Source organism: Mycobacterium sp. BMJ-28 (assembly GCF_054404835.1).
The window spans coordinates 3,746,399-3,802,602 of sequence record NZ_CM136783.1 but is presented as its reverse complement, the minus strand read 5'-3'; the positions used below and the strand labels follow the sequence as shown (position 1 = coordinate 3,802,602).

Sequence of the window (56,204 nt, the reverse complement as noted above, 5' to 3'; positions counted from 1 at the left end):
CGCGCTGGGGAACATCCTGCTCACCGCGCGGGCGCAGGGACTGATCGGTGGGGGTCTGGACGAATTGCGGCAGCGGGTGGCGCACTGGTTTCCGCCGCGCCGGTACGTTCCGCGCACGGATCGGGCCACCGTGATGGTGTGATGTCCAGGTGGTGAGTATGCGGGAAGTCGCCGCCGCGGCCTCGGTGTCCGTCGGCACGGTGTCCAACGTGCTCAATGCGCCGGACAAGGTCGCGCCCGCGACGGTGGCGCGCGTTCAGGCGGCCATCGACGACCTCGGATTCGTGCGCAACGACGCGGCCCGTCAGCTCAAGGCCGGCCGGTCCCGCAGCGTCGGTCTGGTGGTGCTGGACATCGGCAACCCGTTCTTCACCGATATCGCCAGGGCGGCCGAGCGCCGCGCCGGCGAACACAACCTCACCGTGCTGCTGGGTACCTCCGACGACGACGACGGCCGCGAACGCGCCTATATAGACGCCTTCGACGAGCAACGGGTGTACGGACTGCTGGTGTCGCCGGTGGGCGAGGATCTGCGCCGGCTGATCGCGCTGCATGGCCGGGGCACACCGGTCGTGCTGGTCGACCGGGACGGCAGCGGCACACCTTTCGACTCGGTGGCGGTCGACGATGTGGCGGGCGCGCGGCTGGCGGTGGCCCACCTGTGCGCGACGGGCCGGCGACGGATCGCGTTCGTGGGCGGCCCTGGCACGCTGCGCCAGATCCGGGATCGGCGCCGCGGCGCCGCCGAGGCGGTCGCGGAAACCCCTGGCGCACAGTTGGAGTGCATCGACACCCCGAGCCTGAGCGTGCTGGCCGGCCGCGCCGTGGGGGAGCGGTTGCGGGAACGGGCCGCCGCGCAACGCCCGGATGCGGTGTTCTGCGCCAACGATCTGCTGGCCATCGGTGTGCTGCAGGCGCTGACGCTGATGGGTGGTCTGCGGGTGCCCGAGGACATCGCGCTGGTCGGCTACGACGATATCGACTTCGCCCGCTCGGCGGTGGTGCCGCTGACCTCGGTACGCCAGCCCACCGCCGACATCGGTGCCACCGCGGTGGATCTGCTGGTGGCCACCTCCGTCGGCGGCGCCCACCCGGAGCCCAAACATGTGCTGTTCCAACCGGAATTGGTCATCCGGGCGTCAACCGGCCACGGCATCAACGGGGACAGAACGGCCCGAGGATCTGCTGGCAGTTCTCCCGGGTGATCAGGCCCGGCGGCGGCGGTGGGGGCGGCGCAGGCGGGATGTCGCCCTCGAAGATGTTCTGCGCGACGTTGCCCTGCCCGTGGTAGACGTACCAGTAGGTGTGGCAGATGTTGGCGTCCCAGACCACCGGGTTCACCCGGAGGTTGCCGGTCTGCACCGCAGGGTCGCCCGGGCACCAGTGACACGGTCCCTCGGGGTGGTCGTTGGGGCAACCGGGCCAGGCGTCGAGCGGCATCGGAGCGGCGGGCCGGGCCTCGGCGGTACCCGCGGTCAGGCCCAGGCCGGCCGCGGCCAGGCCGCCGGCCATCAGTGCGGTGGTCGCAATCCGGAGCATGTTCATGGCAGGAGCGTGCGGCCGACCTCTTGGCGAAGTCTTGGAACGCTATGCCACGATCAGCACGTCCAGCGTCCGCGGCCCGTGCACACCCTCCACCCGCTGCAGTTCGATATCGCTGGTGGCACTCGGCCCTGAGATGAACGTCAGCGGCCGCGCGGGGTCCAGCGCGGCGAAGCCCTGTGGCACGGTGTCCACGATCTGGTCCACCCGCACCACGCAGATGTGGTGATCGGGCACCAGGGTCAATGCCCGCCGGCCCTGGGCGAATCCGGCGTCCAGCACGATGGTGCCGGTGGCGGCGATGCCGACCGCGCACCCGGTGAGCACGGCGTCGGCGCGGTCCAGCGCAGCGACATCCAGCGCGGGCGCATCCGCGACGGTGCGTACGCCGGTCACCCAGTCGGCGGGCAGATCGGCCGGAATCACCACCGTGGCCGACGGGTCCAGGAGTGCACGCACGGTCGCGGCGATGTCCGCGGTCCGGTGCACCCGGGCCCGGTACTCGGCGACCGCCTCGGCGAAACGTTCGACATCCGCGGCGCCGGTGAGCGGCCCGTGAGCGTAATCACGTGGCACCACAACGTGTTCAGGGGGTGCCACGGCCAGCGCCGACCGGATCCGGCCCAGCACCGCTGATCGGGAGTCACTCATGTCGCGCCTCCGTGGGTGCGTTCCCACCACTGCCGGAACGTCTCCTTCGGCGGCTCGGGGATATCCCGGCTGCCGGTCCATTTCGACGCCGGCCAGGGTAGCGCGCCGATGCGGTGATCCTTGTCCGCGATGAGCCGGCCTACGCCGAGGGTCTTCTCGGCCAGGGCGAAGCGGCCGGGCGAGGACATCGCCCAGCCCGCGGCCTTCATCGCCAGATCCTGCCCGCCCGGGATGCCGCCACGCTCTCGATCCACCTGCTCGGCGCGCAGATGCACCAGGATGGACGGGATGTCGATGAGCACGGGGCAGGCCTCGAAGCACGCACCGCACAACGAGGACGCATACGGCAGGCTGGCATTCGGGTCGTCGTGACCGGTGGTGCCGGTCAGCTGCGGGGACAGGATCGCCCCGATCGGACCGGGATACACCGAACCGTAGGCGTGTCCGCCGGTGCGCTTGTAGACCGGGCACACGTTCAGGCAGGCGCTGCACCGGATGCAGTGCAGCGCAGCGCGTCCCACCTCGTCGGCCAGCACCCGGGTGCGGCCGTTGTCCAGCAGCACCAGATGGAACTGCTGCGGGCCGTCGCCCGGGTGCACTCCGGTCCACATGGACGTGTACGGGTTCATCCGCTCGGCGGTCGAGGACCGGGGCAGTAGTTGCATGAACACCTCCAGGTCCGCGAACGTCGGGATGACCTTCTCGATCCCCATCACGGTGATCAGGGTTTGCGGCAGGGTCAGACACATCCGGCCGTTGCCCTCGGACTCCACCACCGCGAGCGTGCCCGTCTCGGCCACACCGAAATTCGCGCCACTGACGGCGACCCGTGCGGTGAGGAACTTACGGCGCAGATGGGCGCGGGCCGCCATCGCCAGCACTCGCGGTTCGTCGGTGAGTTCGCCGGCATCGGGCATCTCGCGGGTGAAGATCTCCCGGATCTCGGCGCGGTTGCGGTGGATGGCGGGTACCAGGATGTGGCTGGGTTTGTCATGGCCGAGTTGGACGATCAGCTCGGCGAGGTCGGTTTCGAACGCCGCGATGCCTTCGGCCTCCAGGTGTTCGTTGAGCCCGATCTCCTGAGTGGCCATCGACTTGACCTTGACCACCTCGTCGGCGCCGGTCTCCCGGATCAGCGCGGTGATGATCTCGTTGGCCTCGTCGCCGTCACGGGCCCAGTGCACCACGCCGCCGTGTGCGGTGACGTTGCGCTCCAACTCTTCCAGCAGTTCGGGCAGTCTGGCCATGACGTCACGCTTCAACGCGCTGCCGGCCGCGCGCAGTTCCTCCCAGTCCTCGCATTCGGCCACTGCGGCAAGGCGTTTGGCCCGGATGGTGGCGGTGGCGTAGCCGATGTTGCGGCGCAGCTGGGCGTTGCCGAGCGCGGTGCGCGCCGCCTGCGGGAACGGTTGGTCACCGCGCAGGTTGCCGACGCCGGGGGTGCCGAGGAAGGTCACGACTCGCTCCGGCCGGCCAGGATCTCGGCGAGGTGCACGGTGCGTACCCCGGCCCGCAGCCGGCTCAGACCGCCGCCGATGTGCATCAGGCACGACGAATCACCGGCGCTGCACACCTCGGCGCCGGTGTCCAGGATGTGGGTCATCTTGTCGGCCAGCATGGCGGTGGAGGTGTCGGAGTTCTTCAGCGCGAAGGTGCCGCCGAAACCGCAGCACGAGTCGGCCGAGGGCAACTCGATCAGCGTCAGGCCGCGGACGTTGCGCAGTAGCCGCAGCGGCTTGTCCCCGACGCCGAGCATGCGCAACGAGTGACACGTCGGGTGATAGGTGACGCGGTGCGGGTAGTAGGCGCCGACGTCGTCGACACCGAGTACGTCGACGAGGAACTCGGTCAGTTCGTAGGTGCGGGCCGCCAGGGCCTCGGCGCGTGCGGCCAGCGCGTCGTCGCCGGCGCGGCGGGCCACCATGGCGTGTTGATGGCGCACCGAACCCACACAGGATCCCGACGGTGCGACGACGGCTTCGCAGCCCGCACCCTCGAAGACCTCGACGTGGTGGCGCACCACCGCGGTGGCTTCCCGGAGGTATCCGGTGTTGATATGCATTTGGCCGCAACAGGTTTGGCCGGCCGGGAACACCACCTCGTGGCCGAGTCGCTCCAGTACGGCGACGGTGGCGATCGCAGCGGGCGGCAAGAGTGCATCCGCCAGGCAGGTCGCGAACAGGGCGATTCGCATGACTTCCTCAGGCTACCGCCGGCGTTGCCGGGGTGGCAGCGAACGTGCGGATGGAATGTTGAAACGTTTCAACGAACCTAGTGTGACGCCGGTCATATGTCAACGCCGTCCACCGCCGGACGACCAATAATCCTGCGCTCGAATCGGATTCGGGCCGACCGGCGCGCCCTGGGAGCCGGCTGTGCAATAACGTGGCTGGTGTGGCGACTCCAGCAGTGCACCCCGGGGGCGGATTCAACCCGCCCGAGCCCACCGACAAGGGCGGCCCGGACTACGGCCGGTTCATCGAGGCCGTGCGCACGCTGCAGGACCTCGCCCGTGCTGCCGACGCTCCCGATGCGGTGATCACCGAGGCCGCCGACCTGATCGAAAAGGTGTCGGCGCTGCTGACCCCGTACGAGGCCGACGAATGGCATTCCCCGTCCGGTCGCCGGCTGGACCTGCCCAGCCGGGGCAACATCATGTCCGTACCCATGGACCTGGTGGTCACCGAAGACGGGCGGGTCCGCGGGACCGTTCGGTTTCGGCGCTACCATCTGGGTCGCAACGGAGCCGTGCACGGCGGCGTGCTCGGACTGCTCTTCGATTCGCTACTCGGCTTCACCACCGCCAAGCTCACCAAGAGCCTGTATCAACGCACCGCGCATCTGGGCATCGACTACCGCAAGATCGTCCCGATCGAGAAGGAACTCCAAGTGGACGCCGGAATCGACCGGATCGAGGGCCGCAAGATCTTCGTCAGCGGCCGCCTGAGTGACGGTGACGATCTGCTCACCGAGGCCGACGCCCTGTTCATCCGGCTCAAGCCGGGGCAGCCGTGAAAGCTGCCGACCTGAAAAGGAGCTGGGCCCGCCGGCGGGACCGGTTGCGCGAACGCCCCGTCGCCGATTTCGTCTACCGCGCCGTCGTGGGTGTGGTGGGTCTGCTGGTGCTGGCCGTCGGCATCGTCGCCATTCCCTACCCGGGGCCGGGCTGGGCGATCGTCTTCCTGGGCCTGGCGATCCTGGCCACCGAGTTCCGCGCCGCCCAGATCGCCCTGCACTGGGTCAAGCAGCGTTATGACGCGGTGATGGCCTGGTTCGCCCGTCAGCACATCGCCGTGAAAGCGCTCAGCGCGGTCTTCACCGGGCTGGTGGTGGTCGCCAGCCTGTGGGGGCTGGGCGCGCTCTACTGGCTCGGAGATCTGGTCGGCTTCGAACCGCCCTGGCTGAAGAGCCCGATCGGTATCGGGTCGGACTGACCCACCCCGATAGCATGGTCGCGAACCTGATCGACCATGAGGAGAGTTCCCGATGAGCGCCGCCGCCAGCACCGCCCCCGCAGCCCCGATCCGGGTCGCTGCCGGGACCACCGCTGGGGCGGCCGTCCGCGCCGCCGGACTTCCCGAACGCGGCGCACCGGATGCCATCGTGGTGGTCCGCGACGCCGACGGGCGGCTGCGCGACCTGTCGTGGACGCCGGACACCGACGCCGAGGTGAGCCCGGTGGCCGCCGACACCGACGACGGCCGCAGCGTGATCCGGCACTCGGCTGCCCACGTCCTCGCTCAGGCCGTCCAAGAGCTGTTCCCGCAGGCGAAGCTGGGTATCGGACCGCCCATCACGGACGGCTTCTACTACGACTTCGACGTGCCGGAGGCATTCACGCCCGACGATCTGGCGAAGCTGGAGAAGCGGATGGCCAAGATCGTCAAGGACGGTCAGCTGTTCTCCCGCCGGGTGTACGAGTCCAAAGACCAAGCCCGCGCCGAACTCGCCGGCGAACCGTACAAACTGGAACTCGTCGACGACAAGTCCGGCGACCCGGACGTGATGGAGGTGGGTGGCGACGAGCTCACCGCCTACGACAACCTCAACGCCCGCACCAAGGAACGCATCTGGGGCGACCTGTGCCGCGGCCCGCACATCCCCACCACCAAGTACATCCCGGCGTTCAAGCTGACCCGCAGCAGCGCGGCCTACTGGCGCGGAAACCAGAACAACGCCAGCCTGCAGCGCATCTACGGCACCGCCTGGGAGTCGCAGGAGGCGCTGGACCGTCACCTCGAGCTGATCGAGGAGGCGCAGCGCCGTGACCACCGCAAGCTCGGCGTGGAACTCGATCTGTTCAGCTTCCCGGACGAACTCGGTTCCGGGCTGCCCGTCTTCCATCCCAAGGGCGGCATCATCCGCAAGGAACTGGAGGACTACTCGCGCCGCAAGCACGAGCAGGCCGGCTACCAGTTCGTGAACACCCCGCACATCACCAAGGAAAACCTCTACATCACCTCGGGTCACCTGGAGTGGTACGCCGACGGCATGTTCCCGCCGATGCAGATCGACGCCGAGTACAACGAGGACGGCACCGTACGCAAGCCCGGCCAGGACTACTACCTGAAGCCGATGAACTGCCCGATGCACCACCTCATCTACCGGTCCCGCGGCCGGTCTTATCGCGAATTGCCGTTGCGGCTCTTCGAATTCGGGTCGGTGTATCGGTACGAGAAGTCCGGCGTCATCCACGGCCTGACCCGGGTGCGCGGCATGACCCAGGACGACGCGCACATCTACACCACCCGCGAGCAGATGCGCGACGAGTTGACCTCGCTGCTGGGTTTCGTGCTCGACCTGCTCTCCGATTACGGCCTGGACGATTTCTACCTGGAGCTGTCCACCCGGGACCCGGAGAAGTCCGTCGGCTCCGACGAACTCTGGGAGGAGGCCACCACGACGCTGCGCGAGGTGGCCGAGGCCTCCGGGCTGGATCTGGTGCCGGACCCGGGTGGCGCGGCGTTCTACGGACCCAAGATCTCGGTGCAGGTGAAGGACGCACTGGGCCGGCACTGGCAGATGTCGACGATCCAGCTGGACTTCAACATGCCCGACCGGTTCGAGCTGGAGTACACCGCAGGCGACGGCAGCCGGCAGCGGCCGGTGCTGATCCACCGGGCGTTGTTCGGTTCCATCGAGCGGTTCTTCGGCGTGCTCACCGAGCATTACGCGGGCGCGTTCCCGGCCTGGCTGGCACCGGTGCAGGCGGTCGGCGTCCCGGTCGCCGAGGCCCACGTGCCCTACCTGGAAGATGTTGCCGCGCAATTGAAGTCGCTCGGAATCCGGGTCGAGGTGGATGCCAGTGACGACCGGATGGCCAAGAAGATCGTGAACCACACGAATCAGAAGGTGCCGTTCATGTTGCTCGCGGGCGGCCAGGACGTCGAAGCGGGAGCGATCTCGTTCCGGTTCGGTGACCGCAGCCAGCTCAACGGCGTGCCACGCGACGCGGCGGTGGCGGCCATCGTGGACTGGGTCGCCCGCCGCGAGAACGTGACGCCCAATGCCGATGTGTTCAAGGTGGACTCGTGACCGACGGCGAAGGAATCGTCGACACCGGTGTCGGAGATCCGGACCATCTCCAGCGGCTGTGGACGCCGCACCGGATGAGCTACATCGCCGAATCGCCGCTGAAGAAGGGGGCCGGTTCGGCACTGTCTTCGGAACCGTTCACCGATATCCCGCAGATGGCCGACGAGGACGGCCTGATGGTCGCGCGCGGCGAATTGGTGTACGCGGTGCTCAACCTGTACCCGTACAACCCCGGTCACCTGATGGTGGTGCCGTACCGGCGGGTGTCCGAACTGGAGGATCTCACCCCCGAGGAGAGCGCCGAGCTGATGGCGTTCACGCAGAAGGCGATTCGGGTGATCAAGGCGGTGTCGCGCCCACACGGGTTCAACGTCGGCCTCAACCTGGGTACCTCCGCAGGCGGGTCGCTCGCCGAGCACCTGCACATGCACGTGGTGCCGCGCTGGGGTGGTGATGCCAACTTCATCACCGTCATCGGTGACTCGAAGGTGATCCCGCAGCTGCTGCGCGACACCCGCCGACTCCTGGCCGACGAATGGGCCGCTCAGCTGGGGCAGTCGGACAAATGAGCGACTTCTACCTGATGACCCGGGCGGCGTACGTCAAGTTGTCGCGACCGGTCGCCAGGGCGGCGCTGCGCGTCGGATTCACCCCGGACATCATCACCGTGTTGGGGACCGCGGGTTCGGTGCTTGCGGCGTTGCTGATGTATCCCATGGGTCAGCTGTGGTGGGGCTCGGTGGCCGTCTTCGTCTTCGTGCTGGCCGACATGCTCGACGGTGCCATGGCCCGCGAGCGCGGTGGCGGCACCCGGTTTGGGGCGGTGCTGGACGCCACCTGCGACCGCATCGCCGACGGTGCGGTGTTCTGCGGCCTGGCGTGGTGGATCGCGTTCGGGATGCACAACGCGCAGCTGCTGGTGGCCACCCTGATCTGCCTGGTCACCTCGCAGGTCATCTCGTATGTGAAGGCCCGCGCCGAAGCCAGCGGGCTGCGCGGGGACGGCGGCATCATCGAACGTCCGGAACGACTGGTCATCGTGTTGACCGGCGCCGGGTTGTCCGGGCTGTTCGGCGTGCCGCTGATCCTGGAGATCGCCATGTGGCTGCTCGCGGTAGCCAGCGTGGTCACCGTCGCTCAGCGGCTGCACGCCGTGCGCACCTCGCCGGGCGCGATGGATTCCCTGCCCGCCGAAGGAACCCCGTGAGCACACCGTCGGCCGGGCTGCCGCGGATCCGCGGGTTGCGGATGCCACTGGGCGGCGAGCTGACCGACATCGGTTACGCGGCGGGCTGGCGTGTGGTGCGTGCGATGCCGGAGTTCGCCGCCCGCAACATGTTCGATGCGGGCGCGCTGTACGCGGCGCGCGGCGGCGGACCCGAGCAGCTGCGCAAGAACCTGGCCAGGATTGTCGGCGTGCAGCCGGCGGAGGTACCGGGCAGCCTGGTCCGGGCGTCTCTGGCGTCCTACGCCCGCTACTGGCGTGAGGCGTTCCGGCTGCCGTCGATGGACCACAAGGCGCTGGCGCTCCGCCTGCAGGAACTCGCCGAAGGCGACCAGCATGTCGCCGAGGCGCTGGCGGCCGGCCGCGGTGCGGTGCTGGCCCTGCCGCACAGCGGCAACTGGGATATGGCCGGCGTGTGGCTGACCAATACCTACGGCCCGTTCGCCACGGTCGCCGAACGGCTCAAACCCGAGTCGCTGTACCAGCGGTTCGTCGACTATCGGGAGAGCCTCGGGTTCGAAGTGCTGCCGCTCAACGGCGGTGCCCGCCCGCCCGGTGAGGTGCTGGCCGAGCGGCTGCGCAACAACGGCCTGGTGTGCCTGATGTCCGACCGCGACCTGACCCGCTCCGGGATCGAGGTCGACTTCTTCGGCGCGGCCACCCGGCTGCCTGCGGGGCCGGCGCGGCTGGCGCTGGAAACCGGTGCGGCGCTGCTGCCCACGCACTGCTGGTTCGAGGGCGACGGCTGGGCCACCCGCATCCACCCGCCGCTGGACACCTCCTCCGGTGACGTCACCGTCATCACCCAGGCGCTGGCCGACCGGTTCGCCGCCAACATCGCCGCCCATCCGGCCGACTGGCACATGCTGCAACCGCAGTGGCTGGCCGACCTGTCCGACGAGCGCAGGGCCCGCCTGGACGGGCCACGGGAGCGCTGATGCGGATCGGGATGGTATGCCCGTACTCCTTCGATGTGCCCGGCGGCGTACAGGCACACGTCCTCCAGCTCGCCGAGGTCTTCCGGTCTCAGGGGCATGAGGTCAGCGTGCTGGCACCGTCCTCGCCGCATGTGCAGGTGCCGGATTACGTGGTGTCGGGCGGCAAGGCCGTACCCATCCCGTACAACGGGTCGGTGGCCCGTCTGCGCTTCGGCCCGGCCACGCACCGCACCGTCAAGAAGTGGATCATGCACGGCGAATTCGACGTGTTGCATCTGCACGAGCCGAACGCGCCGAGCCTGTCCATGCTGGCGCTGATGATCGCCGAAGGCCCCATCGTCGCCACGTTCCACACATCGACCACGAAATCGTTGACGCTCAGCGTCTTTGCCGGAATTCTGCGCCCCTGGCACGAGAAGATCGTCGGCCGCATCGCGGTGTCGGATCTGGCGCGGCGCTGGCAGATGGAGGCGTTGGGCTCCGACGCGGTCGAAATCCCCAACGGTGTACCGATTTCGGCGTTCGGGTCCGCGCCGCTGCTGGACGGGTATCCGCGCGAGGGCCGGTGCGTGTTGTTCCTCGGCCGCTTCGACGAACCGCGCAAGGGGATGGCGGTGCTGCTGGCCGCGTTGCCCCGATTGGTGGAGTCCTTCCCCGAGGTGCAGGTACTGGTGGTGGGCCGCGGCGATGAGCAGGCACTGGCCGAGGAAGCCGGCGATTGCGCCCGGCACCTGCGATTCCTGGGGCAGGTCGACGATGCAGCGAAGGCGTCCGCGCTGCGCAGCGCCGACGTGTACTGCGCACCCAACACCGGCGGCGAGAGCTTCGGCATCGTGCTGGTCGAGGCGATGGCCGCCGGCACCGCAGTGGTCGCCAGTGATCTGGACGCCTTCCGGCGGGTGCTCGACAACGGCGCAGCGGGCAAGCTGGTGCCGGTCGACGATGCCGACGCGCTGGCGGACGCGCTGGTGGCCGTGCTCGGGGACGACGCGCTGCGGCGGCGCTATGTGGAGGCGGCGAGTGCCGCGGTGCAGCGTTACGACTGGTCGGTGGTGGCCGCCGATATCTTGCGGGTTTACGAGACGGTGGCCGTGGCGGGCGTCAAGGTGCGGGTTGCCGACTGATGGGTATCTTGCTGATCTGCCTGGCCGTGTTGGTCGGCGTAGCCGTCCTGCTGACCGGTTCGTGGGCGTATCTCACCGCCAACCGGCTGGACCGCCTGCACGTTCGCTACGACCTGTCCTGGCAGGCGCTGGATGCCGCGCTGGCGCGACGCGCCGTGGTGGCCAGGGCGGTGGCCGTCGACGCGTTCGGCCGGGCACCGGAAGGCAAGCGGCTGGCGGCCTTGGCCGATGCCGCCGAGCGCGCCCCCCGCACTACCCGTGAGGCCGCGGAGAACGAGTTGTCGGCCGCGCTGGAGAGCGTCGCCCCCTCGGCCCTGCCGGTCGCGCTGGTGGCCGAACTCGCCGACGCCGAGGCACGGGTGTTGCTGGCCCGCCGGTTCCACAACGACGCCGTCCGCGATATCCAGGCGCTGCGCGAGCGACCGATGGTGCGGCTGCTGCATCTGGGCGGCACCGCGGCCCTGCCGGCCTATTTCGAGATCGCCGAACGGGCCGGTCCGGCGGCCCGGGACGGCGGGCCTGTCACCCGGCGGATCTCGGCGCGGGTTGTGCTGCTCGACGAGGACGGCCGGGTGCTGCTGTTCTGCGGATCCGATCCCGCGCGTGCCGGCGAGGACCCGCGCCGATGGTGGTTCACCATCGGCGGTGCCGTGGAGCAGGGTGAAGAACTCGCCGACACCGCGGTGCGGGAGCTGATCGAGGAGACCGGACTGCGGGTGGAACCGGCCGACATGGTCGGGCCGGTGTGGCGGCGCGACGCGATCATCGACTTCAACGGGGCGGTGGTCCGCAGCGAGGAGTTCTACTTCGTGCACCGCGCCCGCCGGTTCGAGCCGTCGGCGACCGGTCGCACCCCGCTGGAACGTCGCTACATTCACGGCCACCGGTGGTGCGATGAGACAATGATCGACGAGCTGGTCGCCAATGGGGAGTCCGTCTATCCGCTGCAGCTCCGCGAACTTCTGGCGCAAGCCGGTGAGCTGGCGGATGTGCGCGGGGCAGGGCCGGGTACCCAACCTCAGCAGATCCGCTGAGAGTGCGGATTCAATTGATTTGGCACCACGTTTAGACTGGATCAGTAGTGAACTGGAGGAGATAGCTATGGATACCGCAGCGCAGAACGGTAACCAGACCGGTACCGCCCGGGTGAAGCGCGGCATGGCCGAGATGCTCAAGGGTGGCGTCATCATGGACGTGGTCACCCCCGAGCAGGCCCGGATCGCCGAGGCGGCCGGTGCGGTCGCGGTGATGGCACTGGAGCGGGTGCCCGCCGATATCCGCGCCCAGGGCGGGGTGTCGCGGATGAGCGATCCCGACATGATCGAGGGCATCATCGCCGCGGTGACCATCCCGGTGATGGCCAAGGCCCGGATCGGACATTTCGTCGAGGCCCAGATCCTGCAGGCCCTCGGCGTGGACTACGTGGACGAGTCCGAGGTGCTCACCCCGGCCGACTACGCCAACCACATCGACAAGTGGAAGTTCACCGTGCCGTTCGTGTGCGGTGCGACCAACCTGGGCGAGGCATTGCGCCGGATCACCGAGGGTGCGGCGATGATCCGCTCCAAGGGCGAGGCCGGCACCGGTGATGTGTCCAATGCGACCACGCACATGCGCACCATCGGCGGTGAGATCCGGCGGTTGACCACGTTGAGCGAGGACGAGTTGTTCGTCGCTGCCAAGGACCTGCAGGCGCCCTATGACCTGGTGGTCGAGGTGGCCCGGGCCGGCAAGTTGCCGGTGACGATGTTCACCGCCGGCGGTATCGCCACGCCCGCGGATGCGGCGATGATGATGCAACTGGGTGCCGAGGGCGTGTTCGTGGGTTCGGGCATCTTCAAGTCCGGTGACCCGGCCGCGCGTGCGGCCGCGATCGTGAAAGCCACCACGTTCTACGACGATCCCGACGTGCTGGCCAAGGTGTCGCGTGGGCTCGGCGAGGCGATGGTCGGCATCAACGTCGACGACATCCCGGTCCCGCACCGGCTCGCCGAACGCGGCTGGTAAACAGACCGGGTGGCGATTGAAGAGATCCTCGACCTGGAACAGCTCGAGGTCAACATCTATCGCGGTGGGGTGTTCAGTCCGGAGTCGGGTTTTCTGCAGCGCACGTTCGGCGGCCACGTCGCCGGCCAGTCGCTGGTGTCGGCGGTGCGTACCGTCGACCCGAAGTTCCAGGTGCACTCGCTGCACGGCTACTTCCTGCGGCCCGGTGATGCGCGCGCGCCGTCGGTGTACCTGGTGGAGCGGCTCCGCGACGGTGGATCGTTCTGCACCCGCCGGGTCAGCGCCATCCAGCACGGCCAGACCATCTTCAGCATGTCGGCGTCGTTCCAGGCCGACCAGAGCGGTATCGAGCATCAGGATGCGATGCCATCCGCGCCCGGTCCAGAAGACCTGCCGGGGTTCCGGTCCGGGGGCGCATTCGATGACGCCGGGTTCGCCCAGTTCGCCGAATGGGATGTCCGCATCGTCCCGCGCGATCAGGTGAATCGGTTGCCCGGCAAGGCTTCTCAGCAGCAGGTGTGGTTCCGTCACCGCGACCCGCTGCCCGATGACTCGGTGCTACACATCTGTGCGCTGGCCTATCTCAGCGATCTGACCCTGTTGGGTTCGGCGCAGGTGAACCATCCCGACGAGCGCAAGCACCTGAACATCGCGTCGCTGGATCACGCCATGTGGTTCATGCGGCCGTTCCGCGCCGACGAGTGGCTGCTCTACGACCAGTCCTCACCATCGGCGTGCGGTGGCCGTGCGCTGACCCAGGGCAAGCTGTTCAACCGGTACGGCGAGATGGTCGCGGCCGTCATGCAGGAGGGGCTGACCCGTTACCAGCGGGATTTCGTCCCGCCGGCGAAGTGACCGCCCGGGTCGGTGTGCTCGCCCTGCAGGGCGACACCCGTGAACATCTGGCCGCATTGCGCGAGGCCGGCGCCGAAGCGCTGACGGTGCGCCGGCTGCCGGAACTGGAATCGGTGGACGCCCTGGTCATTCCGGGTGGGGAGTCCACCGCGATCAGTCATCTGCTGCGCGAGTTCGACCTGCTCGAGCCGCTCCGCGCACGGCTGGCCGACGGGATGCCGGCATATGGGTCATGCGCCGGAATGATTCTGCTGGCCAACGAGATCCTCGACGCCGGCGCCGACGGACGGCAGGCCGAGCCGTTGCGGGGCATTGATATGACGGTGCGGCGCAATGCTTTCGGGCGGCAGGTGGACTCCTTCGAGGAGGACATCGTCTTTACCGGACTGGACACCGAGGTGCATGCGGTGTTCATCCGCGCGCCGTGGGTGGAACAGGTCGGAGCGGGGGTCGAGGTGCTGGCGCGGGCCGGCGGCCATCCCGTTGCGGTACGGCAGGGCAAGATGCTGGCGACGGCGTTTCACCCCGAGGTGACCGGTGATCGCCGGGTGCACAAGCTTTTCGTGGACTCCCTGTAGCGATTTGCACACAAACCGGTGAACGCCGGCATGGAGTTTGCTGTCACAGCGACGACAGGTGGCGTGCACAGCTTGTTCACATGTAGCGAGTCCTCAATGGCAATGTGACGACCACCTTCGAGAAGCCCACGGCCCAGGCCGATCCCGAAATCCCGGCCAGGCGACCCAGGAACTGGGGGCTGGTGCTGCTGCTGATCGGCACGGCCGTGCTCTACCTGTGGAACATCACCGTCAATGGGATGGGCAATCAGTTCTACGCCGCGGCCGCGCAGGCCGGTTCGGTGGACTGGGAGGCGTTGCTGTTCGGGTCGCTGGATGCGCACAACTTCATCACGGTGGACAAGCCGCCGGTGTCGCAGTGGGTGATGGGCTTGTCCGGTCAGGTGTTCGGGTTCAGCAGTGCCAGCATGTTGGTGCCGGAGGCGCTGATGGCCGTCGGTGCGGTCTGGTTGGTGTACGGGGCGGTGCGCAGGATCAGCGGGCAGTGGGCCGGCGTGCTGGCGGGGACCGCGCTGGCCCTGACGCCGGTGGCGGCGTTGATGTTCCGGTTCAACAATCCCGACGCGGTGATGGTGCTGCTGATGACGGCGGCCGCCTACTGCGCGGTGCGGGCCCTGGGTGAGCGTGGCGGGCGCTGGATCGCCCTGGCCGGGGTGGCGTTGGGGTTCGCGTTCCTGGCCAAGATGCTGGAAGGCCTGATGGTGCTGCCCGCGATCGGGCTGGTCTATCTGGTGGCCGCAACCGGCTCGCTCCGGCGGCGGTTGCTGCACCTGCTCGGCAGCCTCGCGGCATTCCTGGCCGCCTCCGGGTGGTACGTGCTGCTCACCCTGATCTGGCCGGCGTCGACGCGGCCGTATCTTGCCGGTTCCACCGATGACAACTTCATGAACCTGGTGCTGGGCTACAACGGTTTCGGCCGGGTGCTCGGACACAACAACTATGGATTCGCGCGCGGTCCGCAGATCGGAGCGGCGGCCGGGCAGGCGGTGGCCCAACCTCATCACGGCGGCTTCGGCGGCTGGGGCGACCAGCAGCAGGGTCTGCCGCGGCTGTTCACCGGTGAGTTCGGTTATGAGATCGGCTGGCTGCTGGTCGGCGCCCTGTTGGCGACGGCACTGGTGCTGATCTCCCGGGGGCGGGCGCCCCGCACCGACATCGTCCGGGCCGGCACCATTCTGTTCGGCGGCTGGCTGCTGGTCGACGCCCTGGTGCTGAGCTTCATGAAGACCAACGTGCACCCGTATTACTGCATGTCCCTGGCGCCGGCCGTGGCGGCGATGTTCGCGATCGGCATCCAGGAGATGTGGCGGCGACGCGAGAGCTGGTTCGGCCGGAGCGGGCTGGCGGCACTGCTGCTGGTCACCGGGGGCTGGAACTGGTGGATCCTGGGCCGCAACGCGGATTGGCTGCCGCCGCTGCGCTGGGTGATCCTCGCGGTGACCGTCGTGGCCACCGCCACCCTGCTGTGGGCCCTGACCGCATCGAATCGGCGGCGGGTGGCCACGGTCGCGGTCGCGGTGGCCGTGCTGGGATCGCTCGCGGGTTCGGCGGCTTACACCGTGGCGACGCTGGGCCAGCCACACACCGGCGGGGGACCGTCGGTGGGGCCGGCCCAGGCCGATCACGGGCACGGCTGGGGTCAGAACGCGGACAACGCCCAGCTGGACGCGATGCTGAAGGCCACGGGCACCACCTGGTCGGCGGCGATCAATCGGTCCTCGGCCGCATCGTCGCTCGAATTGTCGACCGGGACAGCGGTGATGGCGATCGGCGGGTTCACCGGGAGTGACCCGGTGCCCACCCTGAGCCAGTTCAAAGACGATGTGGCCGGTCACCAGATCACCTACTACATCCTGCCGGACGCCAACGGTCACGGCGGTTTCGGCCGTAATGTGCACACCGACATCTCGGACTGGGTGAAGAGCAATTTCACCCCGGTCAAGGTCGGTACGAACACGGTGTACGACCTGACCGCGCCGAAGGCGGGGTAGCCCGGAGCTAGACTGGGCAGCCGGAGTTCGACCAGAAAGAGGGCGTACCTGCATGAGCGGCCATTCCAAGTGGGCCACCACAAAGCACAAGAAGGCGATCATCGACGCCCGCCGAGGCAAGAACTTCGCCAAGCTGATCAAGAACATCGAGGTGGCAGCGCGCACCGGTGGCGGCGATCCCGGCGGCAACCCCACGCTGTACGACGCCATCCAGAAGGCCAAGAAGTCCTCGGTGCCCAATGACAACATCGAGCGGGCCCGTAAGCGCGGTGCCGGTGAAGAGGCGGGCGGCGCCGACTGGCAGACCATCACGTATGAGGGCTACGGCCCCAACGGTGTGGCCGTGCTGATCGAATGCCTGACCGACAACCGCAACCGCGCCGCCGGTGAGGTGCGGGTGGCGATGACCCGCAACGGCGGCAACATGGCCGATCCGGGCTCGGTGGCCTACCTGTTCTCGCGCAAGGGTGTGGTGACCCTGGAGAAGAACGGACTGTCCGAGGACGACGTGCTGGCAGCCGTGCTGGAGGCCGGCGCCGAGGAGATCAACGATCTCGGGGAGACCTTCGAGATCATCTCCGAGCCCACCGATCTGGTCGCGGTGCGCTCGGCGCTGCAGGACGCGGGGATCGACTACGACTCCGCCGAGTCCGGGTTCCAGCCGTCGGTGAGCGTGGCCGTGGACCTGGAGGCCGCCCGCAAGGTGCTCAAGCTGGTCGACGCGCTGGAGGACAGCGACGACGTACAAGAGGTGTACACCAACGTCGACATTCCCGACGACGTCGCGGCTCAGCTCGACGAGGAGTAAAGCGGCCCCGAAGTTGTCGGACCGTGCTGCGATGATGGTGTCATGTCCAGCGCCGCAGCGTCTTTGGCTTCGCAGGCTAGTCCTGCCGAGCGGCTTGAGGTGTTGTTCGGGGAGCTGGCCGAGTTGTGTGGGCAGCGTAATGCGATCGACGGTCGTCTGGTCGAGATCGTGGCCGCGTTGGAGCGCGAGGGCCTGGCGGGGTTGACCGGGGCGCGGTCGCTGTCGGCGTTGGTGGCCTGGAAAACCGGTGCCACCCCCCGCAACGCCGACACCGTCGTGGCCGTCGCACGCCGCATCGAGGAATTGCCGGTCTGCATCGCCGGCCTGCGGGAGGGTCGGTTGTCGTTGGATCAGGTCGGGGTCATCGCCGAACGCGGCGCCCACGGTAGCGATGCGCATTACGCCGAACTGGCCGCCTCGGCGACGGTGGCCCAGTTGCGCACCGCGATCAACCTGGCACCCCGCGACGAACCCGAACCGGAAGCCAAGCCGGAGCCGGGGCCTGAGGTCACCAAGACCAGCGAGGGTGCGGACTACACCACTTACCGGATCCGGTTACCGCGCCTGGACGCCGCGAAATTCGATGCGGCCGTGCAGTCCCACCTCGACGGCTTGATCACCGACCACACCGACCAGGGTAGTGAGCTGTTTCCGACCCGGGCGGATGCGTTCATGAGTGTGGTCGAAGCCGGCTGGGACACCGAAGTGGCCCGGCGCCCGCACGGCCAACACACCACCATCGTCGTGCACCTCGACCTCGAGCAGAAGACCGCCGCCCTGCATTTGGGTCCGGTCTTGACCGATGCGGAACGCCAATTCCTGGCCTGTGATGCGACCTGCGAAGTGTGGTTCCAACGTCACGGCCGACCGATCGGCTCGGCCCGGGCCACCCGCACCATCAGCCGCCGGCTACGCCGCGTGTTGGAACATCGTGATCGCTGCTGCGTGATCCCGGGCTGCGCCGCCACCCGGGGATTGCATGCCCACCACATCACACACTGGGAAGACGGCGGCCCCACCGAGCTGTCCAACCTGGTGCTGGTCTGCCCCCATCACCACCGACTGCACCACCGCGGCGCCCTGAACATCACCGGACCCGCCGACCGACTCATCATCACCGACCACACCGGACAACCACTGCACCGCGGATCCCTGGCCAACCCACCCACCACGCAAGCACCCGCAGTCGCCCCCTATCCCGGACCGACCGGCGAACGCGCCCAATGGTGGTGGTACCAACCCTTCCCACCACCACCGCCACCGTCGGCAAACTAGGGCGATCTAAAGCGCTTCGGCGACAGGCACATCGCCGGAGATGACCTCGAACGTCCGCCCCGCGGTGCCGGGATCGTCCAGCACGGCCAGCAGCACGGCCGCCACGTCGGCGCGCGGGATGCTGCCGCGTCCCGTCGTCTCGGCGATCCGGACCTTGCCGGTGCCCGGTTCATCGGTGAGCCCGCCGGGCCGCACGATCGTGGTCTGCAGCCCGGGGCGGGCACGTACGTTCGCGTCGGCTTCGGACTTGGCCCGGATGTAGGCCCGGAACACCTCGTCGTACCCGTCGTCCAGCGACCGGTCGTCGGCCGCGATGGCCGACACCATGACGTAACGCGGTACGCCCGCCGCCTCGGCGGCGTCGGCGAGCAGCACCGCGGCGTCTCGGTCGACGGTCTGCTTGCGCGCCGCACCGCTACCCGGCCCGGCGCCTGCGGCGAACACCACGGCATCGGCCCCGCGGACCGCGTCGGCCACTTCGGCCGCGCCGGCCCGCTCCAGATCCAGCACCACCGGCTGTGCGCCGGCCGCCCGCAGGTCGTCGGCCTGTGCCGGGTTGCGGATCAAGCCGGACACCGTGTCGCCACGTTCGGCCAGCAGCCGTTCCAGGATGAGGGCGATCTTGCCGTGTCCACCGGCGATGACGACATGCATGCCATCCACTGTGCCATTCGCTGACAGGACGGCGGATGCACAGCAAGATGTCAGCATGGCAGTGGTCACGGACCCCAACGGGGCGCAATGGTCGGTGCACCGGCGCTGGTGGCCATTCCCGGACATGTCCGATGTGCTGGACCTGGACTGGTTCACCTGGCTGCTGGCCGCGCCGTTCGTGCTGCTGTGGCCGTTCTGGCTGTTGTCCAAGGGTTTGGGTGCGCGGTGGCGCATCGTCATCGACTGCTGCGGCCGCGAAGTGGAGACCGAACTGGTGCGCGGATGGCGGCGGTCCGGCGCACGCATCAACGAACACGCGCTCCGGTTGGCGCAGGGCTGGCGATCCGGGCACTACGCGATCTGATGCATGCGTGTCCCTGCCCGGCGGTGACAGACCGGGCCGCTACGCTAATCGAACAAGTGTTCTGTGGTGAAGGGGTTGGCGTGCGGGTAATGGGAGTCGATCCCGGGCTGACGCGCTGCGGCCTGTCGGTCATCGAGACCGGCCGGGGCAGGCATGTCATCGCCCTGGATGTCGACGTGGTGCGCACGCCGTCGGACAGTCCGCTGCACAAGCGGCTGCTCACCATCAGCGACGCCGTCGAATACTGGATGGACACCCACCGCCCGGACGTCATCGCCATCGAGCGGGTGTTCGCCAACCAGAATGCCAACACCGCGATGGGTACCGCCCAAGCCGGCGGTGTCATCGCGCTGGCGGCGGCCAAGCGCGATATCGACGTGCACTTCCACACGCCCAGCGAGGTCAAGGCCGCGGTCACCGGCAACGGCAGGGCGGACAAGGCGCAGGTCACCACCATGGTGACCAAAATCCTTGCCCTGCAACAGAAGCCGACACCCGCCGACGCCGCGGACGCGTTGGCGCTGGCCATCTGCCACTGCTGGCGCGCGCCGATGATCGCCAGGATGGCCGAAGCCGAGGCCAAGGCGGCCGAAGCCAGACGCACCTATCAGGCCCGGCTGAAGGCGGCCCGGGCATGATCGCCTCGGTGCGCGGGGAGGTGATCGACATCGCGCTGGATCACACCGTCATCGAGGCGGCGGGCGTCGGCTACAAGGTGATGGCCACCCCGTCCACGCTGGCCACCCTGCGCCGCGGTGACGAGACCCGGCTGATCACCGCGATGATCGTCCGCGAGGACTCGATGACGCTGTACGGCTTCCCCGATGGCGAGGCCCGGGACCTGTTCACCACGCTGCTGGGAGTGTCCGGAGTGGGGCCCAAGATCGCTTTGGCCACCCTCGCGGTCTACGACGCCCAGGCCCTGCGCCACGCACTGGCCGACGGCGACGTCACCGCGCTGACCCGGGTGCCCGGGATCGGCAAGCGCGGCGCCGAGCGCATGGTGCTCGAGCTGCGCGACAAGATCGGCGCGATAGCCGGCACCGGGCCGGCCGCGGCCGGCGGTTTCGGAATCCGTGGACCCGTCGTGGAAGCCCTTGTCGGACTTGGCTTTGCAGCCAAGCAGGCCGAAGATGCCACCGACAAGGTGCTGGCCGACGATCCCGAGGCCACCACCTCGAGCGCGCTGCGGTCGGCGCTGTCCATGCTGGGGAAGAAGTAGTGGGACGGTTCAGCGAGGACGAGGGCGAGGAGCCCGACGAGCGGGAGGTCTCACCGGCGCTGACCGTCGGCGAGGGCGATATCGATGCCAGCCTGCGGCCCCGCACGCTGAACGAGTTCATCGGGCAGCACCGGGTCCGCGAACAACTTCAGCTCGTCCTGGAAGGCGCCAAGAACCGCGGCGGCACACCGGACCACATCCTGCTGTCCGGACCGCCCGGCCTCGGCAAGACCTCGCTGGCGATGATCATCGCCGCCGAACTGGGCGCGGCGCTGCGGGTCACCTCGGGGCCGGCCCTGGAACGTGCGGGCGACCTGGCGGCCATGCTGTCCAACCTCGTCGAGGGCGACGTGCTGTTCATCGACGAGATCCACCGGATCGCCCGGCCCGCCGAGGAGATGCTGTACCTGGCGATGGAGGATTTCCGGGTGGACGTCGTGGTGGGCAAAGGCCCCGGCGCCACGTCGATCCCGCTGGAGGTGGCACCGTTCACCCTGGTCGGCGCGACCACCCGGTCCGGTGCGCTGACCGGGCCGCTGCGCGACCGGTTCGGCTTCACCGCGCACATGGACTTCTACGAGGCGCCCGACCTGGAGCGGGTGCTGGCCCGCTCGGCCGGCATCCTCGGTATCGAGTTGGGTGCCGAAGCCGGCGCCGAGGTGGCCCGTCGCTCCCGCGGCACCCCGCGCATCGCCAACCGGCTGCTGCGCCGGGTACGTGACTACGCCGAGGTGCGGGCCGACGGCATCATCACCCGCGATATCGCCAAGGCGGCTCTGGAGGTCTACGACGTCGACGAACTCGGCCTGGACCGGTTGGACCGCGCCGTGCTGTCCGCGTTGACCCGCAGCTTCGCCGGCGGACCGGTGGGTGTGTCGACACTGGCCGTCGCGGTGGGGGAGGAAGCCACCACGGTGGAGGAAGTCTGCGAGCCGTTTCTGGTGCGGGCCGGGATGATCGCCCGTACCCCGCGTGGCCGCGTCGCGACGGCGCAAGCCTGGACACACCTGGGGTTACAGCCGCCCATCGCGGGTTTGGGCGGGGTCGGGCTGTTTGAATAGACGGCATGCTGACAGCCGGTGTGATCGTCGCGGGCCTTGCCGCGTTGCTGCACGTCTACATCTTCGTCATGGAGTCGCTGACCTGGACGTCGGCCCGGACCCGGGCGACCTTCGGGATCACCGCGGATGAGGCGGAGGCCACCAAGGAACTCGCGTTCAACCAGGGGTTCTACAACTTGTTCCTGGCCATCGTGTCCGGCGTCGGCATCGGCGCGCTGCTGACCGGCCAGCACGCGGTGGGTGCGGCGCTGATCTTCGCCGGGGTGGGATCGATGCTGGCGGCGGCGCTCGTGCTGCTGCTCAGCTCACCGGACAAGGCCCGCGCGGCCATCACCCAGGGCGTGTTCCCGTTGATCGCGGTGGTGCTGGTGGCCGTCGGTCTGGCATAGCGGCTCGGCCCGACGGTTGGGCACCCGGGACAGCGGGTACTCCGACGATCGGGAACGAGGAGGAAACATGACCGAGACCGTGGTTCCGGCCCGCACCGGACGGCTGGCGATCCCGCGCAGCCGCGGCGCTGCGAGCGGACTTCTTCTGGTGATCTTGGGCGCATGGGGCGCGCTGGCGCCCTTCATCGGCCCCTATATCGATTTCGCATACACCCCGAACCAGGCTTGGACGTGGACCGCGTCACGGGGCTGGCTGGAGGTGCTGCCCGGCGCGGTGGCGGTGCTCGGGGGCCTGCTCCTGCTGATGTCGCGCAACCGGGCCACGGCGATGCTGGGCGGCTGGCTGGGTGTGGCCGCCGGCGCGTGGTTCGTCATCGGCCGGTCGTTCACCGCGACACTGGCTCTCGGCGATATCGGTGCGCCCACCACGGCATTGAATTCGCAGGGCGTGCTGCTGCTGGAGCTGTCGTTCTTCACCGGCCTGGGCACGCTCATCGCGGTATTGGCCGGGATGGCCGTGGGTCGGCTGTCGGTACGCAGCGTGCGGGACGCGGGCTATGCGCGCCGACCGCTCGCGACCGAGGTCGACGAACCGGACGAGGTGCGCGCGCCGATGCGGCGCAGGCTTTGGTTCGGGCACCGGCGCACGCCGGTCACGCACGCCTGAGCCAAGACGCCGTCACAGGGCCTTGAGCGCGGCGGCCAGCACGTCCAGGCCTTCGTTCAGCAGATCATCGGAGATGGCCAGCGGCGGCAGGAATCGCAGCACGTTTCCGTATGTGCCGCACGACAATACGATGACGCCCTGGGCGTGCGCCGCGGCGCACAGCGCCTTGGTCAGGTCGGCGTCGGGTTCGGTGGTGCCCGGCTTGACCAGTTCGACGGCGATCATCGCGCCGCGACCGCGGACATCGCCGATCCGGTCGTCGTCGGCCTGAAGGCGGCCCAGCCGCTCCTTCATCAGCACCTCGATGTCGGCGGCGCGGGCGACGAGTCCGTCGCTCTGGATCGTCTCGATGGTCGCCAGCGCCGCGGCGCAGGCCACCGGATTGCCGCCGTAGGTGCCGCCTAGACCGGAGACGTGTGGCGCGTCCATGATCTCGGCGCGGCCGGTGACCGCCGACAGCGGCAGCCCGTCGGCGATGCCCTTGGCGGTGACGATCAGGTCGGGCTCGATGCCCTCGTGCTCGCAGGCGAACATCTTGCCGGTGCGGGCGAAGCCGGTCTGCACTTCGTCGGCGATGAAGACGACGTCGTTCTTGCGGCACCAGTCCAGCAGGGTGGCCAGGAAACCTTCGGCCGGCACGATGAAGCCGCCCTCGCCCTGAATGGGTTCGATGATGACGGCCGCCAGGTTGTCCGCGCCGACCTGCTTGTCCATCACGCTGATGGCGCGCCTGGCGGCCAGTTCGCCGTCGGTGGCCAATTCCTTGCCGAACTCCGCGTCGCGGAACGGATAGGACAGCGGTGCGCGGTACACCTCGGGGGCGAACGGGCCGAAGCCGTGCTTGTAGGGCATCGACTTCGCGGTCAGCGCCATCGTGAGGTTGGTGCGGCCGTGATAGGCGTGGTCGAAGGCCACCACCGCCTGCTTACGGGTATATGAGCGAGCGATCTTGATGGCGTTCTCCACCGCCTCGGACCCGGTGTTGAACAGTGCCGACCGTTTGTCGCCGGCCCCCGGCGTCAAGCGGTTGAGGTGCTCGCAGACTTCGACGTACTCCTCGTACGGGGTGACCATGAAACAGGTGTGGGTGAACCGGCCGGCCTGCGTGGCGACCGCGTCGACCACGCGCGGCGACGCGTTGCCGATGGTGGTGACCGCGATACCCGAACCCAGATCGATGAGCCGGTTACCGTCGATGTCCTCGACGATGCCGCCGGCGGCACGCGCGGCGTAGACCGGCATGGTGGTGCCGACGCCGCGGGACACCGCGGCGTTCTTGCGCTCGATCAAGGCCGACGACTTCGGTCCGGGGATGGCGGTGGCCAGGTGGCGGGTCTGCTCGACGGCAGTCACAGTTGACTCCTGATCGGGGTGTGCACAGCGGGGAATGACACGCAATCGAAAGCCTAATCGGCCCCCCGCCCACGCGGGTGAAAACAGAAGTTGAACAGCTGTCTGACTGCGGATCGAGTGTTGCGGGACCTAATCTTGCCACGGGTTTCGTCGATCCAGCGCTATCCGACCGTCGAATCGTGGGGTGCCCGGGTACCGGGGGAGACTGCGGGGCGGCTCAGTCGGCGATGGCGGTGATGGCACACTGGTCTGCGACGAGGCGCCGCGACCGGGTTCGCACAGCCATGCCCGCGCAACAATGACGAAAGACAGCCGTTCCATGGATTTGGTCGTATTCCTCCCGCTCATCATCATCATGGGCGCATTCATGTTCTTCGCCTCGCGCCGCCAGAAGAAGGCCATGCAGGCCACCATCGACCTCCATGAATCGCTGGCGATCGGTGACCGCGTGCACACCACGTCGGGCTTGGAGGCGACCATCACCGGCATCTCCGACGACAACGTCGAACTGGAGATCGCGCCCGGTGTGGTCACGACGTGGCTCAAGCTCGCGGTGCGGGACCGCATCGAGGACTCCGCCGCCGAGGACGCCGATGAGGACGACGAGTATGACTACGCCGACGAAGAGTCCGGCGGCGTGGAACTGACCGACCGTCCGGCACCCAAGACTGACGGCAACTGACTCAGCCTCACCGCGTACCCTCCCCGTAACGCTCGCTCCGTGTAGACCGCTTCCAAGGAGACCCAAAAACCGTGGCATCGAGTTCGGCGCCGGTGCATCCTGCGCGCTATCTGGCGCTCTTTCTGATCCTTCTGGTCGGCGTCTACCTCCTCGTCTTCCTCACCGGCGACAAGCAGGCCAAACCCAAGCTGGGCATCGACCTGCAGGGTGGCACCCGTGTCACCCTGACCGCGCGTACCCCGGACGGCTCCGAGCCCTCGCGCGAGTCGCTGATGCAGGCGCAGGAGATCATCAGCTCGCGTGTCAACGGCCTGGGCGTGTCCGGGTCCGAAGTCGTCATCGACGGCAACAACCTGGTGATCACCGTGCCGGGCAACGACGGCAGCGAGGCCCGCAACCTCGGTCAGACCGCGCGCCTCTACATCCGCCCGGTCATCCACGCGATTCCCGCGCAGGGCCAGGGCCAGGGCCAGCAGCAGCCGCCGGGCGCTCCCGGAGCGCCTCCGGGTGCCCCGCCGGGCGCTCCGCCCGGTGGACCGCCACTGCTGGCACCGGCCGAGCCGGAAGCCCCCATCGCCCCGCCCGGGCAGGCGGGTTCGACCCCGCCGGCACAGCCTCGGCCCTACCCGCAGGAGCCCGCTCCGACACCCGAGCCACCCGCTCCGGGCACGCCGGCGCCTGCCCCCGCGCCCGGCGCACCGGCAGCCCCGGCCCCCGGCGCCCCGGCACCCGCACCCGCGCCGCCGGGCACCCCGCAAGCCAAAGCCGATCTGGCCCAGCGCATTTCCGATGAGAAGCAGCTGCGCCAGAGCGCCGATCAGAGCATCCAGTTGCTGGCCCTGCAGTTCCAGGCCACCCGTTGCAACGACGAGGACGTGCTGGCCGGTAACGACGATCCGAACCTGCCGCTGGTGACCTGCTCGACCGACCATTCCACGGTGTATCTGCTGGACAAGTCGATCATGAGCGGTGAACAGATCGAGAGCGCCAGCTCGGGTCTGGATCAGCAGCGCGGCGACTACGTCGTCGACGTGCAGTTCAAGAGCGAGGGCGCCAAGACCTGGGCGGACTTCACCGCCGCCAATGTCGGCACCCAGACCGCGTTCACCCTCGACTCGCAGGTGGTCAGCGCCCCGGAGATCCAGGAGGCGATCCCCGGCGGTCGCACCCAGATCACCGGGCGATTCACCCAGGATTCGGCGCGCGAGTTGGCCAACGTGCTGAAGTACGGCTCGCTGCCGCTGTCCTTCGAGTCGTCGGAAGCCGAAACCGTCTCGGCCACACTCGGTTTGACGTCACTGCGGGCCGGCCTCATCGCCGGTGCCATCGGTCTGGCGCTGGTGCTGGTGTACGCGCTGCTCTATTACCGCGTGCTCGGCCTGCTGACGGCGCTGTCGCTGGTCGCCTCCGGTGCCATGGTGTTCGCGCTTCTGGTACTGCTCGGCAGATACATCAACTACACGCTGGACCTGGCCGGTATCGCGGGTCTGATCATCGGTATCGGCACCACCGCCGACTCCTTCGTGGTGTTCTTCGAACGCATCAAGGACGAGATTCGCGAGGGCCGGTCCTACCGGTCGGCGGTGCCGCGAGGCTGGGCCCGCGCCCGCAAGACCATCCTGTCGGGCAACGCCGTCACCTTCCTTGCCGCGGCGGTGCTCTACGTGCTGGCGGTCGGCCAGGTGAAGGGCTTCGCGTTCACCCTGGGCCTGACGACCATCCTGGACGTGCTGGTGGTCTTCCTGGTCACCTGGCCGCTGGTCTACCTGTCCACCAAATCGGCGACGCTGTCCAAGCCGGCATTCAACGGGCTCGGCGCGGTGCAGCAGATCGCCCGCGAGCGGCGTGCCGCGCACACCACGGGACGGGGATGACGGATGTCCGCCAAACACAGCACTGACACCACCGATATCGACGAGTCCGGCGCCGTCGAGGCGCCCGCGCTCGACGCCACCGACGCCGCGAACCTGCCGAAGCACAGCTTCTTCGTCCGGCTCTACACCGGCACCGGTGCGTTCGAGGTCATCGGCAAGCGCAAGATGTGGTTCATCATCAGCGGCGTCATCGTCGCCGTCGCTCTCGGCGCGATGTTGATCCGCGGCTTCACCTTCGGTATCGACTTCGAGGGCGGCACCAAGGTGTCCATGCCCGTCGACGGGGTCAAGGCCCAGGCGACCGCGGAACAGGTCGAGACGGTGTTCGGCAATGCCCTTGGCGCCGCACCGGAGTCGGTGGTGATCGTCGGCAACGGCGCATCGGCCACCGTGCAGATCCGCACCGAGACGCTGAGCAACGCGGACACCGAGAAGCTGCGCGTCGCCCTCTTCGATGCGTTCGAGCCCAAGGGTTCCGACGGTAAGCCCAGCAAGCAGGCCATCAGTGACTCGGCGGTGTCCTCAACCTGGGGTGGCCAGATCACCAAGAAGGCGCTGATCGCGCTGGTGGTGTTCCTGGTGATCGTCTCGATCTACATCACCGTGCGCTACGAGCGATATATGGCCATCTCGGCGCTGGCGGCCATGTTCTTCGACATCATCGTGACCGCAGGGGTGTACGCGCTGGTCGGCTTCGAGGTCACTCCCGCGACGGTCATCGGTCTGCTCACGATTCTGGGTTTCTCCATCTACGACACCGTCATCGTGTTCGACAAGGTCGAGGAAAACACCCACGGATTCGAGCACACCACCCGGCGCACGTTCGCCGAACAGGCCAACCTGGCCGTGAACCAGACCTTCATGCGGTCGATCAACACCAGCCTCATCTCGCTGCTGCCGATCCTGGCGCTCATCGTGGTCGCGGTCTGGCTGCTCGGGGTCGGCACCTTGAAGGACCTCGCGCTGGTGCAGCTGGTCGGCATCATCGTCGGCACCTATTCGTCCATCTACTTCGCCACCCCGCTGCTGGTCACCATGCGTGAGCGCACCGACCTGGTGCGCACCCACACCAAGCGGGTGCTGCGTCGCCGCGGCGCAGCCGCGAAAGCCGATGCGGGCGCAGCCGCGAAAGCCGATGCGGGCGTAGCCGCGAAAGCCGATGCGGGCGCCGTGGAGGACTCCGTCGTCGAGGACACCGTCACCACGCCGGCACCGGACAAGCCCGCTCCCGGGGCGCGCCCGGCCCGGCCGAACCGACCGCCGGGCAAGCGGCGTCGCTAGTGCGTGGGCGGGCGATCGCACGGACCGGTGCGGCGATTGCCGCTCTGACGCTGGTGGTGTCGGGCTGTTCGGCCGGCGCTGATCAGGTCATCGACTACGCCGTCGACGGAACACTGATCAGCTACAACACCAACACGGTGACCGGCGCCGCCTCCGGCGGCCCGCAGGCCTTCGCGCGCGTGCAGACCGCATTCACCTACCGCGGGCCCGACGGCCAGATCATCGGCGATCGGGACTACGGCAGCGTCGCGGTGGTGGGCCGGTCTCCGCTGATCCTGGACTACGAGATCAACGCCAACGCGGTGTATTCCGACGGCAAACCGATCACCTGCGACGACATGGTGCTGACCTGGGCGGCGCAATCCGGGCGGAATCCGGGTTTCGATGCGGCCAGCACCGCCGGTTACCGCGACGTCGCCACCGTCGACTGCGCCCCCGGCCAGAAGAAGGCCAGGGTCACGTTCGCCCAGGACCGCGGCGTCGTCGACTACGGGCAGCTCTTCGGCGCCACCTCGCTGATGCCGTCCCACGTGATCGCCGATCAGCTCGGCCTCGGTGACGGTGCGGTGACCACGGCGTTGCAGACCGGCGATGCCCCGGTCATCGACCGTATCGCCCAGGCGTGGAACACCGTGTGGAACTTGGGGCCCGACGCCGACATGAAGCGGTTCCCGTCCTCGGGTCCCTACAAAATCGAGTCGGTGACCAAGGACGGCGCGGTGGTGCTCACCGCGAACGACAAGTGGTGGGGGGTCAAACCGGTCGCCCAGCGGGTGACGGTGTGGCCCAGGGGAGCCGACATCCAGGACCGGGTGAACCGCGGTGCGTTCGATGTCGTCGACGTCGCCACCGGGTCGTCGGGCACGCTGAATCTGCCTGCGGGCTATACCCGTACCGACACCCCGTCCGCCGGGATCGAGCAGCTGATCTTCTCCGCGCAGGGACCGTTGGCGGCCGCGCCCGCCCGCCGTGCGCTGGCCCTGTGCACCCCGCGGGACACGATCGCCCGCAATGCGGACGTGCCGATCGCCAACGCCCGGCTCAGCCCGACCGCCGACGACGCGCTGGCCGCGGCCGAAAGTGCCGCCGAGGCAGGGCAGTTCAGTGTGGCCAATGCGGATGCCGCGCGCGCGGCGTTGAACAACCAACCGCTGACGGTGCGGATCGGCTACCAGACCCCCAACGCCAGGATCGCCGCGACGGTCGGCGCGATCGCGCAGTCCTGCGCGCCCGCGGGTATCACCGTCACCGACCAGTCCGGTGACTCGGTGGGACCGCAAAGCCTGCGCGACAACAGCATCGACGTTCTGATCGGCAGCACCGGCGGATCCGTGGGCAGCGGGTCGACCGGGTCGTCGGCGCTGGACGCCTACGATCTGCGTTTTGGCAACGGCAACAACCTGTCCGGTTACGCCAACGAGCGGGTCGACGGCATCATCGACGCACTGGCGGTGACCGCGGATCCCAAGGAGCTGACCAGGCTGCTGGGGGAGGCCGGGCCGATTCTGTGGAGCGATATTCCGACCCTGCCGCTGTACCGTCAGCAGCGCACGCTGCTCACGTCGAAGAAGGTGTCGGCGGTACAGGCGAATCCGACCCGCTGGGGCGCCGGATGGAACATGGATAGGTGGGTTCTAGAGGGATGAAACGTGTCTGACGCCGCGGCCGTGATCGCCGAGCTGACCCGCAACGTCGCCGACTTCCCGCAACCGGGAGTGCAGTTCAAGGACCTCACCCCGGTGCTGGCGGACGCGCGCGGTCTGGCCGTCATCACCGACGCGCTGGCCGAGGCGGCCGACGGCGCCGATCTGATCGCCGGGATCGATGCCCGCGGCTTCCTGCTCGGGGCCGCCGTGGCCCTCAAACTCGGCACCGGAGTGCTGGCGGTGCGCAAGGGCGGCAAACTGCCGCCGCCGGTGCACGCCGAGCGCTACCAGCTGGAGTACGGATCGGCCACGCTGGAGATCCCGGCCGACGGTATCGACATGGCCGGCCGCCGCGTTCTGGTGATAGACGACGTGCTGGCCACCGGTGGGACCCTGGCCGCCGCGGCCCGGCTGCTGGAGCGCAGCGGGGCACGGGTGACCGGTGCCGCGGTGGTGCTGGAGCTGATGGCGCTGGACGGGCGTGCCGCGGTACATCCGTTGCGGGTCACCAGCCTGACCACGGTGTGAACGGCGTGAGGGATATCCTTTAACTCCAGGAGGTGAGCATGGCCGACGAACCCGTCGCGGGGCAGACCGTCGCGGTTCCGCCACAGCCGGGGGACACCGCGGCGCTGGACACCTCGAAGATCAGTGCGTCCCGCCGGGTTCGGGCGCGGCTGGCCCGCCGGATGACGGCGCAGCGCAGCCTGGTCAATCCCGTGCTCGAACCGCTGGTCGCGGTGCACCGCGAGTTCCATCCCAAGGCCGATCTGGCGATCCTGCAGCGGGCGTACGACGTTGCCGAGCAGCGCCACGCCTCCCAGATGCGCAAATCCGGCGACCCGTACATCACCCATCCGCTGGCGGTGGCGAACATCCTGGCCGAGCTGGGTATGGACACCACCACGCTGGTGGCCGCGTTGCTGCACGACACCGTCGAGGACACCGGCTACACGCTGGAGGCGCTGACCACCGACTTCGGCAGTGAGGTCGGGCATCTGGTCGACGGGGTGACCAAGCTGGACAAGGTGGCCCTGGGCACCGCGGCCGAGGGCGAGACCATCCGCAAGATGATCATCGCGATGGCCCGGGATCCGCGGGTGCTGGTGATCAAGGTCGCCGACCGGCTGCACAATATGCGCACCATGCGCTTCCTGCCGCCGGAGAAACAGGCTCGCAAAGCCCGTGAGACGCTGGAAGTCATTGCTCCCCTTGCGCATCGGCTGGGTATGGCGACGGTCAAATGGGAGCTGGAGGACCTGTCGTTCGCGATCCTGCACCCGAAGCGTTATGAGGAGATCGTGCGGCTGGTGGCCGACCGGGCGCCGTCGCGGGACACCTATCTGGCCAAGGTGCGCGCCGAGATCGGCACCGCGTTGAGCGCCATGAAGATCAGCGCCAAAGTCGAAGGGCGGCCCAAGCACTACTGGTCGATCTATCAGAAGATGATCGTCAAGGGCCGCGATTTCGACGATATCCACGACCTGGTCGGTGTGCGCATCCTCTGCGACGACATGCGCGACTGCTACGCGGCCGTGGGCGTGGTGCACTCGTTGTGGCAGCCGATGGCCGGCCGATTCAAGGATTACATCGCCCAGCCGCGCTACGGCGTCTACCAGTCCCTGCACACCACGGTGGTCGGGCCGGAAGGCAAACCGCTGGAGGTGCAGATCCGCACCATCGAGATGCACGACACCGCCGAATTCGGTATCGCGGCGCACTGGCGCTACAAGGAAGCCAAGGGCCGCAACGGATTACCGGCGGGACACCTGGCCTCCGAGATCGACGAGATGGCCTGGATGCGCCAGCTGCTGGACTGGCAGCGGGAAGCCGCGGACCCCGGGGAGTTCCTGGAGTCGTTGCGCTACGACCTCGCGGTGCAGGAGATTTTCGTGTTCACCCCGAAGGGGGACGTGGTCACCCTGCCGACCGGGTCGACACCGGTGGACTTCGCCTACGCGGTGCACACCGAGGTCGGCCACCGGTGTATCGGCGCACGGGTGAACGGCCGGCTGGTGGCCCTGGAACGCAAGCTCGAAAACGGGGACCAGGTCGAGGTTTTCACGTCGAAGGCCACCACGGCGGGACCGTCCCGGGACTGGCAGACGTTCGTGGTGTCCCCGCGGGCCAAGGCCAAGATCCGGCAGTGGTTCGCCAAAGAGCGCCGCGAGGAGGCGCTGGAGGCCGGCAAGGACGCGATCGCCCGTGAGGTGCGCCGCGGTGGACTTCCGTTGCAGCGCTTGATGAATGCCGAGTCGATGGGCGCGCTGGCGCGCGAGTTGCACTACGCCGACGTCTCGGCGCTCTACACCGCGGTCGGGGAGGGGCACACCTCGGCGCGGCACGTGGTGCAGCGGCTGGTGGCCCAACTCGGTGGTGATGACGAGGCCGAGGACGAGATCGCCGAGCGGTCCACCCCGGCCACCATGCAGGCGCGGCAACGCACCAGTGACGACGTCGGGGTGTCGGTACCCGGTGCCGTCGGCGTGCTGACCAAGCTGGCCAAATGCTGCACACCGGTACCCGGGGACAACATCCTCGGATTCGTCACCCGCGGCGGCGGCGTCAGCGTGCACCGCACCGACTGCACCAACGCGGCGTCGCTACAGGACCAGTCCGAGCGCATCATCGAGGTGCACTGGGCGCCGTCCCCGTCGTCGGTGTTTCTGGTGGCCATCCAGGTGGAAGCCCTGGACCGGCACCGATTGCTCTCGGATGTCACCCGGGTGCTCGCCGACGAGAAGGTGAACATCCTTTCGGCCTCGGTGACCACGTCCAATGACCGGGTGGCGATCAGCCGGTTCACCTTCGAGATGGGCGATCCCAAACATCTGGGCCACGTGCTGAACGTGGTGCGCAATGTCGAGGGTGTGTACGACGTCTACCGGGTGACTTCCGCGGCGTGAGCCGCAGTCAAGCCTGGGCGGCGTGAGCCGCAGTCAAGCCTGGGCGGCGTGAGCCGCAGTCAAGCCGCAGCGGCGTGAGCCGCAGTCAAGCCTGGGCGGCCCGGCGGGTGGTCAGCGCGCCGACCCCCGCCGCGCCCAGGCAGGCCAGCGCCACCGCGCCGGCAAACCACGGGAACACCGCGTGCAGCTGCCACCGGGTGGCCGCCCAGCCGGCGATGATGGTGGGCACCGCCATGGCGGAGTAGGCGAGCAGATAGAACGCGGACATGGTCTCACCGCGCCGATCGGCCGGCACCACGTCGGACAGGTGGCGCAGTGAACCGCCGAAACCGAGCCCGAAGGTGGCCCCGAGCAGTGCGGCGGCGCCGAACACCAGCCACTGATTCCCGGTGGCGAGCACCGGAATGGTGATCGCCAGCGCCACCGCCATCCCGATATCGCCGTAGATCGCGGCGCGGTGGGCCGGCACCCGGGCAGACCACAACTGTGCCAACGCGGCCGCGAAGGCGGTGGTACCCACCACGACGCCGCCGAACACCACGTTGTGCACATGCGTCTGCTGGGCGGCCAGCGAGGGATACAACGACAGCAGCACGCCGAGCACCGACCAGGAGGCGGCCGCGCCGAGCGCGGCGAACCAGAAGTCGCTGCGGATGTCCGCGGGCACGGACGGGCGGGCGAGCCGGATCGGCCCACGGGTGCGGGCCAGGTGTGGTTCCCGTAGCGCGATGACGCCGATACCGACGAGGGCGACGATCGCCGCCACCACCGCGTACGGGGTGCGCATCGGGTGTGGTGCGTATTGCGCGAGGATCGATGAGCCGACGATGGCGACGGTCATCCCGATGTTGAACGCGACGCCGGACAACTGGCCCGAGCGCACTCGGTGGTGCGGACGCAGATCCAGCAGGGCGGCCGCGCCGGCGACCACGATGGATCCGACCGCGGCGCCGTGGATGACCCGCGCGACGAGCAGCATCGCCATGTTGTCGGCGATCAGGAAGACGCCCAGGCCGACGATCATCGCCACCAGCGCACCGAGCAGCACCGGTTTGCGGCCGATGGCGTCGGAGATTCGGCCGGAGACCAGTACGGCGGCGAGCGCAGCCAGCGCGTAGACGGCGAAGATGATCGTGGTGGCCAATGGGGTGAGGTGCCAGACCTCCTCATACATCCCGTACAGCGGGGCCGGTACCCCGGAGACGCCCAGTGCGACGCCACTGAGGACCAGCAGCAGCGTGTAGGCGCCCCGCTGCACTTCGACCGTGGTGGCAGCGTCAGCCGTCACGTCGTCTCCTCACCGGATGGGTTCGACACACGTCCGTGTATCAACACGCGCCGCGCCCGACATCATCTCAGCCGGCCGGGTGACACCGGTCTCACCGGCTGCAATACTGCGACGATGCGCGCCGCCGTACTGGTCGTCCTCGCCTCGCTGGCCGTTCTACTGGCCGGCTGTGGTGCCACCATCAAGCCGGAAGGGGCGGCCGAGCAGGTGGTCAAGGTGGTGTCCAAGACCGGATTCAAACCGACCGACGTGAACTGCCCGTCGGGGGTGAAGGCCGATGTCGGCACGGAATTCGACTGTCATTTCACCGGTCCGGACGGCAACTACACCGCACACATGAAGATCACCAAGGTCAACGGCGACGACGTCGAGTTCTACATCCAGTCCAAGCGCAACTGACCCCGCGGGGCCAAGCCGTCACTGCACCCGGACCGTCGCGACGTTCACCGGCGCGGCGGGCTTCCCGTCGTCGGCGCCGCCGGCCACCCCGTTGGCGGCGATCTGATCGAGCACCGTCAGACCGGGCTCGGCGATGGTGCCGAACGCGGTGTAGGTGGGTGGCAACCGGGAGTCCTTGTACACCAGGAAGAACTGGCTGCCGTTGGTGCCCGGCCCGGCGTTGGCCATCGCCAGGGTGCCGCGCGGATAGATCACCGGGTTCTTCATCGCCGGATCGGTCAGCCGGTATTGATTGGTCGGGTACTCGTTGGGGAACTGGTAGCCGGGGCCGCCCTTACCGGTGCCGGACGGATCGCCACACTGCAGCACTCCGAGGTCGGAGCCCGTCGTCAGCCGGTGGCACGGCGTGCCGTTGTAGAAGCCCTGCGCGGCCAGGCTGGCGAAGTTGTTGACCGTGCACGGGGCCTTGGCGTTGTCCAGTTCGATGGGGATGGCGCCGCGGTCGGTGGCGATGACGCCGGCCACCGTCGGCGGAGTGGTCGGCACCTTGCCCACCCGGGGCGGCGTCACCGGGCGCACGGCGGGCTCGGTGGTGGCCGGGTATTGGCAGTTCGACCCGAGCGTTGCCGGCGGCTTGAACGAGGGCAACGGCTCACCGGCCGACGGGGCCGCGGTGATGCCCGGCGTCCACTCATACCGGTCGAGCCCGTTGCGGAAGTCTTCGAGCACCAGCCGGGTCACCAGGATGGTGAACACCAGCACCAGCGTGCCCAGCACGGTGACCACGTAGCCGATCACCAGTCCCGCGATCGCCATCCCGCGGCCTTCCTCGCCGCTGCGCTTGATCTGCGACAGCGACACGTGGCCGAACACGATGCCGAGCGGGGCCACCAGGAAGGCACAGATCAGCGCGGCGACCGCCAGCGAGTTGGTCGGCCGCGGCGCCGGCGGATAGCCGGGCGGCGGCCCATACCCGTAGGGCGGCGGGGGATAGCCACCGTAGGGCGGCGGAACCGTCACCGACTCAGTCGAGCTGGATCGACTTCACCGCGACGTCCTGCGCCGGCTTGCCGTCCTGACCGCCACCGGCCACGCCGGCCTTGGCGATCTTGTCCAGGGTCGCCAGGCCGGTCTGGTCGATGGTGCCGAAGACGGTGTAGTTCGGCGGCAGCTGCGAATCCTGGTACACCAGGAAGAACTGGCTGCCGTTGGTGCCCGCGCCGGCGTTGGCCATGGCCAGGGTGCCGCGGGGGTAGAGCACCGGCTGCTGCAGCGCCGGGTTGTCGGGCTGGTACTGGTTGGTCGGGTACTCGTTGGCGAACTGGTATCCGGGCCCGCCGGTGCCCTGCGCGGTCGGATCGCCGCACTGCAGCACCGCGAGTCCGCCGGTGGTGAGCCGGTGGCACTGCGTGTCGTTGAAGTAACCCTGCTGGGCCAGGCTGGCGAAGCTGTTCACCGTGCACGGGGTCTTGGCATTGTCCAGTTGCAGACCGATATTGCCCTGGTTGGTCGCCATGCTGACGCTGATCTGCGGCGGGTCGGTCGGGACCTTGCCGGTGCGCGGCGGGTTGACCTTCTTGCTGGCCGGCTCGGTGGTGGCCGGGTACTGGCAGTTGGCGCCCAGATCCGCCGGGGCGACGAAGGCGGGCAGCTTGCCGTCGGCCGCGGGTTGCGGCGCGGCGGAGGTCGACGCATTGGGCGAGGCCGACGCGGTGGCGCTGCCGGAATCCTTGTTGGTGTAGATGACGGTGAACACCGCGGCCCCGGCGACCACGACGGCTCCCACCACCGAGGCGATGATGGTGAAGAGTTTGCGCCGCTTGGCCTGCGCGGCGCGCCGCTCGAGCTGCCGGTCGAGCTTGCGCTGGGCCGTTTCCCGTCGCTGTTTGTTCGTCGGCACCGCCGCTGTCCTCCTACGTCAGGGTCATACTCGGCACCGAGTGTGCCAGGCCTTACTGAGTGCGCGTGGCGCGACCCGCGGTCGGGAAACCCGGCATGGGAAAATGGCGACGTGTTGATCACCGGATTCCCGGCCGGCGTGCTGGCGTGCAATTGCTACGTCGTCGCGCCGCACGAGGGCGCCGACGCCGTCGTCGTCGACCCCGGGCAGCGAGCATCCGGCCAGTTGCAGCGGATCTTGGACCGGCACCGGCTGACCCCGGCGGCGGTGCTGCTCACCCATGGCCACATCGATCACATGTGGTCGGCGCAGAAGGTGGCCGACACCTACGGCTGCCCGGTGTACATCCACCCCGAGGACCGGGCGATGCTGACCGATCCGATCATGGATCTTTCCGTGCCTGGGGCGAGCGGAGCGACGGGCAACGCCTGGGGCAGAGCGCAGTCGTTGTTTCTCGGGTTCGGGAAACGGGCGCTGGCCGCGTTCTTCACCGAGCCCAAGCAGGTGGTCGAGCTGACCACCGACGGCGACATCCTCGACCTGGGCGGTATCCCCGTCACCGTCGATCACACGCCCGGGCACACCCCGGGATCGGTGGTGTTCCGGATTCAGCAGAACGCCTTCACCGGTGACACGCTGTTCAAGGGGGCGATCGGCCGAAGCGACCTGCTCGGCGGCAGCGGACGCCAACTGCTCACCTCGATCGTGACAAAACTATTGGTGCTCGACGATGACACCGTGGTACTACCTGGGCACGGTCCGCGATCCACGATCGGCATCGAGCGCCGAACCAACCCATTCCTCGAAGGTCTGACTCTGTGAGTGAAATCTGTGTCTGAGTTCAAAGCACCCAAGGGCGTGCCCGACTACCTGCCGCCGGACTCCGCCCAGTTCGTCGCGGTGCGCGACGGCCTGCTCGGCGCCGCGCGACGCGCCGGGTACGGCGATATCGAGCTGCCCGTCTTCGAGGACACCGCGCTGTTCGCCCGGGGTGTGGGCGAATCCACCGACGTGGTGAGCAAGGAGATGTACACCTTCGCCGACCGCGGTGAGCGCTCGGTGACCCTGCGTCCGGAGGGCACCGCAGGGGTGATGCGCGCGGTCATCGAACACGGCGCCGACCGCGGCCAGCTCCCCGTCAAGCTCTGCTACGCCGGCCCGTTCTTCCGCTACGAACGGCCACAGGCCGGCCGGTACCGGCAGTTGCAGCAGGTCGGTGTGGAGGCCATCGGGGTCGACGATCCCGCGCTGGACGCCGAGGTGATCGCGATCGCGGACGCCGGGTTCCGGTCACTCGGACTGGACGGATTCCGGCTGGAGATCACCTCGCTGGGCGACGACACCTGCCGCCCGCAGTACCGGGAGCTGCTGCAGGAGTTCCTGTTCCGGCTCGACCTCGACGAGGAAACCCGGCGTCGCGCCGAGATCAACCCGCTGCGGGTGCTCGACGACAAGCGGCCCGCGGTGCGCGAGATGACCGCCGGTGCGCCACTGATGCTGGATCACCTCTCCGACGTCGCCAAGGCACATTTCGAGACGGTGCTGGCACACCTCGACGCGCTCGGCGTGCCGTACGTGGTCAATCCGAGGATGGTGCGCGGTCTGGACTACTACACCAAGACGACGTTCGAATTCGTGCACGACGGTCTGGGCGCGCAATCCGGGATCGGCGGCGGCGGCCGCTACGACGGACTGATGCGCCAGCTCGGTGGCCAAGACCTGTCCGGCATCGGGTTCGGCCTCGGGGTGGACCGCACGCTGCTGGCGCTGAAGGCCGAAGGCAAGACGGTGGGAGCGACCGGACGCGTCGACGTCTACGGGGTTCCGCTGGGGGAGACGGCCAAACTCGAGCTGGCCAAGATCGCCGCGGCGCTGCGCGCTGCGGGGGTGCGCGTCGACCTGGCCTACGGGGACCGCGGGCTCAAGGGCGCCATGCGCGGCGCGGACCGCTCCGGTGCCAGGCTGGCCCTGGTCGCCGGTGACCGCGACATCGAGGCTGGCACCGTCGGCGTGAAGGACCTGTCCAACGGTGAGCAGACCGATGTCGCCGCGGGTGACGTGGTCGCCGAGGTGCTGGCCCGGCTGGGCTAGGGTCCGGACACCGCGGCGGTGAGCACCCGATCCAGGTTGCCGATGTCGCCGCCGAATGGATTGCCGCGCTTGAGAATTCGTGTCCCGACCGGGGTGACGGCCACCAGCATCGCCGAGCTGGAGGTGGCCTGCATCCGGCGCTCGAAGCGCACGTGGTCCAGCGGCGCCACGGGTTGGCCGGCGCCGTCGCGGTACACCCGTCCCTGCCTGTCCAGGATCGCGACCGGAGTGAACGCGCTCAGCGGGGACAGCCGGCGCCGGCGCACCGACCTGCCGGCGTAGACCGCGCCCACGCCGCACACCAGCCCCACCAGCAGCAGCACCGCCGCGACGGCGACCGGAATGTCCGCGGCGAACAGGGACACCAACCCGAACCCACCGCACACCAAGGTCAGGATCGCCAGGACGAACGCCACCGTCCGCGTCGATCCGCCGCCCCGGTCGATCACCAGCAGCACCGGACCGTTCTCGGCAATCACCAGACCGCCCTGCTCGGCCAGGATGTGCAGCCGCCCGGGTGTGGTCATGGCTCACACTCTAAGGTCGCGGTATGCGGGTTCTGGTGCAACGGGTCACCTCGGCCCGCGTGGTGGTGGACGGCCAGACCGTCGGCCGGATCGACCCCACCGGGCAGGGCCTGCTCGCGCTCGTCGGGATCACCCACACCGATGACGTCGCGCTGGCGGGGAAGATGGCCGAAAAGCTTTGGCGGTTGCGCATTCTGGATGACGAAAAGGCTGCCGCCGATGTGGCCGCCCCGATCCTGGTGGTCAGCCAGTTCACGCTGTACGCCAACACCGTCAAGGGCCGCCGGCCGTCCTGGAACGCCGCCGCACCCCGGCCGGTCGCCGAACCGCTGGTGGACGCGTTCGCCGCTGCACTGCGCGAACTCGGTGCGCAGGTGAGCACCGGGGTGTTCGGCGCGGATATGTCGGTGGAACTGGTCAACGACGGTCCGGTGACCATGCTGCTGGAACTGTCGGGTGCCGCGCCGGGGTGACCCCCGGTGGACATGTGGCAGTTGTAACGATCGGGTAGCGTCCGGCGATGTGACGGACATGCGAAAAGGTATGAGCAAGGTCGGAGCGACGGTCGGCGCGGCACTGGTGGCGGGCGCGGCCCTGACTACGGGAAGCGGCGTGGCGCAGGCCGAACCGGCCGCCGCCGGCCACCAGGTTCGCTACACGCTCACCTCGGCGGCCCCGTATGACTTCCAGGTGCTGTACCTGACGGCACAGCCGGCCGACAAGGCCGCCTACAACGCCGATGCCTACTCGTTCGTGAAGCGCGAGACCATCAATGTGGGGCCCGACACGCCGTGGGTCTTCGAGACGACCCTCGCCGACCCGCAGTGGGCCATCCTTCAGGTGAGCAGCACCACCAAGGGTGGTGTCGGGGCACCGAACCCGCATTGTGACGTCGCCGTGGACGGCCAGGTGATCGTCGCCCAGGACGCGCCCTACAGCCTGGTGTGCCAGGGTTCACAGTGGTAGCGGTCTGACCCGACAACGAAGTTGCCGGCACGGCGCCTGATTGTCCAAACCCGGGTCTCGGGCATTGGCTCGGAGTACGTTCGTGTTTGCGGATGCCCGCCTGGGTGTCCCGGGCGAAGGAGCCGGTCATGGTCGTCGACGAAGACAAGCTGAACGCTTTTCTGGGCCGGGCGATAGGCGATCTCGGTGCGGCGATGAGTGCCATGCTGGTCCTGATCGGCGACGAGCTCGGACTGTACGCGGCACTGGCCGAAGAGCACCTGACCTCCGCCGGCCTGGCCGAACGAACCGGCACCGACGAGCGCTATGTGCGGGAGTGGCTGGGCAATCAGGCCGCGGGTGGCTACGTCGAATACGACGGTGCCAGCGACACCTATCACCTGAGCGAAGAGCAGGCACTGTGCCTGGCGAACCCGGACGGGCCGGTGGATCTGCCGGGCGGCTATTCGGTGGTCGAGGACCTGTTCCACGTCAAGGCGCGAGCGGTCGAGAATTTTCGCACGGGCGCGGGCATGGAATGGGGTGAGCACCATCCGTGTCTGTTCCGCGGGACGGAGCGGTTCTTCCGGGCCGGGTACAACGCCCACCTGCTGACCGCCTGGTTGCCCGCGCTCGACGGGGCCGTCGAGAAACTCAGGACCGGGGCGAAGGCCGCCGACATCGGCTGCGGGCACGGTGTCACCACAATCCTGATGGCACAGGCGTTTCCCGACTCGCAGTTCGTCGGGATCGACTACCACGGCCCATCCATCGACACCGCGCGTGCGCATGCGGCGGCCGCCGGCGTACTCAATGCGTCCTTCGAGGTGGCCGACGCGACGACGTACGGCGGCGGCGACTACGACCTGATCGCCTTCTTCGATTGTCTGCACGACATGGCCGACCCGTCCGGTGCGGCGGCCCGGGCCCGCCAGGCCCTCAAGCCCGACGGCCATTGCCTGCTGGTGGAACCGTTCGCCGGTGATGCCGTGGCCGACAACCTGAATCCGGTCGGCAGGGTGTTCTACGGTGCGTCCTCGCTCATCTGCGTGCCCGTCTCGCTGGCGCAGCACGGTCCGGCACTCGGCGCGCAGGCCGGCGAGCGCCGGTTGGCCGAGGTGATGACGGGCGGCGGATTCACCCGGTTCCGGCGCGCCGCCGAGACACCGTTCAACCTGGTGTTCGAGGCGCGCCCTTGACAACACCCATCGAACAACTGTTCGATGGGTGCCATGCGGTGGGACGGGCAAGGGGTGCGAGTCGACGACGGCGCGTTGCCGGGCCTGGCCCGGCTGGGTCTCGTGCGTAGCGTCTGCACGCCCGCCTTCGAGGGGATCACCTTCCACGAGGTGCTGTGCAAGTCGGCGCTGAACAAGGTGCCCGCGGCGTCCATGCTGCCGTTCCGGTACACCGTCAACGGCTATCGGGGCTGCTCGCACGCATGCAGATACTGCTTCGCCCGTCCGACGCACGAATACCTGGATTTCGATCCCGGGGCCGATTTCGACACCCAGGTCGTCGTCAAGACCAATGTGGCCGCGGTGCTGACCCGCGAACTCGCCAGGCCGTCCTGGAACCGTGAGACGGTGGCTCTGGGCACCAACACCGACCCTTATCAGCGGGCCGAAGGGCGTTATGCCCTCATGCCCGGCATCCTGCGCGCGCTGGCCGCATCGGGCACGCCGTTCTCCATCCTGACCAAGGGCACCCTGCTACGTCGGGATCTGCCGTTGATTTCGCAAGCGGCACAGGTGGTTCCGGTCAGTGTCTCGATCTCGCTGGCCGTCGGGGACCCTGAGCTGCACCGGGATGTGGAGCCCGGCACGCCCACCCCGCAGGCGCGGCTGGGACTGATCACTGCGGTCCGCGACGCCGGCCTGGATTGTCATGTGATGGTGGCGCCGGTGTTGCCGCGGCTGACCGACTCGCCATCGCAGCTGGGTGATCTGCTGGCCCGCATCGCCGAGGCGGGTGCGACCGGGGTCACGGTGTTCGGTCTGCATCTGCGCGGTACGACACGGGGCTGGTTCATGCAGTGGTTGCAGCGCAGTCACCCGGAACTGGTGTCGGAATACCGCCATCTCTACCGCCGCGGCGCCTATTTGCCGCAGGACTATCGCGACATGCTTCGTACCCGGGTGGCACCGTTGGTGGCCCGGTACGGCTTGACTGGGCGAATGCCCATGGCCAGCGCCGGTGCCGTTTCCTCCGAAGTCACGGCACCGGCGCACCCCACCCTGTTCTAGGTGCGGCCGCGCTTGACCTGATTGAAGGGCACGCCGCGGTCGGCCGCCTGCTCGCGCGGGAAGCCGAGCACCCGCTCGCCGATGACGTTGCGGGCCATCTCGGAGCTGCCGCCACCCAGCGACCCGGTCTGCCGGGACAGGTAGCGCACCCCGATATCCAGCAACCCGGACCCCTCGTCCACCACACCCGCCGTCCCGGCGATCGCCAGCGCGGTGTCCACCTCGAGTTCGGTGGTCTCGGCGTGGAACAGCCGGATCAGTGTGCCCGCGTTCGCGGGCAGCGAGCCACTCGCAATCGACGCCGAAACATGGTCGATAAGTTGCTGTTTCACGATCCTGCGGACATACGCACGGCCCGCGAGGTCCTGGACCCGCGCGTCGTCACCCTGCCCGGTGGCCTCGGCCAGACCCACGTGGTCCGGGGGCATCTCGTTGGCGTTCTCGGCGCCGGTGCCGCTGGCGAATTCCGAGCCGCCGCCGACCGCGCGGCGCTCGTGGTGCAGTTGGCGCGAGGCTACGGTCCAGCCGTCGTTGACCGCACCCACCACGGCATCATCGCCGAGCTCCAGCCCGTCGAAGAACTCCTCGCAGAATTCCTCGTTGCCGTTGACCTCCTTGATGCGCCGCATCGTGATGCCCGCAGCATCGAGCGGAACCAGGAACATGGTCAAGCCCTCGTGTTTGGGCAAGGTCCAGTCGGTGCGGGCCAGCATCAGTCCGTAGTCGCCCGCGAACGCGCTGGTGCTCCAGGTCTTGGCGCCGTTGATGATCCATTTGCCGTCCCGCCGGTCGGCGCGGGTGATGACCCCGGCCAGATCCGACCCGCCGCTCGGCTCGCTGAGCAGTTGCACCAGGATCTCGTCGCCGCGGATGGCGGCCGAGATGCGTTCGCGCTTCTGCTCTTCGCTGCCCATGTCCAAGATCGTCGCCGCGCAGATGGTGAACGACGGAGTGTTCAGGATCAACGGCATCTCGTAGTTTCGGCATTCGTCGTTGAATGCCTTCTGGTAGGCGTAATCCAGACCGAGACCGCCGTACGCGCGCGGGAAGCAGATGCCGGCGAAGCCGCCTTGGTGCAGGCGCCGCTGCAGTTCCTTTGCGCGTTCCCATGATTGGGCTTCCGCGCGTACCGAGAACGGGGGATTGCCGGGGTCGATGGGTGGCATGTTCTCGGCCAGCCAGGAGCGGGCCCGGTGCGCGAAGTCGGCGACCGATTCGTCGATGCCGGTGGAGACTGCTGTGTCGGTCATGCGCGTGCCTCCTCGGGCTGTTTGCGGCTGAGTTGGTACACGGCACGGTGGTGGTCCTCGGGGGAGCCGTACATCGCGCGGTTCAGCACCGCCCGTCGCAGATACAGATGCAGATCGTGCTCCCAGGTCACGCCGATGCCGCCGTGCAGCTGCACACAGTCCTGCAACATCACCGGGGCGCGTTCGGCCACATAGGCTTTGGCCACGCTGACCAGCTTCGGCGCTTCCGGGGACCGGGCGCCGACGGCTGCCGCGGCGCCCGTGGTGGTGGCCCGGCATGCCTCGAACCACATCTTCATGTCGGCGAATCGGTGTTTGAGGGCCTGGTAGGAGGCCAGCGGGCGGCCGAAGCTGTGCCGGTCGAACAACCACTGACCGGTGAAGGTCAGCACAGCGTCGAGGATGCCGACGATCTCGGCGCACTGCAGCACCAGGGCAACCTGGCGTTGGCGCTCGATGATCGCGGCCGTCTGCCCGGCCGTGCCGACGATCGCGGACTCGGCGACCTCGACGCCGGTCAATTGCACCAGGGCATACGTTTTCACCAGATCGACGGACGGCTGCGCCGCCACCGTCACACCGGGCGAGTCGGCCGGCACCAGGAACTGGCGCACCGCGCCGTCCAGCTCGGCCGTCACCAGAAAGACGTCGGCGTGCGTACCGGCCTCGACGCGGTCCTTGACGCCGTCGATCCGGAAGCCGTTGCCGGTGCGGGTGGCCGTGGTACCCGCCGAGGTGGGGTCGAACGGCCGCCGCGGCTCGTAGACCGCCCATGCGGCGATCGACTCGCCGGCGACCAGCGCTTCGATGGTGTCCTGGTGGCCGTCCGGCGCTTCGGACAGTCCGCTGAGCACCACGCTGACCGGATGCAGTGGGCCGGGCGCCACGGTGCGTCCGGCCTGTTCTGCCACCAGCGCCAGGTCAGCCACCCCGTCACCGGAGACGCTTCCGCCGCCCAGCTCTTCGGGCACCAGCAGGCCGGCCCAGCCGAGCTCGGCGGCGCGCTGCCACCAGGCCGGCTCGAACGAGGCGTCGCGTGCGTGCAGATCACGCACGGCACCCAGGGAGGCCTCCTTGTCTAGGAAGGCCTGGGCCGTCGAGGCGAACAAAAGCTGTTCGGGGTTCGTCACATCACTCATCTCAGGTCAGGACCAGCGCGGGCACATCGGGCTTGTAGACGACCTTGTTCTCGACCTTGAACAGGTCGACCATGTTGGCGCCCATCACCTTTCGCACACCCTCGTCGTCGAGGCCGTGCGCCTGCAGATCGGTGACCAGGTTGATCGGATCGGCCAGGCCTTCGGGATGGGGCCAATCCGAGCCGAAGATCACCCGGTCGATGCCGAGCAGTTCGGACATCTTCTTGAAGTCGTCCTCCCAGAACGGCGCCACGTACACGCAGCGCCGGAATGCCTCGATCGGGTCCTCCGGGAAGGACTGCGGCATCTTCGAGTAGACGTCTCTGAACTGATAGAACAGGTAGGGCACCCACGATGCGCCGTTCTCGATGGACAGGATGCGCAGGTCTGGGTTACGGGTGAACGCGCCGTGGCATACCAGCGCGGCCATGGTGTCCTCGATCGGGCGCTTGCCCATCGCCACCATCCGGAACGAGGTGGGCTTGAACGGCAGGAACTCGTCGGCGGGTTCCCAGTCGTTGAGGTACTGGGCATAGCCGCTGTCGGAAGCATGCATGGCCACCGGGATGCCGGCCTTGACGCAGGCTTGCCAGAACGGGTCGAATTCTTCGGTGCCGAAGGACCTGGTGCCGCGGAACCCTGGCACCGGGGCCGGCCGCACCAGCACGGATTTCGCCCCACGCGCCAGGCACCACTCCAGTTCCTCGAGGGCCCGGTCCACGATCGGCAATGTGATCACCGGGGTGGAGAAGATGCGGTCCTGGTAGTTGAACTGCCACGTCTCATACATCCACTCGTTGAGCGCGTGGATGATGTCGTGGATCAGTTCCGGATCGTCTTTGAGGCGCTCCTCCACCAGGCTGGCCAGCGTGGGGAACATCAGCGTGTAGTCCAGGCCGAGGCTGTCCATGACCTCCAGGCGGGCCTGCGGATTGCGAAACGCCGGAATGGCTTTCATGGGTTTGCCCATGATCTCGCGGAAGCTCTTGCCCCCGCTGCCGTGCCGGAAGTACTCCTCCTGGGCGCCCGGGCGGGCCACCACCTCGAACGTCGGATTGGGGATGTAATCGCTGATGTGGTTGCGCACCATGATCTTGGTACGGCCGTGCACATCGATGTAGTCGATGACGCCCTTGCGCTTGTCCGGGAGGAACTTGGTCAGCGCCTCTTTGGGCTCATAGAAGTGGTTGTCGGCGTCGAACACCGGATAGTCGAGGATGCGTGAGGGCATATCCGCCTCCTGGAAGTCAGGTTTCCTTCTGGCGGTAATGACGTTACCACTTTTGTCTGGGCGACAACAGCGCGGCAACGCCGCAGGTCAGGACCGCCGCAGGCTCTGTGCGCAGAAGGTGAAGATGTGCTCGCCGGAGATCGGGGTGCCGTTCAATTCGGCTCCGAGCACCCGTAGCCGCAGTGCGCCCAGCACCGTCTGCATGATCAGGGTGGCGGCGATGTCGGTGTCCGTGCCGGCCCGGAACGCACCCTCGGTTATCCCGCGGTCGATGATGTCGCCGATCAACGTGTGCAGGGGTTGCAGCACCCGGGCGTACTCGCGCGGCAGGCTCTCGGCGAGGTGGTCGTTGTAGAAGGTCAGACCGCGGTTGATGCTGTCCTGGGTGCTCGACGCGGCCGGGGTGCTGATCCGCTCGACCAGCACCCGCAGTGCGGCCACCGCGTCCAGGTCGTCGGTGTCGGCGCGCCACCGTGCCGTCGACTCGGACATGATCTTGTCCACCAGGGCCAGCAGCAACTCGTCCTTGGTGGAGAAGTGTTGGTAGAACGATCGCAGCGAGGTCTTCGAGCGCTCGACGACCTCGAGCACGGTGAAGTCGGTGCGGCCGGTCTCGCCGAGGATGGCCAATGCCGATTTCATGAATCTGGCCGGGCGTGACTCCGTGTCCGGGGCGTTCGACATGAGATCAGCTTCCTCAGACGTGTTGTGCGACGGGTGAGAATGACGTTACCGTTTTTGCAAAGCGGGTATGCGGGCTGACCGCTGCCGGAAAGGACACATGACAAACACCGGGACGACGGCGGATCAGGCCACCGAACAGGCGCAGTGGACCCTGGAAGGGCTGCTCGAGCTGTTCGAGCCCACGCCCGACGCAGACAACAGGTATCTGGCCCAGACCGGGCTGGCCGGAGCCGACGATCGCCAGGTGGTCGAGGGCACCCAAGTACTGGCGCAGGCCATTGTCGCTGCGGCCAAACGGTTTCCGGACAAATCGGTGCGTTCGGTCTATGCCGTGTTCGCCCGTGTGGTGCTGGTCGGGCCGCCGGTACAACTCGACATCGACGTGGTGTCCGAAGGCCGCTCGACGGCCACCGCGGTGATCTCCGCGTCGCAGAACGGCAAACGGTGCATCACCGTCACCGTGCTGCTCGATGTGCCCTCCGGCGATGTCATCCGGCACCACCTGCCCAAGCCGGACGTCGCGGCACCGGCGGCCGCCAATGCCGCGCACATGCCGATGACGGGCCGCCAGGTCCGGCTGGTCGACGTCGTGGACGTCAACAGCCCCGACGAGGTCGGACCCCCGGAACTCCATGCCTGGCTGCACTACGACCCGGTCCCGCAGCGCGACGATCTGGCCAAGGCGCTCATCGCGTATTTCACCGGACACCTGGGGATTTCGACCACCATGCGAGCACACGTTGGAATCGGCACGGCGCAGGCGCACCTGACGGTGTCCACCGCGCCGATGACCATCTCGGTCAGCTTTCACGAGCCCGTGCAATGGAACGGCTGGCTGCTGTACGGCCACGAGAGCACTCAGGTCGGCGCCGGCATGTCCTACGTGCGGGGGACGGTGCACACCGAGGAGGGTGAGTTGCTGGCATCGTTCAGCCAGGACGCGCTGATCCGCCCGCTGCGCACCACCGACACCGGTATCAAGGAGCAGTCGCGGTTGTGAGCCGGCCGTCAGCTCTGATCCGGCGCGACATCCCACGAGTGGTGCACCACATCGTGCAGGTGATAGACGGCGATGGTGGCGATGGTGAATTCACTTCCGTTGCTTCGTAATCCGCGCCGGGACCAGCCGTCGTCGGGCACGTCGCGGTAGGTCTGGGCGACGGTGGTGGCCGCGTCGAACAGCTCACGCGCCACCACCGCGGGATCCTGGGACCGGTAGTCGTCGGCCAGTGCGGTGGCATCCTGATCCCAGTTCGGGAATCGCGGTTGGTCTTCGGTGAGCATCAGGTGCACCCGGGTGTCGAAGATGCGGTGCACATCGCGGATGTGGCAGCCGTACTCCAGGATCGACCACACCTTCGGTGCCGGCCGCTCGCGCACCCCTGACCTGGTCAGCCGGTCCACCCAGTCGGTCGCATCGTCGGCGATGCGGTCGGCTACCTCCGTGGGGTGCACCTGCACCGGATCGAAACCGCAGTCCGGGCAGGCGCGGCTCAACACCCAGGTCCAGTCCTTGGTGTCGGGCGTGATCGGGTCGGTGCTCACCCCAGGTCTCGCGCGGCGAAGGTGTCGCACTTCTTCGGATCACCGGTCTGGTAGCCGGTGGTGAACCACTTCTGCCGCTCCGTCGAGGACCCATGCGTCCACTGCTCCGGATTGATCCGGCCGGTGGAGGCCTTTTGGATACGATCGTCGCCCACCGACGACGCGGCCGACAACGCGTCGGCAATATCCTTGTCGCTCAACGGTTCCAGGAATGGCACCCCGGTGCTCAGCTGCTTGGTGACCGACGCGTAGTGGGCCCACACCCCGGCGTAGCAGTCAGCCTGCAGCTCGGTGCGCACGCCGTTGCCCTCGGCGCCGCCCGGCCCCTGCTGGGCCCGGCCGAGGTTGCCGAGCAGATCCTGCACATGGTGGCCGAACTCGTGGGCCACCACGTACTCCTGGGCCAGTGGGCCACCGCTGGAACCGAACTGGTCCACCAGTACACCGAAGAAGTCGGTGTCGAAATAGGCGGTCTTGTCGGCCGGGCAGTAGAACGGGCCGACATCGGTGGTGGCCGGCCCGCATCCGGTCTGGACCTGCCCGGTGAACAGCTGAACCTTGGGGCGGGTGTAGCCCTTGAGCAGCTGGCTCCATACGCCGTCCACCGAGTTTCCGGTGGCGATGATCCGGCAGCCGAGGATGTCGTTGGCGTCGCGGCCGGTCTTGCACTGCGAGACGTCGAAACCGGGGGTGACCGCGTCCTGGTTCTGGGTGACTTCGTTCTGTCCGAGCACGGTGTTGGGGTCGACGCCCAGGAACATCGCGACCACCACGATCAGCAGACCGCCGAGGCCGCCGCCGATGGCGATGCCCCGGCCGGGTCCACGGCCGCCGCCGCTGCTGGAGGTGGTGCTCGTATCGATCTGCATGCCTTCGTTGAAGGTCATTTCCCCCACCAACTCCATCTGCAATGTCGGCACCCGGCTGGGCACAGTTTCCCACACTACGATTGCGGTGTGTCCATCGTCGCCGAACTTCCGACGATCGTCGCGACCTCGCACGGCAAGCTGCGCGGCGGCACCGAAAGCGGTGTCGGAGTGTGGCGCGGCATCGGTTATGCCGAACAGCCGTTGGGGGAGCTGCGGTTCCAGGGTCCACAGCCGCTGCAGCCGTGGTCGGGGGTGCGCGACGCGGTCGAACACGGTCCGCTGCCGCCCCAGGGCCGGTCTTTCGTCGGCGGTGGCCGCGACGATCCGAAGATGCGCGACGAGGCATGCCTCACGCTGACCGTGTGGTCCCCGGACGTGTCCGGCTCGCTGCCTGTCATGGTGTGGATTCCCGGCGGCGCGTTCGTCTACGGGGCCGGGCAGTTGCAGCTGTACAACGGTTCCCGGCTGGCCCGCAACGGCGACGTCGTCGTGGTCAACGTCACCTACCGGCTCGGGGTGTTCGGCGGCTTCGAGCTCGGTGACCTGGGCGCCGGCTTCGATGACAATCTGTGCCTGCGGGATCAGATCGCGGCGTTGCAATGGGTGCGGGAGAACATCGCGGCCTTCGGCGGCGATCCGGCGCGGGTCACGGTGTTCGGTGAATCAGCCGGTGCCACATCGGTTTTGGCGCTGCTGGCCAGCCCAGCCGCGGAGGGACTGTTCACCAGGGCCATCGCGCAGAGTCCCGCGCTGCCGCTGATAGCCGACCGGCAGACCAGGGCGCGCCGCGCGCAGGAATTCCTCGACGAACTCGGCGCCGACGTCGACCACCTCAAACAGTTGCCGCAGCGCCGGTTGCGACGGGCCGCGGGTGTGGTGCAGGCGGCCAGTGCCGCGGACTCACCGACGCTGGCCTACGGACTGACCCATGGCGTGGAACTGCTGCCGCGCCATCCGATCGAGGCCGCCAGGGCCGGTGCGGTCCATCCGATCCCGCTGATCATCGGCACCAACAGCCACGAGGCGTCGATGTTCGCCTGGGGCAAGCCACCGATGCTGCCCACCACGCTGGAGGGCATCGACGAGTTCTTCGCGCGCCGGGCACCCCACGCCCGGCACCGGGTGCTGGACGCCTACCCGGCCTACCCGCGCAGGCGCGCGCTGGTCGATTTCGGTTCCGACGCCATGTTCGGAGCCCCGACCTGGGCCTTCGCCGACGCCTACAGCGCGGCCGCGGCCACCCACATGTACCGCTTCGACCACACCACCTGGACGCTGAAGGCGCTGGGCCTGGGTGCCACCCACGGCAGCGAGATCGTGCACATCCAGCACAGCTACGGCTCGTACCTGGGACGCAAGCTGCATCCGCTGGGCCGGCGGGTGCAGCCCGCGGTGGGCAGGCGGATGCAGCGCACCTGGCTGGAGTTCGCCAAGGGCGGACTGCAGGAGTGGCCGTACTACGACGCGCAGCACCGGGCCACCAGGCTGATCGGTAGCGCCCGTGATGTCACCGTGCAGGATCCCGACGGGCGTCGGCGGGCGGCCTGGGCCGGTCTGTACTAGCGCGCGTACCGCTGGTCGCTGTAGCGGCGCAGGTTGTGCAGGAAACGCTGGAACAGCCAGGCCATCACCGGGCGGGCCGCTGTCATGCCCAGCCGGGCGGCGGTGCCGTTGGGTTTCATCGCCATCACCCAGGTCAGATTGCAGCCTCCCGGAGTCGCTCCGGCGGCGACATCGGCATCGGTGGTGGGCACCACCCAGTAATCCTCGGCGAACGCCGCGATGGCGGTGGTCGAGGCCTGGTTGAACCGGAAAGCCATGTGGCTGTGCGGTTCCCAGGACAAAAACTCCTCATCGCCGACGATGCCGCCACGCATGTGCACGGTCCGCGTGGTCCCTACGCCATACGGCGCCGGACTGGTCCAGGTCACCTTGGTGATCACGGTGGCCCAGTGCGGCCAGGACTGTGCGTCGGCGAGTACCTCGAAAACCTGCTCGGGTGTGATGGCCAGGTCCACGGTGCTGACGAAACGAAACGGTGCCTCGGAGATGAAATCCAGATCCACTTGCTCGCACGGGTACATTTTCGGCACCCGTTGACCCTATCCGGGGCCGTCGCCGGCCGCCGCGAGCAGACCATGCTGGGAGCCACCCACTCGGGCGAAGCCACCGCCAGAATGCCCACCACTACACTGTTGCAGTCCTCATCACTGGTCTTTCCTAGGGAGTTTTCGTGCTGCGCAGCCACACCGCCGGATCGCTGAGAGCCACCGATGCCGGCGCCACGGTGACGCTCGCCGGCTGGGTGGCCCGACGCCGGGACCACGGCGGTGTCATCTTCATCGATCTGCGCGACGCGTCGGGGGTGTCGCAGGTGGTCTTCCGCGACGCCGCCGTGCTGGAGCAGGCGCACCGGCTGCGCGCCGAATACTGCGTCACGGTCACCGGTGTCGTCGAGGTCCGGCCCGAGGGCAACGCCAACACCGATATCGCCACCGGTGAGATCGAGGTGAACGCCATCGCACTGACGGTGCTGGGGGAGAGCGCGCCGCTGCCGTTCCAGTTGGACGAGACCGCCGGTGAGGAAGCCCGGCTGAAGTACCGCTACCTGGACCTGCGCCGCGAAGGCCCCGGCAACGCAATCCGGTTGCGCTCCAAGGTCAATGCCGCCGCCCGCGGCATGCTGGCCGAACATGATTTCGTCGAGATCGAAACCCCGACGCTGACCCGCTCGACGCCCGAGGGAGCCAGAGACTTCCTGGTGCCGGCCCGCCTGCAGCCGGGTTCCTTCTACGCGTTGCCGCAGAGCCCGCAGCTGTTCAAACAGCTGCTCATGGTGGCCGGGATGGAGCGCTACTACCAGATCGCCCGTTGTTACCGCGACGAGGATTTCCGCGCCGACCGCCAGCCCGAGTTCACCCAGCTCGACATGGAGCTCAGCTTCGTCGAGGCCGAGGACGTCATCGCGATCTCCGAGCAGGTGCTCAAGGCCATCTGGGCGCTGATCGGGCACGACCTGCCGCTGCCGCTGCCGCGGATCAGCTACGCCGACGCGATGCGCCGGTTCGGCTCGGACAAGCCCGACCTGCGTTTCGCGGTCGAACTCGTCGAATGCACCGACTACTTCAAAGACACCCCGTTCCGGGTGTTCCAGGCGCCCTACGTGGGTGCGGTGGTGATGCCCGGTGGGGCGTCGCAGCCACGGCGCACCCTGGACGGCTGGCAGGAGTTCGCCAAGCAGCGCGGCCACAAGGGCCTGGCCTACGTGCTCATCGGTGAGGACGGCACGCTGTCCGGTCCGGTGGCCAAGAACCTGACCGATGCCGAACGCGACGGCCTGGCCGCCCACGTCGGCGCGAAGCCGGGCGACTGTGTGTTCTTCGCGGCCGGCACCCCCAAGGCCGGTCGCGGCCTGCTGGGCGCCACCCGGATCGAGATCGCCAAGCGGCTGGATCTGATCGACCCGACCGCCTGGGCGTTCACCTGGGTGGTGGACTGGCCGCTGTTCGAACCGGCCGACGACGCCACCGCTTCGGGGGACGTGGCGATGGGCTCGGGCGCCTGGACCGCGGTGCATCACGCCTTCACCTCGCCGCAGGCCCCGTCGATGGACACCTTCGACAGCGATCCCGGCTCGGCCCTGGCCGACGCCTACGACATCGTCTGCAACGGCAACGAGATCGGCGGCGGATCGATCCGTATCCATCGTCGCGACATCCAGGAACGGGTCTTCGCAATGATGGGCATCGATCACGATGAGGCCCAGGACAAGTTCGGATTCCTGTTGGACGCCTTCACCTTCGGCGCCCCGCCGCACGGCGGTATCGCGTTCGGCTGGGACCGCATCACCGCGCTGCTGGCCGGGGTCGACTCGATCCGCGAGGTCATCGCGTTCCCCAAGTCCGGCGGCGGTGTCGACCCGCTGACCGACGCGCCGGCCCCGATCACCGCGGCCCAGCGTAAGGAATCGGGAATAGATGCCAAGCCCAAGGCGGCTGACTCCAAGCATGAGTGAAATCGACAAGGACAACCTGCTCGCCGACCCCGCGGCGCTCGATGACTTCAACCGCAACGTCGTGGCGGAGTTCCGCGCGAATGCGGGCAAGGTGGCGGCGTTCGAGGGTGGCACGCTGTTGCTGCTGCACACCACCGGTGCGAAGTCCGGCAAGCCGCGACTGTCCCCGCTGGCCTCGCTCGAGCTCGACGGCAAGGTCCTGATCGTCGGCTCCTACGCCGGTGCGCCCAAGGACCCGGCCTGGGTGCACAACCTGCGGGCGAATCCGCGGGCCCGCGTCGAGGTCGGCACCGACGCCTACGACGTCGTCGCGCGCGAGCTGCCCGATGCCGAACGCGACGCCACCTACCCGAAGATCACCGAGATCGCCCCGGTGTTCGCCGAGTACCAGGCCAAGACGAGCCGGGACATTCCCCTGTTCGAGCTGCAGCGCGCCTGAATGCATTCGCCCCGCAGCCGGGTCGTCTCCCTTAGGCTGGCTTGACTGGTGCTGTCCGCCGACGGCGTGGTCGGCTGCCACCTTCCGGGGCGTCGTGCGGCTTCGCTGAGTCCCGGGCGCAACTCGTGACATCCCAGGGGGATCGTGGAGACCTTGACCGAGCGTGTCTTTGCTGAGCGCAAGAAGCTTTTCCGGCGGCGCGGTGCGGGCCCCGACAACACGGTGGCCTATATCGACCAGGCGTCCTATGTGGCGCTGCGCGCGCTGCGCCGGGGGCCGGTCATCCAGTTCACCTGGATCTACGAGCACGGTGTCGACCTGGACGGACTGCGCAGGCTCAGCCGCAATCTGGGCGACACGTTGGTGGGCCGCCGGCTGGAGCGTTCGCCGCTGCCGTTCGGCAGACACCGCTGGGTGGCCAGTCCCGGCCCGGGCGATGTCGAGCTGATGGCCGCCGAACTGCCGCGCGAAGCGGTCTGGGATTGGGTGTATGCCCGGGCGGAGGTGCCGGTGGACCCGGAGACCGGACCCGTGTGGCATCTGGCGGTGCAGCCGCTGACCGGTGGCGGCGACGCGGTGTCACTGGTGGTGTCGCACACGGTGTCCGACGCCGGCGGCATCATCGCGTCGCTGGCCGCCGCGGTGGAGGGCACCGCACAGAATCTGGCGTACCCGCCGCCGCATTCGCGCCCGTTGGCCCGCGCGGTGCGCCAAGATCTCGGCGTCGCCCTCAACACCGTGCTACAGGCGCCCTCGGCGGTACTCGGGGCGGCGCGCATCGCCCGCGAGCAGAAGGACGAGCTGGCCGATTCGGCGAAGGCCGCGCCGCCGGTACTGGCACACGCCGAGCAGCAGGCGACGGTGCCGACGCTGGCCGTGCGGGTGGATCTCGGCCAGTTCGATGCGGTGGCATCGAATCTCGGAGGTACCCGCAATGTGCTGTTCGCCGCGGTGGCAGCGCGGCTGGGTCAGGGCTTGGGCCGGGTCGACGGTTCGGGTCGGGCCATGTTGTCGTTCCCGGTCAGCGAGCGCACCGACGGCGACACCACCGGCAACGCGCTCAACACGATCACGGTGCTGGCCGACCCCGACGCGGTGCTCGCCGACCTCAGCGGGCTGCGCGGCGACCTGAAGCAGGCCCTGGTCACGATGGCCGAGACCAGGGATGCCACGTTGGCGCCGCTGCCGCTGACACCGTTCGTCCCGCGGTTCCTGGTGCGCCGGCTGGAGAAGATGGTGCTCAAGGTCGGACAGCCGATCGGCTGCTCGAACATCGGTGAGCTGCCGCAGGCCCTGAATCGTCCCGACGGTACCGATGCGGACCACTTCGACGCACGGATGGTCGAACCGGGTGTCACCGCAGGCGATTTCGCACGCCGGGGCGGGCATCTGTGGCTCTCGGCGGCGTTCGTGAACGGCAGAATGTCGCTCAGCATCGCCTCATGGGCCGTCGACGCCCCGAATTCCGCTGCGGCGCTGGCTGATGCGGTCAGCCAGGCGTTCGCGGATTTCGGGTTGTCGGCAACTATCGAGTACTGACGGCGACTTCGAACAACGACCGGTTCTCGTTGACGAAGTCGGCGACGGTGCGGAGGCGGTGTCCGGTGATCGTCTGCGCCGCATCGCTGACACCCGACAGGAGACCTTCCTGTTGATCGATCGCCACTGCCTCGAAATGCCTGAGTTTGGCGGTGTCGTCCGCGATCCCGAGCAGATCCAGGAACGTCGATGCGGTGACGTGTTCGAACTCGAGATCCCGCGAAAGCACGCGACCGACCTCCGCTGCCAACCCACCGTGGCTGTACTCGACAGGTCCGGTCAACGTATAGGTCCGACCAGCGTGCCGTTGTGGGTCGGCCAGGATCGTGGCGGCGGTCAACGCGATGTCACGTCCGGCGATCGGCGCGAATCGACTGTCGGCATCGAAGGGCATGACATAGCGATCGCGCCGAATCAACTCCGCGATATATGTCAGCCATTCCATGAAGAACGTCACCCGCAGGTTCGTCGTCGGGACTCCTGACCACTGGAAGACCTGCTCGGCAAGCCAGTGATTCTGCGTGGCCTTGCTTCGCGCCTGCGGTCGTGACTGGATCTGCGACATGTTGACGATCAGTTCCAGGCCTTGTTCCTTGGCGGCCTGGGCGAACATGACGGCAGCCTCGACAAGCCCTTCGCCCACCGGGAAATTGAAGTAGGCGCGCTGCACGCCGTCGAGCGCGGCGCGCACGTCGCGCAGGTTGAGCAAGTCTCCGAACACAACCTCGGCGCCCGCACCGCGCAGCCGGTCGGCGCGGAGATCGTCGGTGCGCACCAACGCTCTGACTTGTAGTCCGATGTCGAGTGCGTGTTGCACCATCGGGCGGCCGGTATCGCCGTTGGCGGTGGTGACCAAGATCTTGGTCATGAGCTGTCTCAGAGCCGTTCGATGATGGTGGCGTTGGCCATGCCGCCGCCCTCACACATCGTCTGCAACCCGTAGCGGCCGCCGCGCTGTTCGAGCGCGTTGACCAGCGTGGTCATGATCCGGGCGCCGCTGGCACCCAGCGGGTGGCCGATGGCGATGGCGCCGCCGTTGACGTTGACCTTCTCGAGATCGGCACCTGTATCTGCGGCCCAGCTCAGCACGACCGGCGCAAAGGCCTCGTTCACCTCGAACAGATCGATGTCCGAGAGCGTCAAACCCGCACGCGCCAGCACCTTTTCGGTGGCCGGGATGACGCCGGTCAGCATGTACAGCGGATCGGATCCGACCACGGTGGTGGTGTGGATCCGGGCCAGCGGCTTCAGACCCAGCCGGGCCGCGGTCGCACCGCTGGTGATCATCACCGCGGCGCTGCCGTCGGACAGCGGCGACGAGTTGCCCGGCGTGATCTCCCAGTTGATCTGGGGGAAGCGCGCCGCGTACGCCTCGTTGTAGAACGCGGGCCGCAGGCCGGACAGCGTCTGCACCGTGGTTCCGGGCCGGATGATCTCGTCGGTGCTCAGTCCCGCGATCGGGGCCAGTT

59 protein-coding genes (2 of these 59 running past the window's edge) are annotated in these 56,204 nt (G+C 68.3%); 40 read left to right on the top strand and 19 right to left on the bottom strand.

The annotated features are described in order from the left end of the window. Both ACXPWS_RS18785 and ACXPWS_RS18780 read left to right on the top strand, forming a co-directional pair. Window positions 1–142: the 3' portion of a rhamnulokinase gene (locus ACXPWS_RS18785; RefSeq protein WP_458708108.1), read on the top strand. 1,289 nt of this gene lie to the left of the window's left edge; only the last 142 of its 1,431 coding nucleotides appear in the window; its start codon lies beyond the left edge, outside the window; the stop codon is at window positions 140–142. A 16-nt stretch (window positions 143–158) separates the two neighbouring features. Next, a complete protein-coding gene (locus ACXPWS_RS18780; protein ID WP_458708107.1) occupies window positions 159–1,205 on the top strand; it encodes a LacI family DNA-binding transcriptional regulator in 1,047 nt (348 codons plus the stop codon). Here the strand turns inward: ACXPWS_RS18780 and ACXPWS_RS18775 are convergent. The 4 genes from ACXPWS_RS18775 to ACXPWS_RS18760 are packed head-to-tail and all read right to left on the bottom strand — an operon-like array spanning window position 1,156 to window position 4,387. Continuing rightward, window positions 1,156–1,545: a hypothetical protein gene (locus tag ACXPWS_RS18775; protein WP_458708106.1), complete on the bottom strand. Its 390-nt coding sequence runs from the start codon at window positions 1,543–1,545 to the stop codon at window positions 1,156–1,158. The two genes, ACXPWS_RS18780 and ACXPWS_RS18775, sit on opposite strands and share 50 nt — an antisense overlap. 42 nt (window positions 1,546–1,587) lie before the next feature. Continuing rightward, a complete protein-coding gene (locus ACXPWS_RS18770; protein WP_458708105.1) occupies window positions 1,588–2,193 on the bottom strand; it encodes a LutC/YkgG family protein in 606 nt (201 codons plus the stop codon). Continuing rightward, window positions 2,190–3,650, bottom strand: coding sequence for a LutB/LldF family L-lactate oxidation iron-sulfur protein (locus tag ACXPWS_RS18765; RefSeq protein ID WP_458708104.1), 1,461 nt, complete (start codon window positions 3,648–3,650; stop codon window positions 2,190–2,192). The genes ACXPWS_RS18770 and ACXPWS_RS18765 overlap by 4 nt, the downstream gene beginning before the upstream one ends. Next, entirely contained in the window at window positions 3,647–4,387 is a 741-nt protein-coding gene (locus tag ACXPWS_RS18760) for a (Fe-S)-binding protein (protein WP_458708103.1), read from the bottom strand. Before ACXPWS_RS18760 ends, ACXPWS_RS18765 begins: the two co-directional genes overlap by 4 nt. A gap of 200 nt (window positions 4,388–4,587) precedes the next feature. Here ACXPWS_RS18760 and ACXPWS_RS18755 point away from each other — a divergent pair, with 200 nt between their 5' ends. From ACXPWS_RS18755 to ACXPWS_RS18690, 14 genes are all read left to right on the top strand, one after another. Beyond that, window positions 4,588–5,208 carry a PaaI family thioesterase gene (locus ACXPWS_RS18755; protein WP_458708102.1) on the top strand — a complete coding sequence of 207 codons (621 nt, stop codon included), beginning with the start codon at window positions 4,588–4,590 and terminating at the stop codon, window positions 5,206–5,208. Further along, window positions 5,205–5,627, top strand: coding sequence for a TIGR02611 family protein (locus tag ACXPWS_RS18750; protein ID WP_458708101.1), 423 nt, complete (start codon window positions 5,205–5,207; stop codon window positions 5,625–5,627). Before ACXPWS_RS18755 ends, ACXPWS_RS18750 begins: the two co-directional genes overlap by 4 nt. 52 nt (window positions 5,628–5,679) lie before the next feature. After that, window positions 5,680–7,728: a threonine--tRNA ligase gene (thrS, locus tag ACXPWS_RS18745; RefSeq protein WP_458708100.1), complete on the top strand. Its 2,049-nt coding sequence runs from the start codon at window positions 5,680–5,682 to the stop codon at window positions 7,726–7,728. Beyond that, entirely contained in the window at window positions 7,725–8,297 is a 573-nt protein-coding gene (locus ACXPWS_RS18740; RefSeq protein ID WP_458708099.1) for an HIT family protein, read from the top strand. The genes thrS and ACXPWS_RS18740 overlap by 4 nt, the downstream gene beginning before the upstream one ends. Then, entirely contained in the window at window positions 8,294–8,935 is a 642-nt protein-coding gene (gene pgsA, locus ACXPWS_RS18735; RefSeq protein WP_458708098.1) for a phosphatidylinositol phosphate synthase, read from the top strand. The genes ACXPWS_RS18740 and pgsA overlap by 4 nt, the downstream gene beginning before the upstream one ends. Window positions 8,936–8,976: 41 nt before the next feature. Then, the gene (locus tag ACXPWS_RS18730; protein ID WP_458713597.1) at window positions 8,977–9,891 is read left to right on the top strand and encodes a phosphatidylinositol mannoside acyltransferase; all 915 of its coding nucleotides are present in this window, start codon (window positions 8,977–8,979) and stop codon (window positions 9,889–9,891) included. Next, entirely contained in the window at window positions 9,891–11,015 is a 1,125-nt protein-coding gene (locus ACXPWS_RS18725; RefSeq protein ID WP_458708097.1) for a glycosyltransferase family 4 protein, read from the top strand. Before ACXPWS_RS18730 ends, ACXPWS_RS18725 begins: the two co-directional genes overlap by 1 nt. Beyond that, a complete protein-coding gene (locus tag ACXPWS_RS18720; RefSeq protein WP_458708096.1) occupies window positions 11,015–12,049 on the top strand; it encodes an NUDIX hydrolase in 1,035 nt (344 codons plus the stop codon). Before ACXPWS_RS18725 ends, ACXPWS_RS18720 begins: the two co-directional genes overlap by 1 nt. A gap of 67 nt (window positions 12,050–12,116) precedes the next feature. Then, window positions 12,117–13,022 (top strand): pyridoxal 5'-phosphate synthase lyase subunit PdxS, encoded by a 906-nt coding sequence (gene pdxS, locus ACXPWS_RS18715; RefSeq protein WP_458708095.1) that lies wholly within the window; start codon window positions 12,117–12,119, stop codon window positions 13,020–13,022. A gap of 9 nt (window positions 13,023–13,031) precedes the next feature. Further along, complete coding sequence (gene tesB, locus ACXPWS_RS18710) at window positions 13,032–13,877, top strand: acyl-CoA thioesterase II (protein WP_458708094.1); 846 nt, start codon at window positions 13,032–13,034, stop codon at window positions 13,875–13,877. Further along, window positions 13,874–14,455 carry a pyridoxal 5'-phosphate synthase glutaminase subunit PdxT gene (gene pdxT, locus ACXPWS_RS18705; protein ID WP_458708093.1) on the top strand — a complete coding sequence of 194 codons (582 nt, stop codon included), beginning with the start codon at window positions 13,874–13,876 and terminating at the stop codon, window positions 14,453–14,455. Before tesB ends, pdxT begins: the two co-directional genes overlap by 4 nt. Window positions 14,456–14,559: 104 nt before the next feature. Further along, the gene (locus tag ACXPWS_RS18700) at window positions 14,560–16,446 is read left to right on the top strand and encodes a glycosyltransferase family 39 protein (RefSeq protein ID WP_458708092.1); all 1,887 of its coding nucleotides are present in this window, start codon (window positions 14,560–14,562) and stop codon (window positions 16,444–16,446) included. 52 nt (window positions 16,447–16,498) lie between these two features. Then, on the top strand, window positions 16,499–17,254 hold the full coding sequence (locus ACXPWS_RS18695; RefSeq protein ID WP_458708091.1) for a YebC/PmpR family DNA-binding transcriptional regulator: 756 nt from the start codon (window positions 16,499–16,501) through the stop codon (window positions 17,252–17,254). Between the two features lie 42 nt (window positions 17,255–17,296). Further along, entirely contained in the window at window positions 17,297–18,529 is a 1,233-nt protein-coding gene (locus ACXPWS_RS18690; RefSeq protein WP_458708090.1) for an HNH endonuclease signature motif containing protein, read from the top strand. Window positions 18,530–18,535: 6 nt separating this feature from the next. On the opposite strand, the gene ACXPWS_RS18685 is transcribed toward ACXPWS_RS18690, so the two are convergent. Continuing rightward, window positions 18,536–19,183, bottom strand: a complete 648-nt coding sequence (locus ACXPWS_RS18685; RefSeq protein WP_458708089.1) for an SDR family oxidoreductase — start codon at window positions 19,181–19,183, stop codon at window positions 18,536–18,538. 55 nt (window positions 19,184–19,238) lie between these two features. Between ACXPWS_RS18685 and ACXPWS_RS18680 the strand changes: the two genes are divergently transcribed. The 6 genes from ACXPWS_RS18680 to ACXPWS_RS18655 all read left to right on the top strand — a co-directional run bounded on the left by ACXPWS_RS18680 (window position 19,239) and on the right by ACXPWS_RS18655 (window position 22,886). After that, window positions 19,239–19,547, top strand: coding sequence for a hypothetical protein (locus tag ACXPWS_RS18680; protein ID WP_458708088.1), 309 nt, complete (start codon window positions 19,239–19,241; stop codon window positions 19,545–19,547). Between the two features lie 80 nt (window positions 19,548–19,627). Next, complete coding sequence (gene ruvC, locus ACXPWS_RS18675; RefSeq protein ID WP_458708087.1) at window positions 19,628–20,185, top strand: crossover junction endodeoxyribonuclease RuvC; 558 nt, start codon at window positions 19,628–19,630, stop codon at window positions 20,183–20,185. After that, on the top strand, window positions 20,182–20,769 hold the full coding sequence (gene ruvA, locus ACXPWS_RS18670) for a Holliday junction branch migration protein RuvA (protein WP_458708086.1): 588 nt from the start codon (window positions 20,182–20,184) through the stop codon (window positions 20,767–20,769). Before ruvC ends, ruvA begins: the two co-directional genes overlap by 4 nt. Then, entirely contained in the window at window positions 20,769–21,830 is a 1,062-nt protein-coding gene (ruvB, locus tag ACXPWS_RS18665) for a Holliday junction branch migration DNA helicase RuvB (RefSeq protein ID WP_458708085.1), read from the top strand. Before ruvA ends, ruvB begins: the two co-directional genes overlap by 1 nt. Before the next feature lie 5 nt (window positions 21,831–21,835). Next, entirely contained in the window at window positions 21,836–22,219 is a 384-nt protein-coding gene (locus ACXPWS_RS18660) for a DUF1304 domain-containing protein (RefSeq protein WP_458708084.1), read from the top strand. 67 nt (window positions 22,220–22,286) lie between these two features. After that, window positions 22,287–22,886 (top strand): hypothetical protein, encoded by a 600-nt coding sequence (locus ACXPWS_RS18655; protein ID WP_458708083.1) that lies wholly within the window; start codon window positions 22,287–22,289, stop codon window positions 22,884–22,886. Window positions 22,887–22,898: 12 nt separating this feature from the next. Here the strand turns inward: ACXPWS_RS18655 and gabT are convergent, their stop codons facing one another. Then, a complete protein-coding gene (gene gabT, locus ACXPWS_RS18650) occupies window positions 22,899–24,239 on the bottom strand; it encodes a 4-aminobutyrate--2-oxoglutarate transaminase (RefSeq protein ID WP_458708082.1) in 1,341 nt (446 codons plus the stop codon). Window positions 24,240–24,558: 319 nt separating this feature from the next. Between gabT and yajC the strand changes: the two genes are divergently transcribed. From yajC to ACXPWS_RS18620, 6 genes are all read left to right on the top strand, one after another. After that, window positions 24,559–24,921 (top strand): preprotein translocase subunit YajC, encoded by a 363-nt coding sequence (yajC, locus tag ACXPWS_RS18645; protein WP_458708081.1) that lies wholly within the window; start codon window positions 24,559–24,561, stop codon window positions 24,919–24,921. Between the two features lie 71 nt (window positions 24,922–24,992). Continuing rightward, window positions 24,993–26,795: a protein translocase subunit SecD gene (secD, locus tag ACXPWS_RS18640; protein WP_458708080.1), complete on the top strand. Its 1,803-nt coding sequence runs from the start codon at window positions 24,993–24,995 to the stop codon at window positions 26,793–26,795. A 3-nt stretch (window positions 26,796–26,798) separates the two neighbouring features. Beyond that, window positions 26,799–28,076, top strand: coding sequence for a protein translocase subunit SecF (gene secF, locus ACXPWS_RS18635; protein ID WP_458708079.1), 1,278 nt, complete (start codon window positions 26,799–26,801; stop codon window positions 28,074–28,076). Next, on the top strand, window positions 28,076–29,722 hold the full coding sequence (locus ACXPWS_RS18630) for an ABC transporter substrate-binding protein (protein WP_458708078.1): 1,647 nt from the start codon (window positions 28,076–28,078) through the stop codon (window positions 29,720–29,722). The genes secF and ACXPWS_RS18630 overlap by 1 nt, the downstream gene beginning before the upstream one ends. Window positions 29,723–29,725: 3 nt before the next feature. After that, window positions 29,726–30,250 (top strand): adenine phosphoribosyltransferase, encoded by a 525-nt coding sequence (locus ACXPWS_RS18625; protein ID WP_458708077.1) that lies wholly within the window; start codon window positions 29,726–29,728, stop codon window positions 30,248–30,250. A gap of 38 nt (window positions 30,251–30,288) precedes the next feature. Then, a complete protein-coding gene (locus ACXPWS_RS18620) occupies window positions 30,289–32,628 on the top strand; it encodes a RelA/SpoT family protein (protein WP_458708076.1) in 2,340 nt (779 codons plus the stop codon). Between the two features lie 85 nt (window positions 32,629–32,713). On the opposite strand, the gene ACXPWS_RS18615 is transcribed toward ACXPWS_RS18620, so the two are convergent. Next, the gene (locus tag ACXPWS_RS18615; RefSeq protein ID WP_458708075.1) at window positions 32,714–33,916 is read right to left on the bottom strand and encodes an MFS transporter; all 1,203 of its coding nucleotides are present in this window, start codon (window positions 33,914–33,916) and stop codon (window positions 32,714–32,716) included. Window positions 33,917–34,030: 114 nt separating this feature from the next. On the opposite strand from ACXPWS_RS18615, the gene ACXPWS_RS18610 reads away from it, so the two are divergent. Beyond that, window positions 34,031–34,315, top strand: a complete 285-nt coding sequence (locus ACXPWS_RS18610; protein WP_458708074.1) for a DUF4333 domain-containing protein — start codon at window positions 34,031–34,033, stop codon at window positions 34,313–34,315. 18 nt (window positions 34,316–34,333) lie between these two features. On the opposite strand, the gene ACXPWS_RS18605 is transcribed toward ACXPWS_RS18610, so the two are convergent. Both ACXPWS_RS18605 and ACXPWS_RS18600 read right to left on the bottom strand, forming a co-directional pair. After that, window positions 34,334–35,335, bottom strand: coding sequence for a peptidylprolyl isomerase (locus ACXPWS_RS18605; RefSeq protein WP_458708073.1), 1,002 nt, complete (start codon window positions 35,333–35,335; stop codon window positions 34,334–34,336). Between the two features lie 4 nt (window positions 35,336–35,339). Continuing rightward, entirely contained in the window at window positions 35,340–36,215 is an 876-nt protein-coding gene (locus ACXPWS_RS18600) for a peptidylprolyl isomerase (RefSeq protein WP_458708072.1), read from the bottom strand. A 111-nt stretch (window positions 36,216–36,326) separates the two neighbouring features. On the opposite strand from ACXPWS_RS18600, the gene ACXPWS_RS18595 reads away from it, so the two are divergent. Further along, window positions 36,327–37,037, top strand: a complete 711-nt coding sequence (locus ACXPWS_RS18595; protein ID WP_458708071.1) for an MBL fold metallo-hydrolase — start codon at window positions 36,327–36,329, stop codon at window positions 37,035–37,037. A gap of 9 nt (window positions 37,038–37,046) precedes the next feature. After that, window positions 37,047–38,306 (top strand): histidine--tRNA ligase, encoded by a 1,260-nt coding sequence (gene hisS, locus ACXPWS_RS18590; protein ID WP_458708070.1) that lies wholly within the window; start codon window positions 37,047–37,049, stop codon window positions 38,304–38,306. Here the strand turns inward: hisS and ACXPWS_RS18585 are convergent. Then, window positions 38,303–38,833 carry a hypothetical protein gene (locus ACXPWS_RS18585; protein ID WP_458708069.1) on the bottom strand — a complete coding sequence of 177 codons (531 nt, stop codon included), beginning with the start codon at window positions 38,831–38,833 and terminating at the stop codon, window positions 38,303–38,305. The genes hisS and ACXPWS_RS18585 overlap by 4 nt on opposite strands. A 23-nt stretch (window positions 38,834–38,856) precedes the next feature. Here ACXPWS_RS18585 and dtd point away from each other — a divergent pair, with 23 nt between their 5' ends. From dtd to ACXPWS_RS18565, 4 genes are all read left to right on the top strand, one after another. Beyond that, window positions 38,857–39,306, top strand: coding sequence for a D-aminoacyl-tRNA deacylase (dtd, locus tag ACXPWS_RS18580; protein ID WP_458708068.1), 450 nt, complete (start codon window positions 38,857–38,859; stop codon window positions 39,304–39,306). Between the two features lie 58 nt (window positions 39,307–39,364). Then, window positions 39,365–39,799: a hypothetical protein gene (locus tag ACXPWS_RS18575; protein ID WP_458713596.1), complete on the top strand. Its 435-nt coding sequence runs from the start codon at window positions 39,365–39,367 to the stop codon at window positions 39,797–39,799. Window positions 39,800–39,927: 128 nt separating this feature from the next. After that, window positions 39,928–40,977, top strand: coding sequence for a class I SAM-dependent methyltransferase (locus tag ACXPWS_RS18570; protein ID WP_458708067.1), 1,050 nt, complete (start codon window positions 39,928–39,930; stop codon window positions 40,975–40,977). Between the two features lie 33 nt (window positions 40,978–41,010). Beyond that, a complete protein-coding gene (locus tag ACXPWS_RS18565; RefSeq protein ID WP_458713595.1) occupies window positions 41,011–42,024 on the top strand; it encodes an Rv2578c family radical SAM protein in 1,014 nt (337 codons plus the stop codon). On the opposite strand, the gene ACXPWS_RS18560 is transcribed toward ACXPWS_RS18565, so the two are convergent. From ACXPWS_RS18560 to ACXPWS_RS18545, 4 genes are all read right to left on the bottom strand, one after another. Next, entirely contained in the window at window positions 42,021–43,274 is a 1,254-nt protein-coding gene (locus ACXPWS_RS18560; RefSeq protein ID WP_458708066.1) for an acyl-CoA dehydrogenase family protein, read from the bottom strand. The two genes, ACXPWS_RS18565 and ACXPWS_RS18560, sit on opposite strands and share 4 nt — an antisense overlap. Then, entirely contained in the window at window positions 43,271–44,413 is a 1,143-nt protein-coding gene (locus ACXPWS_RS18555) for an acyl-CoA dehydrogenase family protein (protein WP_458708065.1), read from the bottom strand. Before ACXPWS_RS18555 ends, ACXPWS_RS18560 begins: the two co-directional genes overlap by 4 nt. 1 nt (window position 44,414) lies before the next feature. Next, the gene (locus tag ACXPWS_RS18550) at window positions 44,415–45,644 is read right to left on the bottom strand and encodes an amidohydrolase family protein (RefSeq protein WP_458708064.1); all 1,230 of its coding nucleotides are present in this window, start codon (window positions 45,642–45,644) and stop codon (window positions 44,415–44,417) included. Window positions 45,645–45,731: 87 nt separating this feature from the next. Further along, the gene (locus ACXPWS_RS18545) at window positions 45,732–46,328 is read right to left on the bottom strand and encodes a TetR/AcrR family transcriptional regulator (protein WP_458708063.1); all 597 of its coding nucleotides are present in this window, start codon (window positions 46,326–46,328) and stop codon (window positions 45,732–45,734) included. A 97-nt stretch (window positions 46,329–46,425) separates the two neighbouring features. Here ACXPWS_RS18545 and ACXPWS_RS18540 point away from each other — a divergent pair, with 97 nt between their 5' ends. Next, window positions 46,426–47,328 (top strand): acyl-CoA thioesterase, encoded by a 903-nt coding sequence (locus ACXPWS_RS18540; RefSeq protein ID WP_458708062.1) that lies wholly within the window; start codon window positions 46,426–46,428, stop codon window positions 47,326–47,328. An 8-nt stretch (window positions 47,329–47,336) separates the two neighbouring features. Here ACXPWS_RS18540 and ACXPWS_RS18535 read toward each other — a convergent pair whose 3' ends face one another. Both ACXPWS_RS18535 and ypfJ read right to left on the bottom strand, forming a co-directional pair. Next, window positions 47,337–47,873 (bottom strand): DinB family protein, encoded by a 537-nt coding sequence (locus ACXPWS_RS18535; protein ID WP_458708061.1) that lies wholly within the window; start codon window positions 47,871–47,873, stop codon window positions 47,337–47,339. Further along, window positions 47,870–48,760, bottom strand: coding sequence for a KPN_02809 family neutral zinc metallopeptidase (gene ypfJ, locus ACXPWS_RS18530; RefSeq protein ID WP_458713594.1), 891 nt, complete (start codon window positions 48,758–48,760; stop codon window positions 47,870–47,872). Before ypfJ ends, ACXPWS_RS18535 begins: the two co-directional genes overlap by 4 nt. Window positions 48,761–48,829: 69 nt before the next feature. On the opposite strand from ypfJ, the gene ACXPWS_RS18525 reads away from it, so the two are divergent. Then, window positions 48,830–50,305: a carboxylesterase/lipase family protein gene (locus ACXPWS_RS18525; protein ID WP_458708060.1), complete on the top strand. Its 1,476-nt coding sequence runs from the start codon at window positions 48,830–48,832 to the stop codon at window positions 50,303–50,305. On the opposite strand, the gene ACXPWS_RS18520 is transcribed toward ACXPWS_RS18525, so the two are convergent. Then, window positions 50,302–50,826, bottom strand: a complete 525-nt coding sequence (locus ACXPWS_RS18520; RefSeq protein WP_458713593.1) for an SRPBCC family protein — start codon at window positions 50,824–50,826, stop codon at window positions 50,302–50,304. The two genes, ACXPWS_RS18525 and ACXPWS_RS18520, sit on opposite strands and share 4 nt — an antisense overlap. 149 nt (window positions 50,827–50,975) lie before the next feature. Here ACXPWS_RS18520 and aspS point away from each other — a divergent pair, with 149 nt between their 5' ends. The 3 genes from aspS (at window position 50,976) to ACXPWS_RS18505 (ending at window position 54,735) form a co-directional block, all read left to right on the top strand. Continuing rightward, a complete protein-coding gene (gene aspS / locus ACXPWS_RS18515; protein WP_458708059.1) occupies window positions 50,976–52,757 on the top strand; it encodes an aspartate--tRNA ligase in 1,782 nt (593 codons plus the stop codon). After that, window positions 52,750–53,196: a nitroreductase family deazaflavin-dependent oxidoreductase gene (locus ACXPWS_RS18510; protein ID WP_458708058.1), complete on the top strand. Its 447-nt coding sequence runs from the start codon at window positions 52,750–52,752 to the stop codon at window positions 53,194–53,196. Before aspS ends, ACXPWS_RS18510 begins: the two co-directional genes overlap by 8 nt. 153 nt (window positions 53,197–53,349) lie before the next feature. Next, a complete protein-coding gene (locus tag ACXPWS_RS18505) occupies window positions 53,350–54,735 on the top strand; it encodes a hypothetical protein (RefSeq protein WP_458708057.1) in 1,386 nt (461 codons plus the stop codon). Here ACXPWS_RS18505 and ACXPWS_RS18500 read toward each other — a convergent pair. Both ACXPWS_RS18500 and ACXPWS_RS18495 read right to left on the bottom strand, forming a co-directional pair. Then, window positions 54,722–55,603: an NmrA family NAD(P)-binding protein gene (locus ACXPWS_RS18500; RefSeq protein WP_458708056.1), complete on the bottom strand. Its 882-nt coding sequence runs from the start codon at window positions 55,601–55,603 to the stop codon at window positions 54,722–54,724. The genes ACXPWS_RS18505 and ACXPWS_RS18500 overlap by 14 nt on opposite strands. Before the next feature lie 8 nt (window positions 55,604–55,611). Then, on the bottom strand, window positions 55,612–56,204 hold the 3' portion of the coding sequence (locus ACXPWS_RS18495) for a thiolase family protein (RefSeq protein WP_458708055.1). The gene runs 592 nt beyond the window's last position; the window shows 593 of its 1,185 coding nt (coding positions 593–1,185); its start codon lies beyond the right edge, outside the window — the gene reads right to left on this strand; the stop codon is at window positions 55,612–55,614.

Excerpts from the sequence above, each read along its gene's own strand:
- ACXPWS_RS18780 (WP_458708107.1), top strand. The coding sequence starts at position 159 with ATGCGGGAAGTCGCCGCCGCGGCCTCGGTGTCCGTCGGCACGGTGTCC.
- ACXPWS_RS18775 (WP_458708106.1), bottom strand. The coding sequence starts at position 1,545 with ATGAACATGCTCCGGATTGCGACCACCGCACTGATGGCCGGCGGCCTG.
- ACXPWS_RS18500 (WP_458708056.1), bottom strand. The coding sequence starts at position 55,603 with ATGACCAAGATCTTGGTCACCACCGCCAACGGCGATACCGGCCGCCCG.
- pdxS (WP_458708095.1), top strand. The coding sequence starts at position 12,117 with ATGGATACCGCAGCGCAGAACGGTAACCAGACCGGTACCGCCCGGGTG.
- ACXPWS_RS18655 (WP_458708083.1), top strand. The coding sequence starts at position 22,287 with ATGACCGAGACCGTGGTTCCGGCCCGCACCGGACGGCTGGCGATCCCG.
- ACXPWS_RS18725 (WP_458708097.1), top strand. The coding sequence starts at position 9,891 with ATGCGGATCGGGATGGTATGCCCGTACTCCTTCGATGTGCCCGGCGGC.
- ACXPWS_RS18720 (WP_458708096.1), top strand. The coding sequence starts at position 11,015 with ATGGGTATCTTGCTGATCTGCCTGGCCGTGTTGGTCGGCGTAGCCGTC.
- ACXPWS_RS18770 (WP_458708105.1), bottom strand. The coding sequence starts at position 2,193 with ATGAGTGACTCCCGATCAGCGGTGCTGGGCCGGATCCGGTCGGCGCTG.
- dtd (WP_458708068.1), top strand. The coding sequence starts at position 38,857 with ATGCGGGTTCTGGTGCAACGGGTCACCTCGGCCCGCGTGGTGGTGGAC.
- yajC (WP_458708081.1), top strand. The coding sequence starts at position 24,559 with ATGGATTTGGTCGTATTCCTCCCGCTCATCATCATCATGGGCGCATTC.
- ACXPWS_RS18575 (WP_458713596.1), top strand. The coding sequence starts at position 39,365 with ATGCGAAAAGGTATGAGCAAGGTCGGAGCGACGGTCGGCGCGGCACTG.
- ACXPWS_RS18760 (WP_458708103.1), bottom strand. The coding sequence starts at position 4,387 with ATGCGAATCGCCCTGTTCGCGACCTGCCTGGCGGATGCACTCTTGCCG.
- ACXPWS_RS18695 (WP_458708091.1), top strand. The coding sequence starts at position 16,499 with ATGAGCGGCCATTCCAAGTGGGCCACCACAAAGCACAAGAAGGCGATC.
- ACXPWS_RS18730 (WP_458713597.1), top strand. The coding sequence starts at position 8,977 with ATGCCACTGGGCGGCGAGCTGACCGACATCGGTTACGCGGCGGGCTGG.
- thrS (WP_458708100.1), top strand. The coding sequence starts at position 5,680 with ATGAGCGCCGCCGCCAGCACCGCCCCCGCAGCCCCGATCCGGGTCGCT.
- ACXPWS_RS18510 (WP_458708058.1), top strand. The coding sequence starts at position 52,750 with ATGAGTGAAATCGACAAGGACAACCTGCTCGCCGACCCCGCGGCGCTC.
- ruvA (WP_458708086.1), top strand. The coding sequence starts at position 20,182 with ATGATCGCCTCGGTGCGCGGGGAGGTGATCGACATCGCGCTGGATCAC.
- ACXPWS_RS18585 (WP_458708069.1), bottom strand. The coding sequence starts at position 38,833 with ATGACCACACCCGGGCGGCTGCACATCCTGGCCGAGCAGGGCGGTCTG.
- ACXPWS_RS18685 (WP_458708089.1), bottom strand. The coding sequence starts at position 19,183 with ATGCATGTCGTCATCGCCGGTGGACACGGCAAGATCGCCCTCATCCTG.
- ACXPWS_RS18565 (WP_458713595.1), top strand. The coding sequence starts at position 41,011 with ATGCGGTGGGACGGGCAAGGGGTGCGAGTCGACGACGGCGCGTTGCCG.
- pgsA (WP_458708098.1), top strand. The coding sequence starts at position 8,294 with ATGAGCGACTTCTACCTGATGACCCGGGCGGCGTACGTCAAGTTGTCG.
- ACXPWS_RS18660 (WP_458708084.1), top strand. The coding sequence starts at position 21,836 with ATGCTGACAGCCGGTGTGATCGTCGCGGGCCTTGCCGCGTTGCTGCAC.
- ACXPWS_RS18545 (WP_458708063.1), bottom strand. The coding sequence starts at position 46,328 with ATGTCGAACGCCCCGGACACGGAGTCACGCCCGGCCAGATTCATGAAA.
- ACXPWS_RS18620 (WP_458708076.1), top strand. The coding sequence starts at position 30,289 with ATGGCCGACGAACCCGTCGCGGGGCAGACCGTCGCGGTTCCGCCACAG.
- ACXPWS_RS18550 (WP_458708064.1), bottom strand. The coding sequence starts at position 45,644 with ATGCCCTCACGCATCCTCGACTATCCGGTGTTCGACGCCGACAACCAC.
- ypfJ (WP_458713594.1), bottom strand. The coding sequence starts at position 48,760 with ATGACCTTCAACGAAGGCATGCAGATCGATACGAGCACCACCTCCAGC.
- ACXPWS_RS18680 (WP_458708088.1), top strand. The coding sequence starts at position 19,239 with ATGGCAGTGGTCACGGACCCCAACGGGGCGCAATGGTCGGTGCACCGG.
- ACXPWS_RS18690 (WP_458708090.1), top strand. The coding sequence starts at position 17,297 with ATGTCCAGCGCCGCAGCGTCTTTGGCTTCGCAGGCTAGTCCTGCCGAG.
- ACXPWS_RS18570 (WP_458708067.1), top strand. The coding sequence starts at position 39,928 with ATGGTCGTCGACGAAGACAAGCTGAACGCTTTTCTGGGCCGGGCGATA.
- ACXPWS_RS18540 (WP_458708062.1), top strand. The coding sequence starts at position 46,426 with ATGACAAACACCGGGACGACGGCGGATCAGGCCACCGAACAGGCGCAG.
- ACXPWS_RS18520 (WP_458713593.1), bottom strand. The coding sequence starts at position 50,826 with ATGTACCCGTGCGAGCAAGTGGATCTGGATTTCATCTCCGAGGCACCG.
- ACXPWS_RS18555 (WP_458708065.1), bottom strand. The coding sequence starts at position 44,413 with ATGAGTGATGTGACGAACCCCGAACAGCTTTTGTTCGCCTCGACGGCC.
- ACXPWS_RS18610 (WP_458708074.1), top strand. The coding sequence starts at position 34,031 with ATGCGCGCCGCCGTACTGGTCGTCCTCGCCTCGCTGGCCGTTCTACTG.
- ACXPWS_RS18560 (WP_458708066.1), bottom strand. The coding sequence starts at position 43,274 with ATGACCGACACAGCAGTCTCCACCGGCATCGACGAATCGGTCGCCGAC.
- secF (WP_458708079.1), top strand. The coding sequence starts at position 26,799 with ATGTCCGCCAAACACAGCACTGACACCACCGATATCGACGAGTCCGGC.